Source organism: Silvimonas sp. JCM 19000 (assembly GCF_054652575.1).
In genome coordinates this window covers 1-55587 of the sequence record NZ_BAAIHC010000013.1, presented here as the reverse complement: position 1 = coordinate 55587, position 55587 = coordinate 1, and the positions used below count along the sequence as shown (strand labels likewise).

The window sequence follows — 55587 nt, the reverse complement described above, 5'->3', positions numbered from 1 at the left end:
AATTTCGCAAAGTGGTGGAAAGCGATGAAGGACGTCAGCGCCAGGCCGCATTGCTGGCTTTTGCGGCATTCCCCGAACTCAAGCACGTGATGTTGGTGGATGAAGATGTTGATCTGTTTGATACCAATGACGTGCTGTGGGCCATGCAGACGCGTTATCAAGGTGACGTCAGCACCATCTTTATCCCTGGCGTGCGTTGCCATCCGCTGGATCCGTCGCAGATTCCGGAATTCAGCCCCAGCATCATCGCGGCCGGTACCTCGTGCAAAACGATTTTCGATTGCACGGTGCCATTCCACCTCAAGAGCCACTTCCAACGTAGCAAGTTCAAGGAAGTCGACGTCAAGCGCTTTTTGCCTGACTTTAAATAAGCACTAAGTAGTCGAGGAAACGGTTATGGAAACACGGCGCATTGTGGTGGGCATCAGCGGAGCCACGGGGTTTCAGTATGGCGTCAAGGCGCTGCAGTTATTGCGATCACAATCGATAGAAGTGCATCTGGTGATCAGCAAGGGCGCAGAAATGACGCGCAAGCTGGAAACCGATTACACGCGTGAAGAAGTCCTCGCGCTGGCAGATGTGGTGCATCCGCTGGAAAACCTGGGGGCGTCGATCGCCAGTGGTTCGTTCAAGACCCTGGGCATGCTGGTGGCGCCGTGTTCCATGCGTACCTTAAGTGCGATCGCGCATTGCATGTCGGACAACCTGCTGACGCGGGCTGCCGATGTGGTGCTGAAAGACCGGCGGCGGCTGGTGCTGATGGCGCGCGAGACGCCGCTCAGCCTGGGCCATCTGCGCAATATGCAGGCGGTCACCGAGATGGGCGGGATTGTGTTTCCGCCGGTGCCGGCGCTGTATCAACGCCCGCAAACGCTGGACGACATCATCATGCATAGCGTCGGTCGCGCGCTCGATCTGTTCGGGCTGGACGTCAAACATCTGCCGCGTTGGGGTGAGCCCGTGGCGCAGGCAGACGTCCACACCGCTACCGCACGCGTCACACTCTAAAAAAATAAAGGGGTTCTAGCATGCTCGTTGGACCATTTGTAAACGGCACCGCCGTGGTATTGGGCGGCGCGACCGGGGCGTTTTTAGGCAATCGTTTACCGGAGCGCTTGCGGCTGGCTTTGCCGCAGACCTTTGGCCTGGCGTCGATGGCGCTGGGTATAGTGCTGATCGTCAAGGTCAAGTATTTGCCCGCTGTGATTCTGGCGCTGATCCTGGGCGCGCTGATCGGCGAAATGCTGTGCGTTGAAACCGCCATCGGCAAGCTGGGGGCCAAGGCCCGCACCGTCGTCGACAAGTTTTTTCCGCCCCAGGAAGGGCTAAGCCAGGAAGAGTTCATCCTTAAGTTTGTGGCCATTCTGGTGATGTTTTGCGCCAGCGGCACCGGCATTTTTGGTTCGATGCATGAGGGCATGACGGGCGACGCGTCCATCCTGTACGTCAAGACCATCCTCGACTTGTTTACTGCGGCCATTTTTGCGACGTCGCTGGGCTATTCGGTGGCCACCATTGCCATTCCGCAGCTGGCCATCCAGCTTTGCCTGGGCTTGGGCGCCGCCGCCATCCTGCCGCTGACCACGCCCGACATGATGTCGGACTTCTCGGCCGCCGGCGGCATGATCATGCTGGCAACCGGCTTGCGCATTTGCGGGATCAAGGTGTTTCCGGTGGCCAATATGTTGCCGGCGCTGTTTCTGGTCATGCCGTTCTCGCACTACTGGCACGTGTTCTTCTGAACCGGATCCATGCCATACGCCAGACAGCCCGGCCAGGTGCCGGGCTGTTGCGCTGATCAACACATTATCAAGGCCATCCGCGATGCCACCCACTGCCGAGCCCGCTATCCCGCCCCGCATGATCGACTTTATCCGCGAGCACCATGTGGTCAGCCTGGCCACTTGCCATGCCGGCGTGGCATGGGCAGCCAGTTGTTTTTATGCATTTGATCCGCTGACCCGCGCGCTACTGATATTGTCCAGCCCCGACACCTTGCACGGCGTACACATGCTGGCTAATCCACATGTGGCAGGCACCATTTGCGGTCAGCCTGAAGGCGTGCGCGAAATTCGCGGTATGCAGTTCAGCGCGGTGGCGACGCCGCTGCAAAAGCCCGCGGCTGACGCGGCATTGCAGATCTACTTTGCCCGCCATCCCATAGCGCGCCTGCACCGCGCCCAGATATGGCGCTTGCAGCTGACGCAACTCAAGTTCACCGATAACCGTTTGTTCTTTGGTCAGAAAACGCTATGGCCAGCGTTGGATTGATGCTTCGAGTGATGGGGCTGGACGCGGCGCCGAGTCCCACGTTACGGACTTGTATTGGTCACCCTGCCACGGCCGGATGCGCTGTCAATGTAGCCCTGGGGTAGGTGGTGACCCACCTTGCAAAGTGCGCGGCAATTGCGCTGTGGTTCAAGGCTGTGTTGGGTGGGTCTTGACCCACCCTATGCATTTTTCAAAGATCAACCGTAGCCAGCGCGAGCGACGCAGCAACAGGGTGGCGCATGACCCGCGCTGCTTAGCGCCACGCGCTACCGACTTCGATATACCACGCGTTCTGCTCTTTGCTATGCGCCGCATCAATGCCGACTGCCAGGCCGAGCTTGCGCGCAATCAGATAGCGAAACCCGGCCCCATAGGCCACCGGTGTCTCAGCGTCGCTAAACGAATGCCACTTGCCATAAGCCCGGCCCGCACCGGTAAAGCCCAATACCGACCAGCGCGGGTCTACATTCCAGCGCAATTCGGCTTCGGCCATCACGGCGTTCTTGTCTTGATAACGTCCGCGTTGCACCCCGCGTTGGTCGATATAGGGCTGGGCATAAAAGGGCACGTCACCGCTGGTGAATTTGGTCGCGCCGCGTAAGCCCAGCACAAAGTCTTTGCTCAAGGGCAGCCAGGTAAATACGCGCAGATTGTAGCTATCAAAATCACGGTCGCTACCGAGGCCGCCGCGGGCGTATTGGGCTTCGAGTTCGCCGTAGGTGCCTTTATTGGGGAAGAACATATTGTCGCGCGTGTCGTAATCGACCACGACGCCGCCCTTGCCTATGGTCATATCGTGCTCAGGATTGGGCAGTTCTTGCGCGATGGGGCCGGTGAAGCGCGCCTCAGCAGAAAAATAGGTGTAGCGCGGCCCGATAAACCACGGCGTGCTGCCGAGGCGGAACAGCACCTGCTGCATCAGAAACGTGCCATTCAATTGATAAGAGCGCGCGTTGTTCAGTAAGCCGTAGTACTCGGTATTAAGATTGGTCTTGCCGATGGCGCCCAGGTAGCGAATGCGGTCGCCGTCCCAGGTATGAAAATGCATCAGGCCGGCGCCCCAGGTGCCGTTCTCGGTGCCGGCGGCGCCCACACCGGTGATGTTGGGCGGCTCCATAATGCCGGTTTCTTTGGCCTTGGCACCGGCCTCGGCCATCGATTCATCAAAAAACAGCAAGCCCAGGCCGCCGCCATAACCGATCGCGGGCTCAGTGATGACTGTTGGAACCGGCAAAAAGCCTTTGTGGTTGAGCAAATAGTCGCTGACGTCAAACGCGCCGTCTTGCGGATCATGAAAACTGATCCCGTCCGCACGCGCCCCGGTGCTGCTGAGCATCAGGGCGGCGGCGAGGGTAGTAGCACGGGCGATCGAGCGCGCGGAAAAGGGTGCAATCACGGTTGGCCTTATGAACACGATTGAGCGGTTCACTTAGCTTAGGTGAGGTTTTTACAAAGACCCGAGCTTTTATGTAAATAATCCAGCGTTATCTAGGATCATTCCGTAAGCAATGCGCTTAGCCTTGGCCGCTTTCGATCTTGCTGATGGCCTCGTCCAGAATACGGGCTACACGCGCCTGTTCATCCGCGGCCGCGCCGATCTTGCTCAGCATCAGCCGCTTGAGTTTGATGCGCACCGCTTCCAGTACCGGGCTAAACGGGCCTTCGGCCGGATGCCGACCGCGATCGCCAAACACTTCGCGGATGCGGTCCATTTTTTCGCCCAGCCAGGTCAGCTTGCCCATGATGGCTTCGACGATATGGCGGTTGGCATCCAGATGCGTGCGGCCCTCATCGGTAATGCTGTAACGCTTTTTGCTGCCTTCTTGTTCGACGGTGGCGTGGCCCAGTTCTTCCAGATAAGTCAGCGCCGGGTACACCATGCCGGGGCTGGGGGCATAAAAACCATTGGTGCGCTCGTCCAGCGCTTTGATCACTTCGTAGCCGTGGCGCGGGCTTTCTTCCAGCAGGGCCAGGATGATCAGTTGCAGATCGGACGAAGACAACTTGCGGCCGCCGCGAAAGTCGCGACCACCGAGTTCGCTTTCGTCATCGCCGCCATGGCCGCGACCGCCAAACGGGCCGCCGCGATGGCCGCCACGCCCGATCATGTGATGGCCGTGATGGCCGTGGTTGCGATGGAATTCGTGATGTTTACGGCGCATTTCTTCAAAGAATTGACGCATGGGATTGCTCCTTGGGTATTTCATAAAATATATCGTACGACATATATCGCAAGATATAGATCGACCCGTCTGCGGTCAAGCCGGGAGCAGGGCGCCAGCTGACGAACGTCATGCCGCCCCGGCCATGCGCGTGCAGCTTTTACATATCTGACCTGGAGAAGCGTAACGCCCTGCATTACAACTAAGTCACATCGCGCGGCACAGCGCGGCCCGCCTTATGACTTGTTGCAAGGGAATAGCATGTTGAAATCGATACGCTGGATGGCGTTGATCCTTACCGGCTGGCTGCTGGTCAGTAGCGCCCACGCGGCGAGTGCGCCCGCTGCCAAACCGTGGCCACATCAATTTACCGTCGACGGCACCACGCTCACGCTGTACCAACCGCAGCTGGATAACTGGCAAGGCAACCAGCTGAATGCACGCATGGCCGTCGCCGTCAAAAAAGGCAGCAGCACCGGGCCGGATGGCAAAAAGCATGATCTACTGGCCTATGGCGTGGCGTGGGTGTCAGCGCAAACGCTGACGGACAAAACCGCGCGCACGGTACGGCTGGACAATATCAATGTCGACAAAGCCAGCTTTCCGACCGAGCCCGACAATGAAGCCAACTATCTGGCTCTCATCCGCAAGGCTGTGCCGCAAAAAACGCTGGTGGTGGGGCTGGATCAACTGGAGGCGTCGCTGGCCATCAATCGTGCTGATGAGAAAGTGGCGTCGGTGCCGGTTAATAACTCGCCGCCACAAATCCTGTTTTCGTTTGAGCCCGCCTTGCTGGTGTTGATCGATGGCGAACCCGCGCTCAAGCCTACCCGCATTGCCGGGGTGCAGCGCGTAATCAATACCCGCTCCTTGATCCTGGTGCAGAACAACGCCTGGTATCTGTACTTTGCCGGGCATTGGGCTACATCCAGCGGGCCGACCAGCGCCTGGTTGCCGGTCAAATCAGTGCCCGCCGGCCTGACCGAGGCGATGCAGCAAGCGGTGGCCGCCAAGCTGGTCGACGTGATGGATAAACCGCCCGAAGCGATGAAGAAGACGTTGGCAGCGGGTAAATATCCCGATATCTACACCGCCACCAGCCCGGCCGAACTGATCATGATCGACGGTGAGCCGCGCTTTGAGCCGATTGCCGGCACCAACCTGGCCTATATCAGCAATACCGCGTCTGACGTCATCATCGACCCCAAGGCCGATGGCAGTGGCGACACCACCTGGTATGTGTTGTTGTCGGGTCGCTGGTTTAGCGCACCGGCCAGCAAAGGGCCGTGGGCCTGGGTGGCGGGCGATAAACTGCCGGACGATTTTTTGAAAATTCCGTCCGAGAGCGCCAAGGGCTCGGTGCTGGCGTCCATCCCCGGAACGCCGGAAGCACGCGAATCGCTGATCGCCAATTCGATTCCGCAAACGGCGACGGTCAATCGCCAGCAAGCGCATCTCAGCGTGAGCTACGACGGTGGTAATGCGCAGTTCAAACCCATCGATAACACACCGCTGGCCTATGCCTGGAACACGGCGGTGCCGGTCATCCGGGTGACCGACAGCGAGTTCTATGCAGTACAGAACGGGGTCTGGTTCAAATCGCCGTTGCCGTCCGGGCCGTGGGAAGTCGCCACCAGCGTGCCCGCCGTCATCTATACCATTCCGCCCGCTTCGCCCTTGCATTACGTGACCTATGTGCGCGTGTATGGCTCTTCCGGCCAGGTGGTGTATGTCGGCTATACGCCGGGCTATTACGGCACCGTGGTCAGTGGCGGCACCGTGGTCTACGGCACCGGCTATGTTTGCGATGCCTGGATCGGTGACGTCTGGTACGGCTGCCCGGCTACCTACGGCTATAACGTGGCGTTTGGCTACGACCCGTTTGTAGGCTGGACTTTTGGCTTTGTCGCGGGCTGGGCGTGGGCCTCGGCCTGGTATGGGCCGTATTGGGGGCCGTGGTATGGCTGGTATGGGCCGTCGCCGTATTACTGGGGAGGCGGCGTTGCTGTGGGCAATGTCTATGGCCGCTGGGGTAATACCGTGGCGCAGGGTACGCGCGCGGTATGGTCGAATCCGTGGACCGGCAATTATGGCAGCGGCGTGCGTGGCAGTTTTTATAACCAGGCCACCGGGGGGCATGGCGTGGGCTATGCCGGTTACAACACCAATGCCTACACCGGCACCACCACCGCCCGCGCTGGCGGCGCGCGTTACAACCCCGAAACCGGGCGCATTGTGGCCGGGCAGGGCGGCGCTGCCGGTAATCCGTGGACCGGCAATGCGGGCGCCGCCGTGAGCAAAACCACGATCAACACCAATACGGGCCGGGTAACTCAAAGCGGCGGTGTCACCACCCGCACCAATCAAGGCGCAACCGCCGCGGGCGGCTTTAATACGCGCGGCGCAGGTGGCGATGCCAACGGCCGTGGCTACGTGCATTACGATGCCTCGACTGGCGATGTGACGCATGGTGGCGTGGTCAATGCTAATGGCAACGTGTATGCGGGCAAGGACGGCAATGTATATCGCTACGACAAAGGCGATGGCTGGCAAAAAGTGCAGCCCGATGGCTCGTTTCAACGAACCACGCCGCCTGCCGATAGCAACGTGGATAACGACAGACTGGCGCGGGACCGCAGCGCTGATCGCACCGCCACCCGTAGCGATCCGGCCGCGGCGCAGCAACGGCTGGATAGCGCGCGGCAAAACCGGCCGCAACAGGCGGCCCGCCCGGCCATGCAGCAGCCCCGGTTTGAGCGTGGCAATTACGGCGGCAATTTCCAGGGCCGGATGGGGGGATTCCGGCGCTTCCGGTGATGGGCCGATGCAGCCCGGGCGGCCTGCGCTTTCCGCTCGGCGCAGCAGCGTGGACGCCAGTGCCACTGGCGGCGTGACTTTGCACTATATAAACAAGCGGGGCGGCGGATTGCCGCGCTGGTTTAAATCGCGCAGGAGAGGGTGATGGCAGTGGGGATGCAAGGCCGAGCCAGATGGCTGGCGCTGGTGGGCGGCCTGGCGTTGACGTTGGCAGCGCAGGCTGAGGTTTATAAATGCCGCGATAGCGAAGGCAATATCAGCTATGGCGAAACGCCGTGCAAAGGCCAGCAGCGGCTGCCCTACACAGCGGGCAGCGTCACCACCATCGAGGCCCCGCCGCCGCGCCCGAGTACGCCGGTGGAAACCAGCACCACGCAAGCGACTGCGGCCTCAGACGACGACCGCCGCGCGCCCCGCACCACCCCCAATCCCGATCTGCCCGCCAGCGTAAACTGCAACGCGGACAACCCGGATTACGACCCGGCCTTCTGTAATGTCGGCAACTTGCGCAGCCTGTACGGCCCACAACCTGCTCACCCCGCGCCCACCGCCCGGCACTGACCGTCGCCGGCAGACAAGGCGGGGCCTGGTGGGGCGACTGCGCAGTCAAACGCTACCCACCGCACCCCATGCCCGCCATCCCGAACCTGGCCAGACCAGGTATTCCACCCCTATCCGTGCACGGGTAACATGGGGCGGCTTAAGTTTCCTGGAACTCGATCATGCCGTTGTCCTCGCTCTACCCGCAGCCGCTGTGGCGTCATTTTCAAACCCTGTGTGATTTTCCCCGTCCCTCCAAACACGAAACCGCCTTGCGCGACCATCTGTATCAATGGGCGCAAGCACGGGGTTTGTGGGCCGAAATCGATGAGGTGGGCAACCTGCTGATCCGCAAGCCTGCCACGCCGGGTTATGAGGACAGGCAGACCATCGTGCTGCAAGGTCACATCGACATGGTGACGCAGAAAAACGAAGGCAATCCGCACGACTTTTTTAAAGATCCCATCCTGCCGCGCATCGAAGGCGATTGGGTGAAAGCCACCGGCACCACGCTGGGGGCGGATAACGGCATCGGCGTGGCTGCTGGGCTGGCGGTGCTGAGTAGTGACGATCTGCAACATGGTCCGATTGAAGTCCTGCTTACGGTGGATGAAGAAGCGGGCATGAGCGGGGTCAAGGGTTTGCGTGCCGGTTGGTTGCAGGCGCAAATCCTGCTCAATCTGGATACCGAGGATTGGGGCGAGCTGTATCTCGGCTGTGCTGGCGGTGCCGATGTGGTGGTCAGCCGCCCGTTGGCGCAAGAGCCAGTCCCGCCGGGCTACGCAGTATTCAAACTCAGCATCAAAGGCCTGCGCGGCGGGCATTCGGGCGTGGATATCCATACCGAACGCGGTAACGCCAACAAACTGCTGGCACGCGTGCTGAACGAGGTGTTGGCGCAAACGCCGGCGCATCTGCTCAGCTTTGAAGGCGGCACCTTGCGCAACGCCTTGCCGCGTGAAGCCTGGGCGCTGCTGGCCTTGCCGTCCGACAGCGCGCACGCCTTGGCGGCCATCGCCCGCCGTTGGCAAGCGCGGCTGACCAAAGAGCTGGCGCGGGTCGATGACAATGTCGCGGTTTTGTGCGAAGCGGCCGAAGCCAGCGAGGGCCTGAGTGCGAGCACCAGTCGCCAGGTGATTGATCTGCTGCTGGCCTTGCCCTACGGCGTGGCGCGCTGGAGTCAGGCGGTGCCTGGCGTGGTGGAGTCGTCCAACAATCTGGGCGTGGTGCGGGTGAATGCCGAAGGCTTTAAAGCGGCCTTGCTAGTGCGCTCGCTGACTGATGAAGGCGTGGATGAAGTCGCCAGCCGCATCGAAGCCGTTGCCCGCATGGCCGGGGCGCAAACTGAACGCAGCGGCGGCTATCCGGGCTGGGCGCCGGACCCGACCTCGGCCGCGCTGGCGCTGGTGCAAAAAGCCTATCGCGCACGCTACGGGCACGAGGCCGAGCTCAAGGTCATCCATGCCGGGCTCGAAACCGGGCTGATTGCGGGCAAATATCCTGATCTGGCCATGGTCTCGTTTGGCCCCACCATCCGCGGCGCGCATTCGCCGGACGAAGCGGTCGAGATTGCGACCGTGGGTTATTTCTGGGAACTGCTGGTCGATGCGCTGAAAGCCGTGCCGGCGCGCGTTTGAGCGGCGGTTTCCAGTTTCAGAATCACGGCGTGGCCTTGGCAGGTTACGCTGCGTGCTCCACCCGTACTGATCGCACCGAGCCACCTTTACCGGGAACCCCACCATGCCAGCTTCGACGACCTCGGCCGAGCGCCGTGATTTCTTGATTGCCAGTATCGCCACCGGCTTCGCACTTGCCGTTAAACCGGTGGCCGCGTCCACCATCATCACCGACGAGACCGGCCTGAAAACCGCCACCGTCGGCATCACGGCGCCGGGCGGCCCCATGCCTGCCTACACCGCCCGGCCCGCCAATGCGCGCGCCGCGCTGCCGACCATTATCGTGATCCAGGAAATTTTTGGCGTGCACGAACATATCCAGGATTTGTGCCGCCGCCTGGCCAAGCTGGGTTATCTGGCCATCGCGCCCGAGCTGTATTTCCGCCAGGGCGATCCACGCAAATATCCGGATATCGAAAAGCTGCTGAGCGAAGTGGTGGCCAAAGTGCCGGATGCGCAAGTGATGACCGATCTGGACGCCACCGCCGCCTGGGCCAGCTCGAATGGCGGCGACAGCAAAAAACTGGCGGTGACCGGCTTTTGCTGGGGTGGCCGGGAAACGTGGTTGTACGCTGCGCACAACCCGAACATTCTGGCCGCGGCCGCCTGGTATGGCCCGATCGAGCCACCCAAGTCGCCGATCAAACCGGACAATCCGATCGATATCGCGGCCAGTCTTAAAGTGCCGGTGATCGGTTTTTATGGCGGCAAAGATCAGGGCATCAGTCAGGACAGCCTGGCCGATATGAAAAAAGCGCTGACCGAAGCGCACAAGAATTTCGACATCAATATCTACCCGGACGCGGGCCACGGTTTTAACGCCGATTACCGGCCCTCGTATAACGCCGAAGCCGCGCACGATGCATGGAACAAGATGCTGGCGTGGTTCAAGAAATACGGCATGTAACAGCGCCCCGCGCCGCGTTGGCCGTCGTGCAGGCGGCGGGCGCGGCGCGCCGGTAACGCTGACGTATCACCGCTATACAACTTGCCTGTGCAGTGCATCTGACGATGCCTTAGCATGCAACGCCATGTAGACCGATTTGCCGCTGCCGCGTTATAGCCCTGAACCAGCCCGATGTGGGCGGGCGTTAAAAAAACAAAACCGATCTGGAGTTGCACGCTGACTACCTCGCTTCCCCCGTTGTCGCCCCTGCCGGAAGACGAAGAAGCATCCCGCAGTCTGTTCAATCTGGCGCTGGTGTTTGCGCTGGTTTTTCATCTGGCGTTGCTGCTGATCAAGTTTCCCGACAAAGGTGGCTCGCCGCCGCCCGTTGAATTGCAAGTGCAATTGCAACCGAAGGCGCGCGCGCCCGCGCCGGAAAAACCCGATCTGGTGGTGCCGGAAAAAACGGTACAAACACAAGCGCGCTCCACTTACGCGACGCCCGCGCCGATCAAGAAACCGCGCCGTCCGGTTGCCAGCGCGCCGCGTAAACAACCGCCGCCGCTGCGCCCGCAACGCCAGTCGCCGCAAGCCCCGGCCGATGACACGCCCGATGTGGTGATCGGGGGGATAGACGATGCCTTTGCGCGGCGTGAGCCCAATACCAACACCAAAGCGCCGCCGCATCTGGCCCGGCATTTGTCTGATCTGCCGGTGCAAGCGCCAAGCAGTGACGAACAAGCCGCCGCCAATGCCGCCGAACGCATTGCGGGCGACCCGGTTAGCAACGGTCTATTCGGGCTGTGGGAACGCGATGTGCGCGCCAAAGTCGAGCGCATGGGCGATATGAATTTCCCGAAAGACAAATACGACCGACCGATCTTCGGGATTATCAAATTCCACCTGGTGGTGAATTACGACGGCACGATTGCAGCCGTCGCCATCAGCGAAACCTCGGGCAACCCCGAACTGGATGCCAAGGCGTTGGGCATTCTTAAAATGTCCGTGCCACTACCTCGGCCCGCCCCGGCACTGCTGGATAAACGCGGCCATATCACGCTGGATCGCTACTATCAGTTCCTCGACGAACGCGTGCAGTGGCGCCGTTAAGACGCAGGTTGCCAACGCAAAAAAAAGCCCGGCCTGTGAAGGTCGGGCTTTTTTATTGCAGGATTGATTACTGCCCCAGATCGCTCACAAAGCGGTTGGTAAACGACAGATTGCTCTGGCCGTTGGTGCCGGCAATATCGCGATCAAGCGACCAGTAATGCGCACCGACCAGGCCATTGGCCTTGATAAAGGTGGACATGGTATCGACGTCGGCCAGGGTGAAGGTTTCGCCCGAGGTGTCATTGGCGGCGATCATCGGCGTCAGTTCGATCTGGTTGTACGGCAGCTTGTAGAAGTTATGCAGATCCATCGCTGCCTGAATGGCCGATTGGCCCATCTGGCAGGCGCCGCCGCTGACCACACACACCGCGCTGCTGGCCGGGTTGCCGTAATCCATCACCATCAGATTGATCGTGTATTTGGTCAGACCCGCGCTCTGGATTGCGCTCATGACCATCTTGCCCATATCGCCCAAGGGGTTAGGCGAACTGGCGCCCATGTCCACGGCCACCGCCGAGCCCGACTGGCTGGTGGCCAGCGTGGCGATCGTGAAGCTGTAGCGCAGATTAGGGTAGGTCTTTTGCGCGGTAATCACGCGTTGCACCAGCGCGTTGATTTGCGCCTGGGTCTGGCCGGCTTCGATATCGAAATCGATGCCGATCATATTGGCCGAGTAATAGTTCTTGATGAACTGGGTAAAGCCGGCATCGGTACCGCAACTGAACACGCCCGCTGCGCCGCCGGTAGACACCACGTACTTTTTACCTGCGTTAACAAACAAGGGCACGTTGGTTGCAGCAAAGGTGGACGGCGTCATGCCGCCAAGGTTTTCCCCGACCGGGCTGGCGGCGGTGGAGCCGCATTCGCCCGTCACAAACGCCCAGGTCAAAGTCGACAGATTGCTCGGCATGGCACTGGTCACCGCCACCACGGTGCCAGCTGCGTTGCGGCTGCGCATCTGATCGGTGTTCCAGTCGGTGTTGACGGTGACATCTTTGTACGGGCTATCGATAAAGGCCGGTGCGCCGCCGCTCGGTGTGGGCGTCGGAGTGGGTACGGGGGTGGGTGCAGGCGTCGGCGTGGGGGTCGGGACCGGAGTCGGGGCGGGCGTCGGCGTTGGGGCAGGTGTGGGGGTAGGGGTCGGAGCGGGTGTCGGGGTGGGCGTCGGTGTCGGTGTGCCGCCGGTATCCGCACCCAGATCCTGCCACAGGCTAGGCGTGGCGGCCGGGTTCCAGCCTGCGCCGGCGTAATCCGTTTGCGTGACCAGCGCTTTGTAATCGTGGCCGTTGTAATAAACGATAGTGCCAACGGTGTAGGTGCCACCGTCTTGCCAGGTCGGGTAGGCGGCCAGGGCGTACGACGCAGCCAAAGCTGCGGGCAGGATGGCCCATGCCATCCGGTTGATGCGCTTCATAAACATCTCCATCCATAAGTTGATTTGATATCGAACGGGCGCTTTTGCGCCTCTGGGTACACGACCAACGCCTTGTTCAAGGACGCTGGCTACAGCGGTTGACACGGTTTGCGTAAAGCACCACGAACGGATGCGTTGGCGCTTATTAATGAGGACGTAACGACTTACGTCAATGTTGCCTTGTGTTGCGTTGCGATGACGCGACGGATACGCAACAACACGATGGCATCCTTGTTTACGCCGCCGCTGGGCGAATGCAAGCACCAGGGCAATCCAGGCAAAAACAGCTGCCAGACCCGGCCAGAAATTTTTCAGAATTACCTTAAATACCCCTCCGCACGCCCTTGTTAGCCTTCCTCGTCCTGCGGGAAGACCGGGCTCACCCGGCACCGGTTTGCGCTGTGCTCACAGGCAGCCCGGGCCCACGCGGGATATGGCAGAGGCTCCCGTGTTCCGCCCTCCGACTTGCACAACTGGCACTGCAAGGCGGCGGCAAATCTCAAGAGAATTCCCATGATTCTGAATGTTCGTGCTTTGCGTTTGTCCTTGCTGGCCGTGGGCGTGCTTGCCTTGTCCGCATGCGGCGGCGATAACGATAACGTCACTGTGGTCAAACCCACGCCTAAGCCCACGCCTAAGCCCGTGGTCGTGCAACCGTTTGTGCCGGGTAAGAATGCGGGCTATCTATTGCTGTCCGGCAATCTGTTCAGCATGGGCGTGTTAAGCACCGCGGCGCAGGACGCCGCAGGCGGCTACCGCGCGCTCGGCGATTACACCATTTCGACCCAGACCCGGGTCACTGATGTCGCCAGTACGGCCCAGTTTGCCTTGGGTCAATGGCTGGATGGCACGTACACGTTGAAGGGGGATACCCGCGCCATCGGCGACGGCATAAGCTATGTGACCTACAACAAGATATCGTCGTTCGGCGCCAACGCCGTCCTCACTTGCGCCCCCAATTTCACTACCCCTTGGAGCAACAAGGCGAAAGGCAGCATGACAGGCACCGCCAAGCTCAATATCAATGCCGGCGTGGCGAATGCCGAGGTGCAGCTGGCGCTGGTGGGCGCCGATAAAGCGCGCGTGACCATCAGCGGTGCCGCCACGCTGGCAGCGGACAACCCGGCCAACTGGGGGCAACTCCTGGGCGGGGGGAATGGCACTACCGCCGGCCTGATCGTGGCAGAAGGCGTCGCAGGCGGTTACACGCTGGTGGCACCGTGGAAAGGCGTCGTCGGCACTGCCCCGTATGCGGGCATTGCGGTGTTTGCCTGCAAATAAATACTGACTGGAAGGGCGCTGCGTGCGCCGCACTCGGCGTGGCACCAGGCGACCCTGACCGCACCGCAGAAAACACAAGGCCCTGACTCCCATCAGGGCCTTGTGTTTGGGTCTAGCCTTGCAGCGGCCGGGCAGACGTCTTCGCTATCGTTGGTCCGGCTGGGCGCTTGGGCCGGATGCCGGCTCAGCAGCACAATCCGGTCCAGTCATCCCGCTTTTAAACGCGATGACCAGCCTGCGGCGCAACAGTCGGGCCCCGGTTATTTGCGACGGCGCATCCGTGCTGCGGTGGCGACCAGGCCCAGTCCCAGCAGCGCCCAGGTTTCTGGTTCGGGCACCGGGTCGGCCGCTTGAAACCACTGCGAGGACGAAACGCCGAAGGTGTACTTGTCGCTACTCTGGTTCAGGGCTGGCACATCAAACACCCACCCGCCCTGTTCCACCGCATTGAGCGGTAAAAAGGTGCCGATTGAGCCGTTGGGGAAGTCGATATCGATCCCTTCCACCCATCCATTGGGTACGTAGCCCGACAACAGAACCTCACCCCAAGGATGGTCGCCGGGCGCCGCTGTGCCGGTTAGTGTGCTGTTAACTTGATAAGTCAGCGTTACTTTCCCTGCTTTGCCGCCGGTATGCAGGATCTGTTGGACCCCGCTGGCGAGCTGAGTACTTCCCCCGGTACTTGTATAGGTCACATCAAAGCTGCCGCTTAGCGCGTTTGCGTCAAGTTGGTAACTAAGAGTTGTATCGCCGCTTACATCGGTGATGCTGTCGGGTCCGCCCGTGTGGTACGTGCCGTCATTGTTCCACACCACGTTGGGCGCGCCTTCCGTGGTCAAGTCTGGCGTGAACGACCACGTGAATTTGATTTCGGTGTTGGCGGTCAGGACCTGGGCGTGGGCAGAGGCTGCCGCCAGCAACAACAGGGCGGCGGATACTTTGGCAAGTCTGGACATTTAAATCTCTCCGGTTCAATGATTGCTGTCTGCGCAAGTAAACAAAAAATGTTTACCGGGTAAACAATAGTCAATGGAGGGAAAGATGCAGGCAAAAGTTAGTAGCTTGCCTGACGCCGTATCGACGGATCATGCCCCTTGCATCGTCTGTGGCTACACGAGTCGTGGCGGAATGCCGGGGCGGCAGTGACGATGGCTAAGCGGCACGCAGACCGGGTTATTGTTGCAGCCAGCAGAGCGAGCCCAAACAAAAAGGCCACCTCCTCGCGGAGATGGCCTTAAGCATAACTATTTGAATCAACTGCATTATTTCTGGTGCCGCCGGCAGGAATCGAACTCGCGACCCCCTGATTACAAGTCAGGTGCTGTAATCAAAATAACGCTCTGATAAATATCGCTTTTATCAAAGTGACCCCTCTAATATGGTTGAAGTCCGGAAAGCCCGTGAGCAAGCAATTCCGTGTGGCAAAACGCACTTATTAGAAGATTTTTGCAGGGCACGCCCCGTGAGGAAAGATGAAAAAAAGCGAGGATTCGTCCTCGCTTCTTGTTTTTTACGCTATTCGTTCGCCGTGCCCCGTCGCACGCGCCGGCGATCGTAGGTGCTGTTAATGGCATGGTCTGACCGGTGTCCCGAGATATTCTTGGGATCCTCGCCACGATCCAGCTTGGCGGTTATCGCCTTCGCGCGCATGTCATGTAGCGTAAAACGAATATTGCCCGCTGCAACCCATGCAGCCATCACGCGTTGGATCAGCGTTTTGAAGCCTTCAACTGCATAGGGCTGACCATCGTGTCGCGCAAAAAGTGCCAGGCTGCGAACCGGACGCGGCAATGCCTTTGCTGCAGACACCGCGGCGCGCAGGCGCGGTGTCCATTGGACTTCCACCTGTACGCCGGTCTTCTGCTGCCGGAAGAGAATACCGCTCTCGGAAATGTCGGCTAATGTAACTGCTAAAAGGCTTTGCCGCCGTTGGCTGGTCAAGTAGCCGATCTCGACAACGGCCGCGACCAGCTGGGCACTATAAAGCGGTTCTTCTGCCACCCGTTTCCGCGCACGCGAAGGATCTTTATGAACCGCCAGATCGCCGATCTTTAATGCTCTGGCGAATTTCAGGAACCGGTCCAGCTCATCGTCTGAAACCAGCCTGTCACGGGGGCGTTCCTTGTTTCGGCCAATGCCTCGGCAAGGATTGCTTTTAACAATGCCATGCCGCATGGCATGGGAAAATGCAGCGGACAACAATGCCTTTTCCCGATTCCCGCTGACGGGGGCTCCCTGCTGCTTTCGGCTCTGCAGGTACTGCCACACGTGATGAGGCTCTACTTCTGCGGCAGCAAAGCCGTCGAAGGCGGCCTGCAGCAAAGGCGAGTAGCGTTCGTATTCTGTCCGCGTTTTCAGCGTCAATTCGGTGTTGTCGGCTAGATATTTATTGATGATGCCGGCTACGGTGGCCACGTTTGCCTGGCAAGGCGTCACCAGCTCAGCATATTTTCGAAGTGCATCGGTGTAATCGCGAGACAGGCCCACCCATTTGTTTTCCGGGGTCACAAAATAATAACGCCCGGATTTCAAATACATCCGTTCAGGTAGGTGTCTATCTTTAGATCGGGCTCGGCTCATGATTTCTTGTTGCGTGAGGCCACAAGTGACAACTGACCGACGTTGATCTGTCTTGGTGTCTCTTTAGCGTGTTCGTCGGTAGTCAGCGGCAAGCCGCACATGGCATTCTCGATGGCCTTCCGGCTTACAAGTGGAAAGCCCATGCTATTGAGCAGAAACGGCACGCGGTTTGCGTCAAGCCATCGGCACAAGCGAGATTTGTTTTTGTAGCCCACAAGCCGACGAAGCTCGTCGGCTTCCAGCCAAAGCATCTGCGTGTCCATCACGCCCCCGGCCTTTTCGCGCGCTTGCATTGATGAACTGACACGCTTGTTATACAAAAGGTAGCAGTTGTAACGGTCATTGATATACCTCACGGTGTTGGCGCTCGATGGCCCGGTCTTCGTTGTTCCAGCGTGCCAGTCGCCGCGCGCGTTGTTCGGCTGTTTCGATGGGGCTGGCGGGCTTGGCCTGCCGCGTTTGTTTCAACGCACGTTGCCAGTCCGTGGCCGCGAGTCCGGCCGATGATTTCGTTTTGCTCATGCGGCCTCCAGTGCCAGGCCATGTTGCCGGGTGCGATCCGGCTGCAGCGCCAGATATTCAGGGTTTAGCTCAGCGCCTAACCAGCGCCGGCCGAGTTGTTGTGCGACGTGCGCGACCGTGCCTGTGCCCATAAAGGGGTCGAAGACGATGTCGTTCGCTCGCGATCCCGCAAGTACGCACGGAATGACCAGCGCCTCAGGCATAACAGCAAAGTGGGCACCGGCAGACCGCGCAGTGGGTACCGACCAGACGCTTCGCTTGTTCCGGATCTCGGCCGCGCCAACGGCCCGCATCGGCCCGTTTTTCTTGGCTCCGCCATTCGCGCGGATTGAGCCCGTTTGCTGATCAATTTCCTGGGCTACTCGGACAGCAGTGCTGGTGGCCACCGGCTCGGCAATGGCGCGCTGATCAAAGTGGTACCGCTCGGACTTAGTTAGCAAGAACAAGTATTCGTGAGCTTTCGTGCAGCGGTCGGCAACGCTCTCAGGCATCGGATTGGGCTTGTGCCAGATAATGTCCTGCCTTAGCCACCAGCCCGCCTCTTGAAGCGCAAACGCGAGACGCCAAGGCTGGCCAATAAGATCTTTGGCTTTGAGTCCGTCGACCTTGCGATCGCTACGCGGGATGATTGCGTCATCGCGTCGGCGAGATGCAACCATGGACATGCGCGCTGCTTTGGCCGCGTTCTGATTGCGCCTGCTGCCTTCCAGTGTGCTGCCCGAGTCGGGGCCGCTGCGGCTGCCGGCGTAACTGTCGCCCATGTTCAACCAGAGCGTGCCATCGTCAGTGAGCAGCTCTTTGCAGAGGTCGAAAACCTCGACCATGTTCGCGATGAAGTCGCCAATGGTGGGCTCCATGCCGAGCTGGCCGGGCATGCCGTAGTCGCGCAGCCCCCAATAAGGCGGGCTTGTGACAATGCATTGAACGCGAACACCAGCCTCAATAAGAGAGCGCATCACGTCGCGGCAATCGCCTTGAAGGCAGACGTTCATTGCTGTCCCTGTGTCGAGAGCGGCGCTCATGACCGATGCTCCAGGGTTAGCTGGTGCATAAGGGCGGCGGCTTTTTCCGCAGATGATCCGACGGCTTGAGACAAACGCACCTGGCGGCCAGCCTCTTGGCCGGAACGGGCCGCTGCATAGTCGGCGCTGCTTAATTCGCGCTCTGCATTGCGATCCTTTGGGTCCAGCAGGCCGCGCACGGGGTAATGAATCGCCTTGTATGCAGCAATCGCATCGGTCTGCTGGGTGCCGGCGAATTCACGCACGTGCTCGCGCAGGCCCACGACGAATTGCTCGCAAAACAAATCGGCTCGCGCCGTCTTGCGCCTTGGACGGAGCCGGGCGCACAGCGGTGATCGGAGCAATTCCGTTCTCGCTAATTTGATTTTTCTGTTAAGAACTGCAAACGCGTAGGTTGCAATTTCTGCCTGGATAGCCGGCCCTATGAAGAGCCACGCCCCGGGTTTTCCTCGCGTATGGCTGTGGACGGCGTCGCATGCGAACGCCTTGCCAATGGTGGACGCCAGATAACTTTCCCAGCGGGCCGGGTTTTTGCGCGCGTTTGACGGGGTGCTCATTTCCGTGACTTCGGCCGCAAGTAAGTCGGCGTCATCAACGCCAAATTTCTCCATCAACGCTTGGGCCTGGCGCAGTGCCACGCCGGCTTCGTTTGCATTGCCGCCCTTCGCCAGCGCCATGCATTTGCGGATTTTTGCAATTGCCGATTGCTTGTCCATTAGACGACCTCCGCCGTGACGAACAGATCAGCCTGGCGATGCAGGGTCTCGATCGTTCCGTAGTTCATGACATTGCGATCAATCAGATTGCGTGCGAACGCATGCTCTGTTGCGTGGCCACCGTGGCCATGACCGGGCCGGGTCAATTGCCAGATTTCACCGCCAAGGGCATGCACAAAGTGCGCTTCGGCGTTGGCCACGTTGGCGAGCTCGCCCGGGTTTACGCGCACGTCGCTGATCACAACGGCGCGGCCGGGCAGTACATCAAGGCGGTCTTGCATGGCATCGATGAAGTAGTGGGGGTTCGTGGCGCGGCGGTAGTCGCCCCATGCCTGCATGGTCTCCCGAGGGGAGCGAGCGTGCGGAGTAAAGAGAGCGGGCGCTAACCCGCCGCCATGCTTCCCGTAGATGTAACCCGTATGTAGAAACCAGTCGATGAACGCTTCGTCGCGGCAATAAACCAGGGCGAGCTTGGGTAGCGGCGTGTCTTTGGTCTGGCGCTCCAGTAGCAGCTGCACCGGCACATCGTATGCGTCGCAAATTTCGGCGCGCAGCTTGTCCGCAAAAGCGAGCTTGGTGAAGCCGTGCTTAGCCACCAGAAAATCGGCGACAGTGTCTTTGCCGCTACCGGCCGGGCCAGTCAGGCCGATCAATTTAGTCATGGGTGATTTCCTCTTCGCTGTCCAGGGCATTCCACGCGGCGCGCCAGAACTTTTGCTGCACGATGGCAGCGACCGCGTATACCGCGAGGATGTAGGGCGCTTGCATCCAGCCAGTTTGTGTTTCGTGGATCCAGTTGAGGCTGGCCAGCACGGCCAGAACCAGTAATGCCTGGATGGCGACGCATCGAGCGGGGCTAAGAAGGATGTTCATGCGGCCGCCCGTTCGCCATCGTCTTGCGGCGGAAGCTGGATCGTCTTGCGCGCCTCGTATTGCACGCCGTGCCGGTCCATCGGGTGGATCGTCCAGCCGCGCTGTTTCCAGCCGCCGAAGTCAATGTCAAGCAGGCCGTCGCCTTCGCTGCGCAGGCGCACGCGGATCGTGTGGCTTGTGGTCATGCCTCGGTTCTCCTGATCGGCATGTCTGCATTGCCGGCGGTCTGGATCGCGACGATTGCACGCGCCAGCTCATCGCGAACGGCGTTCGTTAGGTAGCCGCCGTCATCCTGTGCCAAGTATCCGATGGCGGTGCCGATCCGGCGTTGTGCTTCGATAAGGTCGCAAATGTGTGCGCAGTTGGGATGGTTCACGGCTTGCTCCGACGGGAGTGCGTGGGTAGCGGCAAGGGTCGTTAGCTGGGAGTGCGTCGTGTCACCGAAACCGGGGACCCTTGCCGCTGGCTTGGTGACGGATCGAAGTATAGAAAATCTATACTTTTAATGTCAACAAAATCTATACCTAAAGACTGCAGACGTTAAAAAGCCCCGGCGAGGGCGGGGCTAGATGTTGGGGGTCAGAGCGGGGATTCGGCCGGCGACGAACTATTGTTATTGACGGTCAATTCAAGCTCTTCAGGGAGTAACACATCGGGGCGATGAGCTTTCGCGTGTCGCGCGAGAAGGGGATGAGCTTTTGGCACCGGTTTAGGGTTTGAAACCGCCCAGACCGGGAGAGGTGTGCCGGCAACGCATAGCAGCCGGTCGCCTGAGGAACTGCGGATCGTAGCGCCTATTGAAAATTTATTGTCACCCAAATGGCAATAAGCTTGCGATATATCAGACTCCAGACTGCGTGCGGGTCGGGCCGAAAGATAAGCCCCTCCCATTCCACCCAGACACAGAGCAAATGTCCCGATCGAGAGGAGGCCGGGCCAGCTTCTGCGCGGAGGGTGCTTGCCAAAGCTCAAGGTGGCCGGGCTTGGTGGGGCAGGCAGCGCGATTCTCTCAAGCTCGTCGTGCAAGAAATCTTTAGCGGGCCGGAAATGGCGTTTCTGGAATTCTCGCATGTTTGCGAGGCCCAGATGGTTGAGAAGCGGCCCGTATCCTACTTGCACGGGGCAGCCCTTAGCTGTCGCCAACTCTTCAACAAGTTGCCTGATTTCCCGGCGCTGGTGACGGCTAGCGAGTTCTGTCCCGGAGGCATCGAAGCCGTCGGCATAGAACGTTACGGAGTTTGTGGCATTGGCTGTATTGCGAGGGGCGTGGTCATAAGAATTCCCGTTTACCAATTGACCGACGTCGTTTACCGCTTGCTCATTAATCATAATGCTTACAACGAAGTTTACTTTTTGCTTTTATCAAACGTGAATGTAGGGTTATGTACATTACCGGTTACAACCTGCCCGACATTGCCAGCTACGTGCTGAATGCCGATTGCACCAGCGATTGGCTGCGGCGGAGACAGGCCCGGTGGGAGCAGGGTTGCCCCTGAAATTCTATATATCGCAACGATTTGGCCGTAACTCGGCTGGTGGCGCCCATTTTCCCACGCAGAGACGTTTGCCTTCGTTACCGAAAGCATGTCGGCCAAACCTTGTTGCGTAAGGTTAGCTTGCTGACGGCAAGCAAGTATCCATTCATTAAGTTCCATGCCGTAAGCGTAAAGATTTTCTAACCGCGCGTGGTCTAGGTTTTCTTTACTTTCAGCATGCGCCTCCAATTTTCTCTCCATGTATAGAAAATGTTGACCTTGCTTGTATAGTTTTTCTATACTTCGCGAATGGAAAATCCGATTGATACCGCGACCCAAATTATGGGCTGCTCGGCGGCAGCGCTGGCGAAAGAGCTCGGCGTTACTAAAAGCGCCATATCTCAATGGCAACAGCCTGGGCGACGGGTGCCCGCAGAGCATGTGCTTCTGCTTGCGCGCTTTACAGGCTTTCGCTTAACGCCGCACGAAATTCGCCCAGACCTCTATCCCAACGCTACTGACGGGCTGCCGCCCGCCCCTGATCTCGCGTTATTGATGGCGGAGCGGAGAGGCTTTGCCGATAGACGACAGGGGGTCCCGGAGCGGCGTCGCGCCGCCCGCAGATCTTCAGGGTCGTGATGCAGTTACCTCCGTGAGCGCATTACCAGGTGCGCTGACGTTTCGCCGGGTTGCCGCCCGGTGTTTTTTATGACCGCAAGGCTACCTCCCTCAGGTAGTGCTGCAAACACACAAGAAAACCAAAAGGTGTAAGGCATGAGTCTTTCAGAAGCGGCGCGTACCGATATCGCGCTCTGGCCGGGCAATCAGGAGAGTCTTTCGCAAGCCATGTACGGCAGCGCGCACACACTGCGCCACAAGTTGTCCGGCTACCGTGGGATGGTCTTCGGCCTCAATGAGGCGCTGGAGCTTATGCAGCTTACTCAGGGTCGCGAAACCATCCGGGCGTTGGCGCGCGAAGTGGGAGGCGTGTATCTGGATGTGCCGGGCGCCGAGATGCAGGTGGGAAACGAAGAATTGCACGTCGCGCTATTGCGAGTAACTGAGCGCATGGCGAAGCTGAGTGTTGAAGTGCATAAGGCGTTGATCGACGACGCCCAGATCGACTCGGATGAGAAGCGGCGCATTGATGCAGCCATGCACGAGCTGACCGAAGAAATCCTGCGCTACGTCGCTTTGGTTTACCGGGTTTACGGCAATCGCGATGTGCAGGACGACATGTTCAAGGGGCAGCGATGAAGTCGCCTTATTACTGGGAAACGCAGGCGCTTGAGCATTGTGGCCCGCTGGCGGCGCGGCTCTACCGAAGCGGCTTGTTGAAGCTGCTGGATGCCAGCGATGGGCACGTTCGGGGGCCTCGACGTCTGGTGCTGACCATGCTGGTCTCGGAAGTGGGGCCGGTGGCGCGGCGCGGGCATTTGCAGCGCCCGTTACAGCATGGCGAACTGGTGCGGTTACTCGATCAGCTCGCACTGGCTGGACTTCTGGAAAGCCATGGCGACGCGGAAGAGCTTGACCTGCTTCTGGTGCATCGCGCGCCGTTGGTGGCCGCATGATCGACATCCTTTTAAATATCGAAGAGCAGGAGGCGCTTGCCGAATGCTCGCTGGAGGCTCGCAGTTTGTACGTGCTGGGCCTGCGCTCTCGTATGGACATCAGTAGCGGCATGGTGGGAACCCGCAGCGCCGTGTCCTATTTCAGCCTTGCCACCGATATCCAGTACAAGCCGCCGCTGGGTTCAAAGCGTCCAGGGTTCTTTCCGAATCTTCGGCAGATGCGTTCTTTGCTGGACGAGCTCGAACGCGTGGGGCTGGCCAAGCGCTATTCACTCGTTACCAAGGATGAAAAGCAGCTTGCTGTTTTGCTATGCCTGGCAACTCGCGGACAGCCACGTCCTCTGGATGAGCGTCAGATGAACGCCAACCATGACCGCCAGCCGCAAAGTGGCGTGGAATATGGCTTTCAAGGCAGTGACCGTCACGCTCGCCCAACCGATGAGCGTCAGATATCTGAAGTTCAGAGTACTTCTATTACACATTCATCTCTATCAACAACTGCAGTAGAGGAAAACAGCTTTTCTGAGAGAGATGAAAGCGTAATACCTGAGCTACCGAAAACGCAGATGCAATGGGCTCGCTTAATGAAAATCCTCGGGTTCGAGACGAGCGCGCTGTCGGCAGGCTCGCTGGCCATCTACGACCAGTGGATCAAAACCGGTATCCAGGCAAAACAGGTGCAGGCGGCAGCGGCCGTCACCGCGAAGCGCGGTGGGCAGTCCGTCCAATACGTGGACAAGGTGTTGCAGACGGCGGCACAGCGTGGGCGTGAAATGGAAGGTGGCGCCTATGAAGAAACACCGGGCAAGCCTTGGTTCATGTCGCATGCGGGCGTTCAGGACTTTGCCATCCGCAACGGCATCACGCGGCTGGACGATGAGCAGCCGCAAATGTTTTTGCAGCGAGTCTACAAGGCCGCCAATCTCGGCGAGGCTGAAATACGAATGGCGACGCAGGGCTCGCCTTTTAGCGGGAGGTAAACAGAATGGCGCGACGCAATCCTTGGCTGCGCCCGGCCGGTGCCGACGGCCTGATTCCGGTGGTGGTGCTGTGGAATCGTTTTGCGAGTCTGTACGGCAGCGCCTGGCGCGAGCTCTTTGCGGAGGAAGCAGCAAAGGTGGCGTGGCAGGAAGAGGCGGCGGCTCTGTTCTATGAGCGCGGCATCCGTTGGAACATGGTCAAGACCGCACTGGACGCCTTACGGCAAGAGGTGCGCGCCGGATCGCAGCCGATAGGGCTTGCTGAATTTGCAGACCGCTGCCTGCCTGTCTTCGACTTTGAAGGCGCGTTTTACGAGGCGCAGCGCCAGTCCGTCAAGGTGGCGTATGGCACCTCGGTGTGGTCGCATCCGGCCATTTACTGGGCGGCTTATGACCTCGGCTTTACAAGGGTGTACGCAACAAAATGGTCGCGCCTGAAGGGAGAATGGGTGCGGGTATTGAGTGATCGGCTGCAGGGCGCATGCCCGGCAATCCCGGATAAAAAGGAGGAACCTGTATACCGGCGCGGCGACGCCGGCGTGGCAAGCGCGGCAGTAAACGATCTACGCAAAATGCTCGCAGCAGCTGGCGCCTAGATCGATAAAACAAAGCCTGGCAATGACCGGGCTAGGAGGCCCTCTGGTAAATAAAAAGTTGTTGGGGGCGCAATGCAACAAGCTGTAGAACTGTTAGAAAACTGGGCTGCTCATTTTGGTTATCAAGGTGGGCGTACATATGGTTCCATCGGGCAGTATCTGACCCCGGAAGAACGGGCGCAGGCGAGCAAGACATGCAAGCCGCAGCGGTTAAGCGAGGCGGACGCGCTTAGGGCTGATGCGGTGATCGCGACATTGCGGCAGAGCAATATTTACCAGTCGTTCGTTGTGCTGCTGGAAAAGCACTTCATGTTTCGCGCGGATCAGCGGCGTACGTGCCAAAAGGCGGGCATCGGGATGGATGAATACCAGCCGCAGGTAGACAAGGCGGTTGGGATTTTTTGGATGCAGTGGCAAATCTTCGCTGAAGTTCCGACCAAAATGATTCGCGTAGGTGTCTTGAACAATCGCTTGACAGCGAAAAAACCGATCGCTAATCTTGCCGCCACAACTTGACCACCGCTTCGGCGAGATAAGACCCGGCTTCGGGGGCTTCTCTACGTCCAAAGCAGCCAAAGCCTCGCAGCGAAAGCTCCGGGGCTTTTTCGTTTTTACCATTTGCTTCTGCGGCGCGGCCGGTGACTTACCAAGCCGGCAGCGCCGCGTGATGGGTTAGCACATGTTCTTGCCGAACCAATCGCCTTTAGCGAGGTATCGAATCACCACGCCGTCCTTGATCAGAATGGCATCGCGGTGGAATCCGACATATCCGCCGTAGGAATTCTTTGCGTTATATGTGTAGCAGACAAGGTAGCCGGCTGTCATTGGACTGCCAATGCTCTTAATCCACGCCTGTTTGGGGTGGCTGATTTCCCGGTAGATAACGGAGGCGGGGTCTTTCAAGGTGGCTTCAAGATAAGACTTAGTTACCGATTCATAGTCATCCGGGAAAAAACCGTAGTCCAGATTGGATAGTTCTTCGGCGCTTGGTTGAGCGCAGCCCGCCAATGATGCAACCACCAGAGCCGCAAAAAAGATTGATCGTTTCATTTTGAATTCCGCTTTTTTTAATAAGTACACATGCCTTTTTTAAGACGGGCGCAAAACTAACGCGGATGGGCGGCGGCGCTCAATAGCGGACGTGCAAAAGTTCGCCGGGTGTTGCGCCTAAGACACGCGAGCACAAATCGTATAAGGCCCCGCCTGGAGCGGGGCTTTTGTTTGCCTGCGATCCATCAACAAGGATGCCTATGAATAACCACCAGATCGAAAGCGAAATCAACGCCAAAGGCCTGACCGCGCCGCGCGTCACGATGGCGGACATCGAAAGCAACATCGTGGGCGAAGCCTTTTTTACTGCGAAGCAGGGCGCGACGGCGGCCGGCACTATCAACTTCAATCAGCCGCTTGTAGCGCTGGAATGTCTGACCCTATGCGTGCTGACGCTGCAAAACGGCTTCACTGTTACCGGCGAGTCGGCCTGCGCCAGTCCGGAGAACTTCGACGCCGAGCTGGGACGCAAGATCGCGCGTCAAAGCGCGGTAGCAAAGATCTGGCCGCTGATGGGTTATGCGCTGCGTGAGCAACTGCACGCCGCCTGATTTGCCTGTCTTCGCCCTCAGTCTCAGCCCCGCATGCTTAAACAATGTGGGGCTTTTGCTTTCCTGGCGTCATCGGGAAGCGTTGCAGGTGAACACATAAACCGCCATTGGGCGCTCACCGTTCGCACGCTTCCCCATGACGGCCGCATGAGCCTTGCCGCTTTCGGGCGGCTTTTTTATTCCACCTGCTTGAAAGGACGTCGCAATGCAGGCTTTCATCATTACCGAATCATCGCTCGCAAAGGCATTGGCCGAGTGGGAGCGGCGCTGCCGCGCTGATCCGGATGCGCATAAAACCGAAGCCGAGCGGCGCGCTCTAACGGTGGACGAGCATGGTGCCTGCGCCGCCGCATATCTGTTGTCCGTCCTGAATGAACAGGCGGATCAAGCGGGTAACGAAGCTTCCGATGCGTTCGCTTCTCTGTTGCGTGCCGCCCTCGCTGATGAGCTTCGTCCTGGTGGCATCCTTCATCGCGCGATTTCTCGCTGAGGTGCCCGGTGCCGTACAAGTCAAAGAAGCCGTGTCGATATCCCGGATGTCGCGCGCTGGTCGATAACGGCTGGTGCGCTGCGCATCAGCCCAAGCGCGAGCCGACGAAGTACGAAGTGGAGCGCGGTTCGTCAGCGCAGCGCGGTTACAACGGCCGATGGCAGAAAGCGCGGGCGACGTTCTTGCGCGAGCATCCGCTGTGCGTTGCCTGTCTGGCCGAGAGCAGCACGACAGCGGCGACAGTCGTCGATCACATCAAGCCGCACCGACTGCATGACGCGTTGGCCGGGAACGATGACGACGAGATCAGGCAGGCGCAGGCGCTGTTCTGGAACACCAGCAACTGGCAGGCGTTGTGCAAGCGGCATCACGACGTGAAGACCGCGACCGAAGACGGTGGTTTTGGTCGTCCTCGCGTGCGCGAGGCTGGAAAATCGCCCGATTCGTAAGAAATCGGCCGTTTTTGATCGATTTTGTAAGGAAGGGCGGGGGGAGGGGCAAAAGTCCGGGTTCGACCGTTCTAGACCGTTCATCTCAGCTTCCAAAAATAAATCCCTGAAAAAAGGTAGGGGGGGGTCTGCGGCCTTGCCTGGCGCACTGGCGCCGCTCTCTGTCTTTTTTCGATCCAACTCAGGTAAACGGAGCGCTCTATGGGCCGGGAAACCGCACCTGTTACGGGCGCTGCGTCGAAGTTGAAGCCGCCCGCCTTTTTGAAAACGCGCCGGGGCCGCGAAGTCTGGCGGTATCTGTTGGAGGCGCTCGACGCCGCCAAGCTGGACTACCGGTCGGCGCAGATGTCCGTGGCGATGCTCGCGGACAAGGTCGAAGTCTGGCGAACCCACGCGGACGCCTTGCACAAAATCGGGCACCGCTACGAAGACGACTCGAATGGCGGTTCGCTTGAGCTGGACGAATCCCGCGCGGAACGCCGGGCCCGCGTCGAGATACTGAAAGACCTTGACGATGCTGGCCTGACTACGTTGGCCGTGGCGCAGATTCGCGTTGTCGATCGCCTGACCAATCAGGGCGAATTGTTCAGTCCCTTCGAGCTGATGAACCAGATCGGCGAAGAGTCTAAACGCCTGCCGGATGCCCCTCCGTGGACGATGCGGCCCACTGAGAAGCGGATCTGGAAAGACCTGCTGAAGAGCCTCGACACCGTCGGCTTCGATTTTTCCACGGCCGGGCTGTCACTGGGTTTGATGTGTGCCGCGATCACCGACTGGCAGGACTGCAAGTCCTGGATTGATGACCACAAAGGCCGGGTGTTCGCCACCAGCCAGGACACCGGGCGCACCTACGAGGTAAGCGCCAGTTACAACAGAGCAAAGATCGCCAGCCAGCTGCGCGTGCTGTTCAGAAAAAACGGAATGACGGTGGCGTCGTGCGCGAAAACGAAAGCAATCAGCAAGGGGCGGGTGATCAGCGAGGAGCTGGAGGAAATCCTGAGCTTTATTCAATCGCGGCCGGACTAGTTCCGGCTGTTTACGTGCCGCAGCCGTGGGACGCCTACGGGCTGGCGGTGCTGCGCGGCGACGTTACGGTTTGTCGGCTGACGCGGCTGGCGATCGAACGCCACTACCGCGATCTTGCCCACGGCGGCGGGCGCGGCCTGGTGTTCCGGCTGGACATGGCCAGCCATGTGCTGTCGTTCTTCCCGCGCTTCTGCCGGCACTCGAAAGGTGAGTGGGCCGGCAAGCCGGTTGACCTGGCTGACTGGCAAGCATTCTGGCTTGCCGTTGAGTTTGGCTGGTACCACACCACCGGCAAGCGCCGATATCGCACGTGGTACGAAGAGGTTGCGCGCAAAAATGGCAAGAGCACCAAGCTGGCCGGGCTGGGTATCTACCTGTTTGCCGCAGATCGTGAACCCGGCGCCGAGGTCTACACCGCCGCGACCAAGCTGGAACAGGCAAAGATCACCCACAACGAAGCGCAGATGATGGTCGGACAGTCGCCGGCCTTGCGCCAGCTGGTGACGGCGCAGCACGAAAAGCTGTTTATTCCGGGCACATCTAACAAATACGTACCACTTGGCGCCGATGCCAAAACGTCGGATGGCTTGAACGTACACGCGGCAATCATTGATGAGCTGCACGCCCACCCGAGCCGTGACCTGTGGGACGTGATCGATACCGGTCGCGGTGCGCGGCGCAATTCGATCATGCACGCGATCACCACGGCCGGTTTCAACCAGGAGGGCAGCATCTGCCTGGAGCAGCGCCAGTATCTGGTGTCGGTGCTTGAAGGCACGCTGGAAGACGATTCGTTTGGCGGCGTGGTCTACACGCTTGATCCGGAGGACGACTGGCACGACGAATCGGTCTGGTGCAAAGCCAATCCGAATCTCGGCGTCTCGGTGTTTCTGGATGAACTGCGCTCGCAGGCCCGCAAGGCGGCGGGCGTACCGGCCGCGCTGTTCAACTTCCTGACCAAGCGTCTCAACATCTGGACGCAACAGGTCGACGCCTGGTTATCGCTCGATGACTGGGACAAGGGCGGCGAAGTCTTTGACCATTCGCTGTTGCTTGATCGGCCCTGCTTTGGCGGGCTTGATCTGGCCAGCACGACCGATCTGACCGCGTGGATTCTGGTGTTTCCGCCATGCCCCCACGATGCTCACTGGCGCGTGTTGCCTCGCTTCTTTGTGCCGGAGGACAACATGCCGCTGCGCGAGCGTAAAGACCGCGTGCCGTATCAACTGTGGACGCAGCAGGGCCACATCATCGCTACGCCGGGTAATGTGGTGGATCAGGAAATGATCCGCCAGCAGATTCTGGTTGATGCAGATGTGTATGACGTCCGCGACGTGGCGTTTGACGAATGGAACTCGGCCAAACTGGCGACCGAGCTGGGCGAGGCGGGCATCTTGATGGTGAAGATTCGGCAAAACTTCGAGGGGCTGACGGCGGCTACCAAGCACCTCGAAGGGCTGGTGCTGGCCGGGCGGCTGATGCACGGCGGCAACCCGGTGCTGCGCTGGAACGCCGGCAACGTGGTTTTGCTGCGCGATACGAACGACAACTATCGACCGAACAAGAAGAAATCACGCGACCGGATCGACGGCATTGTGGCGCTGTGTATGGCGCTGAATCGTGCCTTGTTCGGGGGTGAAGAAGAAATTGAACCGGGGATCATCCTGTTATGACGCAAGCAACGTGGTATGACACCCAGCGCGTGAGCCAGTCCGGATCGGTGGTGCTGGCTAAATGGAATGCCGAGCGCCAGGCCGTAAAAAACGAGGCGGCGCACTCGATCAGCACGGCGCGCCCCGGTACCGAAGTCTACGAATGGCTCACCGGCGGCGCACAGCAAGCGGTGGCGGGCGTTGCGGTGAATGAGCGCACCGCGATGCTGGTATCGGCCGTTTACGCGTGCGTGTCGCTGATTGGTGGTGCGGTTTCCAATATGCCGCTCGACATCTACCGGCGCAGTGGCGACGCCATCATCAAGGTGAACGAAGACAGCAATCTGTTCTGGCTGTTCAACGAGGAACCGTCGGCAGTATGGTCGGCGCCGGTGGCGTGGGAGTACGCCATGTCTTCGCTAATGCTCCATGGTGATTCCTTCTGGCGCATTGTGCGCCAGTCCCCGGTGAGCCCGGATATCGTCGCGTTCGAGCCGTGGAACCCGCTGGCCGTGGTGGTACAGCGCGTCGCGGGGCGTCTGGTTTATACGATGGTCGATCCTGACGGCAATGTGTTTGTACTTGATCAGGATGATGTGTTGCATGTGCCGGGTGTCGGTTTTAACGGCCTGCGCGGCATGAGCCCGATCCGGCATGCGGCGCTACGCAATGCGGTGGGCGTGGCGCACGCGGCCGACGGCTTTGCGGCCAGCTTCTTTTCAAACGGCGCGCGGCCCGACTTCGCGCTGACCACCGACGGCAAGTTGACCGACGAGGCCGTAAAGATATTGCGGGATACGTGGGAGGCCCGGCACAGCGGCCCGAACAACGCCCACAAGCCAGCGGTGCTGACCGGCGGGCTCAAGGTGCAGCAGCTGACCATGACATCGCAGGATGCCCAGCTACTGGACACGCGCAAGTTCCAGATCGAGGACATTGCGCGCATTTACGGCGTGCCGCCCCACATGATCGGATCGATGGACAAAACGTCGGCGTGGGGCACCGGCATCGAGCAGCTATCCATCAGCTTTGTACGCTTCACGCTCATGCGCCACCTGGTGAAATTCCAGGCAGAAATCAACCGCAAATGTTTCAGAACGGCGCGCAATTTCGCCCGTTTCGACGCGTGGGCGCTGGAAAAAGGCGACTTGAACAGCCTGTTCACCGCCTTGCGCGTGGCGGTCGGTCGGGCCGGGGAGCCGGGACTGATCACGGTTGACGAGGCGCGGGCACGCCTTGGCATGTCCCGCGTGCCGGGCGGCGACAAACTTTTTGACGGGGGAAACGGTAATGCATCAACTGATGCGCCTGATGGCGCTAAACAAAAGTAATTCGCGCCGGTTTGAGGTGGTGGCTAGCGCGGCGGATGAGGCCACCATTTACCTGTATGACGTGATTGTCGCCAATCAGGCCGAAGCGGACTGGTGTGGTGGTGTCGCAGCCGACAGCTTCGTCAAGGCTTTGCAGGGCGTGACCGCCAGCACCATCCACCTGCGGATCAACAGCCCCGGCGGTGACGTGTTCGGGGCGCGTGCGATGGAGCAGGCGCTGCGCGAGCATCCTGCGCGCGTGGTGTCGCACATCGACGGCGTTGCGGCGAGCGCGGCCAGCTTTCTGTCGCTGGCCGCTGACGAAATCGAGATTACGCCAGGCGGGTTCTTCATGATCCACAAGGCGTGGACGATGGCCTATGGCAACAGCGATGACCTGACGCGTACGGTCGCCCTGCTGCAGCAGATCGATGAGTCATTGGTGGCCAGCTATGCCGCCTCCACGGGGCAGGCTGCGGACGAAATTCGCGCCTGGATGTCGGCCGAGACGTGGATCGGGGCCGAGGACGCCGTCAAGCTGGGCTTTGCGACGCGTATTGCAGGGCAGGCGCCCACAAATGCCGGGCGCTGGGATTTAAGCGCCTATGACAATACGCCAGCGCCTCTGGCCAGCGCCGCCACCGTGGCGACATGCGCCGACGCGCTGACCAGTAGCGTGCGTGCCGTGCTGGCTGAAATGGGTATCACCTCGCCCACGGCGGCTGTAGCGCCTGACCCCGGCGAAGTCGAACGCGAGCATCGCCAGCGCCTGCTGGCCTTGCATCAACGAATCTGATCAACGCTCCCGCGCTGATCCATGAAGCCACCCACCCGGGTGGCTTTTTTATTTCCTGACGGAGAAAAAGGTATGTCTATCCAAGCACTGCGGGAGCGCCACAGCGCCCTGGCCAAGTCCATCGAAAACCTGCTGGACAAGAATGTAAACCCCACGTGGAACGGCGATCTGGAAGCGCAGTACAAAGCGCAGCTGGCCGAAATGGACACCATCGCGGCCGACATCTCGCGCCAGAACACCTTCCGCGCGCGCATGACCGAACATGCAAACGCCGGCGGCGGCCAGATCAGCGACGACGTGCGCAACCAGTTCACCCGCACGCCGGGTGCGCATAGCGATGACGTGGCCGGCATGCGCGCTTTTCTGGCTGGCGGCGTTGCCAATATGAGCGAAGAGGCGCGCAGTCGTATGCAGGCGCGCCAGTCGCACGACATTCGCAACGCGATGTCGACGACGACCGGTTCTGAAGGCGGCTACACGGTCGCGCCGGAATATTTCGGCGAGTTGACCGCAGCCATGCGCGCTTACGGCGGTGTGCGTGCGGTGGCGCGCACCATCCAGTCTGCCTCGGGTGCGGTGCTGAATTTCCCGACCGCCGACGCCACTGCCGAAGTCGGCGAGATTGTCGGGCAAAGCCAGTCAGCATCGGCCGCAGATACCACATTCGGCAACAGCACGCTGGAGGTGTTCAAGTACTCGTCCAAGGTGATCGCTGTTCCTTTCGAGCTGATTCAAGACTCCATGTTCGACATTCAGGGCTACGTGCAAGCCCTGCTTGCCCTGCGTATCGGTCGTATCACGGCGCAGCATTTTGCCGTCGGCAGCGGCGTCGGCCAGCCACGTGGTCTGATCACTGCTGCGGCCGTGGGTAAAGCTGCGGCGTCTGGTCAGGTTGCGTCGATCACTTATGAAGACCTGGTGGATCTGGAGCACTCCGTCGACCCGGCGTACCGCACCGCTGCAGGCTGGATGATGCACGACAGCACCCTGCGCGTGATTCGCAAGATCAAGGACGATGAAGGCCGCCCGATCTTTGTGCCGGGCTATGAGCAGGGCAACCCCGGTGGTGCGCCGGATCGTCTGATGGGTCGTGCCATCCAGATTTGTCAGGAAATGCCGGTCATGGCCGCCAACGCCAAGTCGCTGGCGTTCGGTGATTTCTCCAAGTACTTCGTGCGCGAAGTGATGGATCTGACCCTGTTCCGCTTCACCGATTCGGTCTACGCGAGCAAAGGTCAAACGGGCTTCCTGGCATTCAACCGTCAGGGCGGCAACCTGATTGACGTGGGCGGCGCGGTGAAGGTGTACCAGAACTCCGCGACCTGATCACGCACAGGGCGGCTTTGTGCTGCCCTGTTTTTCCTCACGCAATTGATAAGGGGGCCTCATGGCCACGAAGAAAATTGATGCGGCTGCGCCCGAGCAAACTGCAGCCGATGACCTGACCACCACCAGCGAAGAGGCAGGTCTGAATGATGCCCAAGGCGCGGACGACGGCTTTGCCGATGTGCAAGACGAACAATCGTCGGCGGCCGATGCGTCTGCCGAGCCGGAGCAGGGCGCGTCCGAGCTGGTGCCGGACGCCGTTGAGGCGCCAGCGGCACTGCCGGAAATGGTCGACTGCCGTGTGTTGTCGCAATGCCAGTACGGCAGCGTAAACGCCGTCGTCAGCCTGCCGTGGGCCGAGGCGCACGCGGCCTTTAAAGCCGGTCAGGTCGATCCCACCCCGGCCGCTGTGGCGTACGCACGCAGTCTGTAATCAACGCTGGCCGCCCCGGCGGCCGGCTTTCGGAATGTCGTTACTGCAGCGCCATTCCGAAAGCCCAAGGAGCAACCCATGTTTACCCGCATCGAAGCGCCGGCAGAGATGCCGGTCACGCTGGAAGAAATCCGCGCGCATTGCGTTGTCGATATCAGCGACGACGACGCGTTACTTGAGGCACTGGTCGCCGCCGCATATAGCCAGGCCGAGCATCGCACCGGCCGCGCATTGTTGCCGCAGGTCTGGACGCTCGAATGCAGCGCCGGTGCCATCGCGAAAAGTCACGCCATTCCGCTGCGGCATGACACCACCGACGTGCTGTCGGTGACGTGGATCGACAGCGCGGGCAAGCAGCAGGAATGGCCATCAAGCAACTATCGGCTGCAGGGCCGGTACCGGCTGGTTCCGGTCAGTGGCTGGCCCGATACCGGCGGCGCGCCGATGACCATCACCTTTCGTTGCGGCCGCTTTCCGACGGTGGCTACGTTGCCGCAAGACATCAAGGCCTGGATCAAACTGCATGCAGCCACGCTTTATGCCAACCGTGAAGCGGTGCAGGGCGGCCAACAGGTGGCGCTGCCGCGTTCGTTTGTCGACGGGCTGCTTGATCCCTACGTGCTGATCGAGGTGTGACATGCGCGCAGCCCGATTACGTCACCGCATCAGCATCCAGCGCAAAACCATCACGCGCTCGCCCAGTGGCGAGCAGCTGCACGAATGGCAAGAGATTGCCAGCGTGCGCGCAGGCGTCGAGCCTCTTCGCGGTAGCGAGCGGATCGCTGACGGGCAGGTACGCGCGTCGGTCGATACCTTGATCGTTATCCGTTACCAGCGCGGGCTGAAGGTCGGCGCCGATGACCGCGTGGTACATGGCGACGATATCTACAACGTCGCCAGCGCCATCGATGTGCGCGGCGAGCACGACACTATCGAAATCATGGCCACGGCCAACGGGGTAAGTGATGGCTAAGACCGTACAAGTGCAAACGACCGGCCTTCGCGAGCTGGGGCTGGCCATCCAGAAGCTGAACCGCAAAACGCAAACCACCATCGCCCGCTCGGCGCTCGCCGCCGGCGGCCGGGTATTTGCCAAGGAAATGCGCACGCGCGTACCCATGCTCGAGGCCGACACGGCGCAGCGTAAGCGCGGCACGGTCAAGAAGAACATCCGCGTACGGGTGTTGCGGCCGGTGAAGGCGGGCGAGCTGCAAGCCGTGATCGGTGTGCGCCGGATCTCGAAAGATCAGGCAAAGCTGTGGCGGGCGACGTCCGGCCAGCGCGGCGCCGCCAATCCCGATGATCCGTTTTACTGGTATTTCGTCGAATTCGGCACGCGCAAAATGGCCGCCCGGCCTTTTGTCCGGCCGTCCTATGAGGCGGCGAAATCCGAGGCGGCCGAGCGCACCAAAGACCAACTCAGAAAACGCATTACGCAGGAGGCGGGCAAATGAGTTTCCGCGAACAGGTTTACCAGGCGCTCGCGCCGCTGGTGGGGGCCCGCTGCTATCCCGAGTTGCTGCCGGAAAACCTGGCCGACTATCCGGCCATTTACTGGAGTTACATGGCGACGCCGGATGCCACTGTTGGCGGCGAGGCCGACGAAGAGTCGATCCGCCTTGAGATCAACGTCGTGGCACGCACCACCGATGCGCTGGCCAGTCTGCGCGTGGCGGTCAGTGATGCGATGTATGACACCTTTGACACGGCGCAGCGCATCAGTGACATGCCCATGCCGTACGACGACAGCGGCGGCCTGTTTCGCCGCGTCATTGAATTCAACCTGCGCGCCTGACCCGCCGCGCGCTTTGTCCACGACCCGCTTAGGCGGGTTTTTTTACGCCCTGAGGAAACTATGGCCAAGAGTCAAACTACGCCGTTTCGCGGCTCTAAAATCTCGATTCTCTCTGGCGTGCTGGCGGCCAAAGCCGTCACCGCGCTTTCCAAAGCCAACCCCGCCGTCGCTACGCTGGCCAATCACAACCTGATCCAGGGCGACGTGGTGCGCCTGGCGGGCTTCGGTGCCGACATCGATGGCGACTACGCGGTCAATGTCGTATCGGACAGCACGTTTCAGGTGCTGGGCCTTGATACCACCAATGCCACCTTCGCCGTGTCGGCGACCACCACTGTCGCAGAGGCGACCTGGCTGGACATCGCTGAAATCACCAACTTTCAGGAGGCAGGCCGCTCGATCAGCCAGATCGAGACGACGACCGTCGCGTCTGAAGAAACCGAATCGGAGCCGGGTTTGCCTTCGGCCGGCACGGTGCAGCTCACCTTCAATGCTGCCCCCGACGTTGCATCGCAAACGCAGCTGGCCGCCTACGAAACCAACGGCGAGAAGTTCTGGAGCCGTCTCACCTTGCCGCGTGGCCGTGGCTACAAGCTGTATTACGGCTACATCTCGACCGGTGCCGGTCTGGATGGCGCTGTGAACGGCGTTTACACCTCGGGCGTCACCATCCAGTTGTCCGGTCCCAAGTACTACGTCAAGCAACAGGTGGCTTAAATGGATAAAGAAGCTCTTCGCGCCGCGCTGTGCGGCATCGTTTCCAATCTGACCCCCGTCATCCTGAACCGCGACATGACGGTCTATTTACGCGCCACCACGGTCGGCGCCGTCAACTTTGATATCAGCCTGGGCCTGGCCCACATGCTGAAGCTCGCCGAGCAACAAGGCGTTCCGGTGGATCTGGATGACTGGCCGGACGTGGACAAGCTCAAGGCGTTTTTGCGCCGCCGTGTCGGTGATCCGTTCATGTTGGCGCGCCGCCTGGCCGTGCGCCTGTGCGATGAAGCCGGCGAGCTGCTGTTTGACGCCAGTAACGAGGACGACCTGAAAGCGATCAACGCGCTCGACGGTTCGGTGCTGGATGTCTTGCGCGTGGAACTTGACCGCGAGACCGCCGCAAAAAACTCGGCGCCCGGCGACGCTTCCAGCTCCAGCTGAGCTTCGCTCTGGGCAAAACACTGGCCGAAATCGAGGCCATGCCCGAGGCCCACTATGCCGAATATGAAGCGTTTGCCGCACTCGAGCCCATCGGCATGCACCGTGCCGACTTCAATACGGGTCTGATGGTGGCAAACATCATGTCGGCACTGGCGGGCGGCAAGCATGCGCCGCGTGACTACATGCCGTTTCAGCACCGCCGCGAGGAGATGGAATTCGTAGACGAGTTCCTGATGCAGGGCGATGTCGTAATCGGGTAGAAAAAGGAAAAAGGCATGGCAGGCGATCTGGGTAGTTTGAACATCCTGCTCAGCCTCGACATGAGCGAGTTTACCGGGCCGCTCTCGAAAGCCGAGACGCAGGCCCGGGCTTCGACCAGCAAGATCGCGGCTGGCGTGGATACGATCAGCAAGAGCACAAAGGCCGCATCGGAGTCGATGCACAGCTTTAGCCTCGATTCGATGCAGGCGCGGCGCGAATTGATGGTGCTGGCCCATGAAGCCAGTCAGGGGTCGTGGAAGAACTTCGCGGGCTCGCTCATGGTGCTGGCCGAGGCCACCGACGCTTTGTCGGCGGTCATGAGTCCGGCTGGCCTCGCAATCGGGGCCTTCGTTGGTGCGCTCGCGCTGGCAGGCGCACAGATCTATCACGGCCATGAAGACTGGGTCGCATTAAACAAAGCCGTCACTAGCACGGGCGGGGCGGTCGGCCTGACCGCTGAGCAGATCGACAAGCTAGCGCCCAGCGTGGCGGCAGCCGGCGGCTCAATCAGCGATTCGGAAAAGGCGCTGATCGCACTGACCGCCACCGGCCGCATCAGTGGCGACCAGTTGACCGACTTTGGCCGCATCGCGGTCGAGATGGCGCACGACACCGGCGACAGCATTGAAAAGGTGGCGGAAAATCTGGCGGGCCTCAGTGATGACGCCGTTAAATGGGCCGAGGATTACAACAAGCAACACCATTTCTTGACGGCCTCCCAATATGATCTTGTGAAGGCACTGCAAGATACTGGCGACACCGCCGGCGCCGCAAAAGCGGTGGTCAACTCGCTGGAAGAAGCGCACGCGCGGATGTCCAGCACCGGCGTCGAACAAGTGGGCTTGCTCGAAAAAAGCTGGAACGGACTGGTCGGCACACTTCAGAGTGCAAAGCACTGGCTGGGCGAAATCGGGAAGCCGGATACAACGGCCGACCTTATCAAGGATCAGACGGACAAACTGAAAGATGTCGATGCCCGGCTGCAGGCCGCCCGCGCCAGCAATAACCAGCAGGCGATCGGACAGCTTGAGGCGTGGCGGCAAAGCATACTGAAAGAGATCACGCCAGAACTTGATCGGTTGAAGGCGCTGCAGGCAAAGCAAAGCGGTAATGCGGCTGCCAACGCCAACACGGCCGCTGGTGGTGATCTGGCCGTCAAGCTGGGCGCCTACAACGACGACCGTCGTTATGCGACGCCCGATCAACAGCACCAGCTGGACACGCAGAGCGAAAACAATCGCTGGGCCACGATCAATGCCCAGTACGCCAAATACGTCGCCGGCAATGACGCGATCACCAAACAGTTTGCCGCTGGCACGAAGCAATACCAGACGGCCGTGGCGGATCGCAGCAAGATCGAAGCAGATTACGCGGCCGGGCTAGCCCGGCATCAAGACAACCTCAAGCATATTGATGAGCAGTACGCCAAAAGCCAGAACCACGGCAGTGACAACGCGCTGAATGCTCAGCTGACGAAGCTGGATGCGCAGGCCAAGGCGGTCGAGGACGGGCTCAAGTCGTCGCTGGAGCACATCAAAAGCCTCCGTGATCAAGGCGTCTACTCCGCGCAAGAGGCGCTGGACAAGAGTCACGAGGCTCGCGTCAAGGCGCTCAAAGATGAACTGGACATCGTCTCTCAGGAAGAGGGTGTTGCCGCCGGTAAAAAGCAGCTGTCGGCGCTGGCCAAATACCAGGGCAAGGCCAAGCAGCTGCGGGACGCCATGCTGGATGAGCAGAAGTCCTATACCGACGACACGGCCACGCTGGCAAAGCAGCAGCAGGCCAACATCAATGCCTACTCCGCGTCGCTGGACAAGTTGCTGCAGGCCCGCAAGGCAGCGGCTGATTCCAGCGTTGCCGCCGTTGGCATGGGCTCGTTCCAGCGCGACCAGGCCAACAAACAGGATGAGATCCAGAAAGACTGGGCCGACCGCTACAGCGAATTGACGCTGAAGCGCCAGACCCATCCCAAGGAATTCAGCGACCATGAGTACCAGTCCGAACTGAAGGCGCTGGGCGATTACGAAAACCAGCGTGTCGCGATGGAGCAGGACACCACCGACCGATTGCTGGCCGCACAAGGCGACTGGACGAACGGAGCGAAGCGGGCGCTGGACAACTACGCGACCAGCGCGGCGGACGTGGCATCGCAGACCGAAGGGCTGTTCAACGATGCGTTTTCCGGCATGGAAGATGCGCTGGTGACGTTCGCAACGACCGGCTCGCTCAGCTTCAAGAGCATGGCTGATTCGATCATCAAAGACCTTGCGCGCATGGCGGCCAAAGCGGCCACCAATCAGCTGTTCCAGCTTGGCGCAACGCTGGTTCAGTCCTACTTCGCCGATACAACGCCGTCCGGACTGAACGCGAACATCACGCTGCCCTACAACGCGGACTACGACACATCGTCGGCCAGCGTGGGCGGGACGGAGCAATACCCCTGGCTTGCCGGCGCGCGCGCCACGGGCGGCTCAACCGATGCCGGATCGGCCTATCTGATCGGCGAGCGTGGCCCGGAAGTGTTCGTGCCCGACGTGTCGGGCAAGGTGGTGCCGAATAACAGGCTGTCCAGCCTGGGCGGGGGCGATACGCATATCAGTACCACGATCCAGCTGAGCGACAGCGGCGCGTCGTCGCAAACCACGGGCGATTCAACGGCCAACGCCAAAGCGCTCGCGGACTTGGTGAATACGCAGGTGCAGGCCGTACTGGCACGCGAGCAGCGTCAGGGCGGCGTGCTGTGGCGCATGAAAAACGGAGGTTAAAGCGTGCCCGAAACTTTTACGTGGAGTCCGCTGCTTAACGGGCAAGGCACAACCACCTTGCGCACGCAAAAGGCGCAATTTGGCGATGGCTACAGCCAGATCGCTGCGGATGGCCTGAACAACATCACGCAGTCGTGGCCGGTTTCGTTTACCGGTGGCGCGGACAAGATCCAGGCGATCCGAGATTTTCTGGAGCAGCACGCGGGCAGCGCGTCGTTCTACTGGACGCCGCCGCTGGGCAAACAAGGGCTGTACCGCGCCGCCAGCTATACGCTGAATCCGCTCGGCGCCGGCAAGTACACGTTATCGACCACTTTTGATCAGAGCTTTGCGCCATGAGCATCACCGCAGACGTACAGAAGCTTGAGCCGGGTGCGCTGATTGAGTTGTTCGAGCTGGACGCGACGCAGATCGGTGGCGATCTGCTGCGCTTTCATGCCAACACCGTCGTCGGTTCGATCTGGTGGCAAGACAACGAGTACAGTGCCTGGCCAGTGCAAGCCGAGGGCTTTGCGCGCACGTCAGACAGTCAGCAGCCGTCGCCGGTGCTGTCGGTCGGCAATGTGCAGGGCACGATTTCGGCACTGTGCATTTATCTTGATGACCTGGTGGGTGCGCAGGTCGTGCGCCGGCTGACTTTCGGGCGTTATCTCGATGCGCGCAACTTTGCCGACGGCAACCCGGAAGCGGACCCGGCGCAGGAATTTCCGCCGGAAATCTGGCTGATCGAGCAGAAGACCAGCGAGACCAGCGAGGCGGTTGCGTTCCAGCTGAGTTCGGCGCTCGACTTCAACGGGATCCAGTTGCCGCGCCGGCAGATCATCGCGAACGTGTGCGGCTGGCTGGCTATTGGCGGTTATCGCGGCACGTATTGCGGTTACACCGGTACGAAGTATTTCGACAGCATGGGCAATGCCGTATCCGATCCGGCACTGGATCGCTGCGGCGGTTGCCTGTCGGATTGCAAGGCGCGGTTTGGCGACAACAACGAGCTGCCCTTTGGTAGTTTCCCAGCAGCGGACCTGACGCGATGAACGAAACAACGATAGCGGCGATGCGCGAGCACGCCAAAGCGGATTACCCGCGCGAGGCCTGCGGGCTGGTGGTGATCGTCAAAGGGCGAGAGCGTTACTGGCGCTGCCGCAATCTGGCTGTCGGCACCGATCAGTTTCGTCTTGATCCTCAGGATTACGCTGCGGCCGAAGATGCCGGCGAGATCGTCGCGGTGGTTCACAGCCACCCCGACGAGGACGCCCGGCCGAGCGATGCAGACCGCGTTGCGTGCGAGGCCTCGGGCTTGCCCTGGCTGATTGTTTCAGTCCGGCCCACAGTCGGTGGCGAACTCGACGCCAGCCAGATCGTACGCTTTGAGCCGGAAGGGTTTGAGGCGCCGCTGGTGGGGCGGCCGTTTGTGCATGGCGTGCTGGATTGCTATTCGCTGGTGCGCGACTGGTACAGGCGTGAGCTGGGCATCGAGCTGAAAGACTTTGCGCGTAGCGATGGCTGGTGGGATCGCGGCGAGGATTTGTACATGCGCCATTTTGCCGAAGCCGGCATGGTGGAGGTAACGGGCGAGCTGCAGCGTGGCGACGTAATCCTGATGCAGATCAGGTCGCCTGAGAATGCCAACCATGCTGCGGTTTACCTTGGTGACGGCGCGATTCTGCATCACCTGCACGGGCGGCTCTCCAGTCGCGATTCTTATGTGCCGTGGCAGCATCTCACACGCGGTGTGCTCCGCCATGGGTATGCCGGCGCTGCGGCCGCGCCGGTTGTATAGATCGACCGATGCGTCAGTGCCGATCCACTTTGTCTCAGGCGTCCTTTTTCGATTTCACGCGAGCGCGGGTAACGATCCCTGCAAGGCCCAGTCCCATTAATGCCCAGGTTTCCGGTTCCGGTACAGGCGCGGCCCAAAGCTCGATTTCTGTGTTGGCGTGTAAAACGAACTTGTCGGTGCCATCGGTGTTGAAAGCGGGCAGGTTAAACGTGAACACGCCCGCGTGTTCCTCGTACTCGCCGTCAAAGGGCGCATCTGCCCAGGTCTCGACGTAGCCTGGCTGTGAGTAGCCGCGTTCCAGAGGCGTATTCAAGGTGGTGGTTGCATTGAGTACGGCAAGTGAAAGGTAAGGTGAACTAAGCACCTTGCCCGGAAGGTTAAGCGACGCGTCTGCATATGCAACGATGTCGTACTGGAAAGTAATCTGTCCCGCAACGCCGTTGGTATGCAACTCTTGAAGTAGTTGTACGAAACTCTGGGATTCGGGGCCGGGGACGCCGGTCTGCAGGATCGAGAGGGAGCCTCCGGTGGAATCAGTCGCGAGATTCATTTCGAAGGTCGAATAGTCGTCAGAATGAGTGATTACGGGTGCTACTGCCAGCGTGGTGTCGTCATGCGAGATAAAAGGCGCCGTTGTCGACGTGAGCGCCAGATCGGGCGAAAAGCTCCAGTTCAGCGAGATAGAACTGTAAAGCGGGCTGGCATGGGCGGGAATGGCTGCTATTGCTAAAGAAAGCACCAGTGCGGACCGGACAATAAGATTCATGATGCTGACTCCAGAAAAGAACAACGAGGGCTGCGCAAGTGTCTGACTCGAATCAGACGTGTGGCTTTCTGATGTTAGAGTATTTCTTTGCGCCTCGGGCGCACGAATCTGACCGCTGGGCAGCGCGCTCGCCCCGTCCGATAGCTGGCCGCGCCAGCCGAATAAGGACAATGTCCTACATACTCGTGTGGCCCAGAAGGACATGCTGTGGCAGTTTTGGTTGGATCAGAATGGACTGATCTGCGCTTTCACTTCTGGAATTTCAGTCATGCCTCTTAAATTCTCAGCCGCGCACAAGGCTGCATATGATGCACACTTTGCTGCGCTGGACGCATATAGAAAGGCTCTTCTTGATCCGGGCGTCGACCCTGAGCACTGCCTGGAGTTACTGGAGGCGCAGCAAACCACCTTTGCGGTCTGGATGGAATTGTGCGAGCACGACTACGGCCTCGCTGACCCACCGGAGCGATAGGGCAAAGCCGGGTCAGCAGGATGACTGACCCGCTCCCGTTTACGCATCCTGATTCGTTCAAGCCCGCATTTGCGGGCTTTTTTATTGGTCACGCTAAATGCAGATACTCCGAAATATCCGTCTCTATGGCGCGCTAGGCGCGCGTTTTGGTCGCGTTCACAAGCTGGCCGTGGCCAGTGTCTCGGAAGCCATGCGCGCGCTGTCTGTGCTGCTACCCGGCTTCGAGCAGGAACTGATGCAAAGCCGCGATCGTGGCGTCGGCTATGCCGTGTTTCACGGCAAACGAAATATCAGCAGCGACGAATTGCACCATCCAACTGGCTGCGACATCCGCATCGCGCCGATGCTCACGGGTAGCAAGCGGGGAGGTCTGTTCCAGATCGTGCTGGGCGCAGTGCTGATCGCGGCCAGCTTTGTACCTGGCCTCAGTGCATTCGCTCCTGTCCTGTTGCACATGGGCCTGGCTATGGTCATGGGCGGGGTGGTGCAGATGCTCTCGCCGCAGGCGACGGGGTTAGGCACCGGCGACACTGGCGATAACGGAGCCAGTTACAACTTTAACGGCGCGGTAAACACACAGGCACAGGGCAATCCGGTGCCTTTGTTGTATGGGCGAATGATTGTCGGGTCGTCGGTGATCTCGGCAGGTATTTACGCGGAAGATCAGACATGAGCGAAGCAAACGACAGCCTGCACAGCACGGCCTATATCAAGGTGCTTGATCTGGTTTCGGAAGGCCCGATCAAAGGGCTGGTGAACGGGCAGCAATCGGTTTATTTCGATGAAACGCCGCTGCAGAACCCGGACGGCAGCTACAACTTTTCAGATGTGACCTTCGATTTCCGGCTGGGTACGCTCGACCAGCCCTATATCTCCGGCCTGCCAGCGGTGGAGAACGAAATCTCCGTCTCGACCGAACTCAAGTCGGATCACGCGTGGTCGCATTCCGTGAGCAATACTCAGCTGTCCGCGGTGCGCGTGCGTTTGTCGGTGCCTTCGCTGATGCAGACCGATACTTCCACCGGAGACATGAATGGTTACAAAGTTGAATACGCCATTGACGTAGCGACCGATGGGGGCGCATTCGTCACGGTAATCACCGCGGCGTTCTCTGGTGAAATCGTCAACAAATACGAACGGACGCACCGCATCGATTTGCCTGCGGCGAAGGCGGGCTGGACTATTCGCGTGCGCCGGATCACGGCAAACCGAAACAATGCCTATGTGTCCGATACAACGACCGTCGAGTCCATCACGGAAGTGATCGACGCAAAATTGCGCTATCCGATGTCAGCGCTGATGTTTTCCCAGCTGGACGCCAAACAGTTTTCAAATGTGCCGGCGCGGGCGTTTGATCTGTATGGGCGTATTTTGCAGGTGCCGTCCAATTACGATCCCGATACCCGTAGCTATGCGGGCATCTGGGACGGCACATTCAAGCTGGCGTACACCGACAACCCGGCGTGGATTTACTACGACCTGGTGCTTAATTATGTGTACGGCCTCGGCCGCTTGCTGACCGCCGCGCAGGTCGATCGCTGGGCGCTGTACCAGATCGCACAGCGCTGCGATGAGCTGGTCAGCGATGGCAAGGGAGGGCTTGAGCCGCGCTTTACCTGCAATGCGTACATCCAGACCCGCGCCGATGCGTACAAGCTGCTGCAGGATCTGGCCTCGGTCTTTCGTGGTGTCAGTTACTGGGGCGGCGGCAGCATCCAGACGCTGGCCGATATGCCGGTTGATCCGGTCTACACGTACACGGCCGCAAACGTGGTCGATGGCAAATTTACCTATGCGGGCAGCTCTCGTTCAACGCGCTACACCGTGGCGCTGGTGTCGTGGAATGACCCGTCCGACTTTTATCGCGCGAAGGTCGAATACGTCGAGGATCGCGACGGCATCGCGCGCTATGGCGTGGTACAGACTGAGCTAACGGCGTTTGGCTGCACCTCGCAGGGCCAGGCGCAGCGGCTGGGCAAATGGACGCTGCTGACTTCGCGGCTAGAAACCTCGGCCGTGTCTTTTACGGTCGGCCTTGATTCGGCACTGGTCGGGCCGGGCAAGCTGGTGCGTATTGCAGACCCGAAACGTGCCGGCCGCCGCATCGGTGGCCGTGTGCGCAGTGCAACGGCCGATACGGTCGTGCTCGATCTGGCGCCGACCATCGCGGCGGGCGACAGCCTGACGGTGGCATTGCCCAGCGGCATCAGCGAGACGCGTACGGTCAAGCTGGTCAGCGACAACGCGGTGACGGTCACGGCCGCATGGTCTGAGGCCGTACAGCCGGAAGCGGTCTGGGCCGTGGAAAGCAGCGCGCTGACCGCGCCGATTTACCGCATCGTGTCGATCACACAGAAAGAGGCGCTGCAGTTTGAAATCAACGCGGTGCAACATGAGCCGCAAAAGTTTGATGCGATCGACAACGGCACGCGCATCGATACGCGCCCGATCACGATCATCCCGCCGTCCGTGCAGCCGGCCCCGGCGAGCGTCACGCTCAGCACGCACACGGTGATCGATCAGGGCATTGCCAGTACGGTGATGACGATGGCCTGGCCGACCACCGACAAGGCGATCGCGTACGACGTTGAGTACAAGAAAGACGACAACAACTGGGTAACGCTGCCGCGCACGGGCGCGCTCAATGCCGAAGTGGCTGGCATTTATGCGGGCCAGTACATGGCGCGCGTGCGGGCGGTCAATGCCCTCGGCGTGTCCTCCGCCCCGACCCAGTCGGTGCTGACCAGCCTGACCGGCAAGACCACGCCGCCGGCCGTGCCGCTGTTCCTGCGCACGACGCCGGGCGTGTTCAGCATCGATCTTGAATGGGGCTTTCCGGACGGCGCGACCGATACGCTGTACACCGAAATCTGGACGGCAACGAACGACAACCTTGCCACCGCAAATCCGCTCGGCAATTACGCCTATCCGCAGACCACGCATACCGTCATGGGTGTCGAAGTCGGCGTGACCTGGTATTACTGGGCGCGGCTGGTGGATCGCAGCGGCAACGTCGGCGCGTGGTATCCATCCGGCGCCGGCGTGGCCGGGGCAGCGACCACGGTCGAGTCGGACATCATCAAGGTCATCGGCCAGATCGGCCCGGAGCGGCTGACGCCTGATCTGCTGCAGCAGATGGACAAGGTCGACCAGCTCGATGACGACGTCGACGCGTTGAATGCACAGATTGCGCAGATCAACACGTCGCTGCCGGACATCAGCGGGCGGCTTGACCTGGTCGACTCGGCCAGCGACGCGGCCGCATCTGCCGCCATCGAGCTCGCGACCAAGGCGGCGGAAGCGATCGCCGGGTTGCGTCGCGAGAAGGCCATCAGCGACGCGACGATCGATGTCGACCCGGACACGGGCCTGATTTCGTTAAAAGTCACCGCGCCGGTGATTGATGACGTGTCGGCCCGCGTGCGCACCATTGAAATCACGATGAACGCGCAGACCGGCAAGCTGACGCAAGTGGTGTCGGATGTATCGGGGCAGGGGACGCGGCTCACCGCCGCCGAAAGCCTGATCACGCAGCTGGCCAACAGCCTGAGCCTTAAAGTCGATGCGGTGTATGTCGACAACGCGTTGAGCGCGGTCAACAGCGGTACAGACCAGAACACCAGCGATATCGCGTCGCTGGCGTCGGGGCTGATCGATGCGCTGACCGGGCAGGCGACGACCCGGCAGCAGGCGCGCGCGGCCGGGGTGAACTTTGCCTCGGCCCAGCAGCAGCTTAATTCCACGGCGGATGCCTTGACGGCAGAAGCCAGCGCGCGCACTGCGCTGGCGGTGCAGCTGGGCGCGACGCAATCGGCACTGGTCGTTGAGCAAACCGCACGCGCCACGCAGGACGACGCGCTGGCCAGTAACATCCTGGCCGCTCAAGTCCGCATCGGCAATGCGGAGGCGGCGCTTTCGTCGGAAACGACGGCGCGCGCTACGGCCGATGCCGCCATCGCGTCGGATGTGTCGACGCTCAAGGCGCAGCTAGGCACGACCAATGCGGCGATCACCTCGGAGAAGTCTGCACGCGCCGATGCTGATACAGCGCTCGGTGTGCGGATCGATTCGGTGCAGACGTCGCTGGCCGGGGTGACCGCAAGCGTCACCAGCGAGACGCAGGCGCGTACCGCTGCTGATAGCGCACTGGCCAGCCAGATCACTGCAATCAATACGCAGCTGGGCACGGCCAATGCTGCGCTGGCGTCGGAGGTCTCGGCGCGGGTGGATGCTGATACCGCGCTGGGCAAACGCATCGACACGGTAACGGCGTCGGTCGCGTCGGCTCAGGCCAGCGTGTCGCAGGAAGCCCAGACACGCGCGACCGCAGATACGGCCAACGCGCTGGCCATCTCGCAAGTACAGACGAATCTGAACGGCGTCAGTGCTTCGGTCACGCAGCAGGCCCAAAGCATCAACGGGCTGTCGGCGAACTGGACGGTCAATCTGACTGCGGGCGGCAAGGTGGCCGGCGTAAGGCTGGCGGGTGATGCTTCGCAGGGCACGTCGTTTGATGTCCTGGCCAACAGTTTCCGGGTGAGTTTGCCGGATGGCAGTGGCTCGACGCAGGTGTTTGCGATCGGGCAGGTCAATGGCGTCAATGCGGTCGGTATCAGCGGCAACCTGATCGTAGACGGCAGCGTCGGCGCGCGTGCGATGGCGGTCGATTCGTTGTCGGCCATCTCGGCATCGCTGGGCAACATCACTGCCGGTTACATGCGCAATGCAAACGGCAGCTTTTATATCAACCTCAACGCGGGGGCGAATGACTCGGTCATTGCCGGGCCGGGCTTTTACATCACGCCGGCAGGTCTGGGTTTCTTTGCGCGTGGCTTGATCGGCGCCAGCGTGCCGGTGGCCAGCGGGCAAGTAAACATCAACATCATCGGCGGTTCGTCGCCGACCGCATCGACGTCAATCAATACCGGCATCGATATCAATCTGGATGACCCGAATTCGATCGTCCCCTATCAGGCGCTCGCGTTCTTCAACGAGCACGACGCGTCGGATTACGGACAGGCCGCCGAAATCACATACATCCAGACATCGAGCCGCGTCGCGCGCATTTATCTCCAGATCACCGGTTCTTCCAACAAGAAGAACGGGGTGCGCGCAATGAACTGGTTCCTGTACCGAAACTAAGGAAAGCAATGGCAAACGCAAACTGGTACCGCGCCGGCACAGTCACGCTGGCGGCGGGGAGTACGGCTGTCGTCGGCGTAGACACATCGTGGTCGACGCAGGTCAACAGGGGAGACCTGTTCCTGACTGATGGCACGCGGGTTTATGAGGTCGATTCGGTCACCGACAACACGCATCTCGTGCTTAAAACCGCCTGGGCTGGCGCCGCGGTGGCCGGCGCAAGCTACGCGATCATTCGCAACTTTACCGGCACGCCGCTGGGCGACTTTGCGTCTGACCTGGCCACGCTGATCAATCGCTACGAGCTGACGCTCGATGAACAGGTGCAGCTGCTGACCAGCACCGCCGCCACCATGCAGATCACCAATACGTCCGGGCTGCCGGTCACGGTGCCGACCTGGGCGGGCATGCTGCAATGGATCAACGGGCGCACGGCCAAAGACGTGAGTGCCGGCGGCACGATCGCACTGACTGCGGCGGATATGCAGGCGGGCATCATTGAGCTTACCGGCTCACTGCCGGCAGCAGTGGCGCTGCAGTTTCCGGCGGGCACGTCCGGCATGTGGATGTTCATCGACAGCACCACGCGCAACAGCAAGGCCATCACGGTTGCGGTGGCCACCGGCGCCGCCTTTACGCTGCCAGCGGGCGCAATCGGCACGCTGGTGGTACGTGCTGGCGTTGTGGTTTCGGCCTTGCCGACGCCGGCGTCGGTCGGCGCGCAGCCAGCCGATGCCACACTGGCCGCGCTGGCGGGCCTCGCCACGGCGGCGGATCAGTTGGTTTATGCGACCGGATCGGATGCATTCGCCCTGACCGCGCTGACCGCGCTGGCACGCACGCTGCTGGCGGGCGCCGACACGGCCACCATGCGCACAACGCTGGGGCTGGGCACGATGGCCACGCAGGCCAGTAATGCAGTGAGCATTACCGGCGGCAACATTACCGGCCTGACGGTTTCACCGAACGGCGGCGCACGGGCCGACGTGCTGGATTTCAACGCGCTGACCTCGCCCGGCGTCATCGAATTCACCTCGGCCGCCAGCCTTTCCACTTCGACCAATGCGCCGCCGCTGTCCGGTGTGGGCGTGCTCGAAGTGGTGCGTGCGTTGAGTGCCACCACGGCGCGCCTGTTGCAGCGCTGGACGACCACCACCGGCGGCTTCGCCTGGCGCTTTCAGGATTACAACGGCACGTGGTCGGCCTGGCAGGTCTTGAGTTCGATGGCCCAGCAGTCGGCCGGCGCCGTGGCCATCGCCGGCGGCGCCATCGATGGCGCGGCGATCGGTAATACCACGCCTTCGACGGGCAAGTTTACGACGCTGCAGACGACGGGCATCGCGACGATCGGCGGCAACCGCCTGATTCTCGGGACGGATGCGCTGGGTGGGGCACGTGAAAACGGCGGCTCGGTGACGCTGCTGCCCGGCAACGCCAGCCAGTACTGGCACTTTGGCAACTACGGCGGCGCGCTCAGCTTTCGCCAGGGCGCGACCTTCGCGGCTGGCACGCAGACCCTGAGTCTCAACGGCACTACGGGCCGCCTGGTGCTGGGCGCCGGTACCGATGATGGCGTGCATCTGTTGCAGGTCGGCGGGCCGCTGGTTTCTTCGGGCCCCGCGCTGCACGGCGTCTACACGCTATCGACGCTGCCCAGCGCGGCGGCGTACGCGAACCACCTGATCACGGTTTCCGACGCAACGGGCGGCCGCAAGGTCTGCCAGTCGGACGGCAGTAACTGGAAGCTCATCAACACCACAACCACGGTAAGTTAAAAATGACTCTCGAAGAACGCACCCGCCCTTATGAAACACTGATCCGCCATGCCCTCGCCGGCATCGGTGGCGCGCACCACCAGACCATTACCGAGATTCTCAAAGATGGTGTGGTGATCAGCGCGCAGGTCAATGACCCGGTTTCGCTGTCGCTGGCGGATGGCCAGAATGGTTTGTCGCTGGCCAGCGTGCTGGGCGACACCGCAGCGGCCGCACTGACCGAAAACGAGGTGGTGAAAACCGCACTACAGGCCGAGCAGGTCGCGCATGCGGCGGCGGTCGACACGCTCACTGCGCAAACGGCAGCACTGACCGCTGCAGAGGTGGAAAAGACGGCGCAAGCGGCGGCGCTGGAGCAGGCGACTGACGCGCTGGAGCAGGCCAACGCGACGCTGGCCGATCTGCAAGAGCAACTGGCGCAGCGCACGGCCGATCTTGCGGCAGCCTCGCAGGCGGCGGCCGAACTCCGTGCTCAGCTGCAAACGGTACAAGATGGACAGGCGGCGGCGTCCATTCAAGACGACGAGCCAGAGGCATAAAAAAATCATCCGCCGGCGGAGCTCTCCAGACCGGCGGACTCAAGACATTCCGGGGGGAGTGTCGCTTTAAGCATAGATCGCTTTGCCCCGATTACAACCAGCGAGGAAGGAGTCACCGTGCCGTATGAAAACAAATCGCCGACGCTTGCCGAGGTCATGAGCTCGCTGGAAGAGCTGAAAGCCAAGGTTGATGAAATCCGGAGTGGCTTCCCGAGCGGCGATCCGTCTGGCCATCGCGAGTATCACGACGCGCTGATCCGGCGCGAAGAAGAGCAGCACAAGCTGTATCTGGAAGTCCGGGCCCATGTCGCGAAAGGGACGGTGTGGGCGGTTCTGGTCGGCCTGGCGGTCTGGTTTGGCTGGACTGTGAAACACCTCATGCCGATTCCGCATTAAACGCAAGCAACAGACGAACCCGGCTCCGGCCGGGTTTTTTTATATCTCGGGGAAAGCAATGAAAAAGACTTTTGATCGTTTCAAGTGGCGCGTTGGCCTGGCGCTGTTGTTTACCGTGCTGGCCTTTGCGCTGTTCGAGCCGCTGACGCGCGCGACCGGTGTCCCGGAAATCGCCCGGCTGCTGCCCGCGCTGGCGGTGGTGTGTTGGGTCGATGTGTCGTTGCTGGTGCAACGCGTGGTGTTTCATCCGCAAGTGGATTTTCAGTGGCTGGTGCATGGCGGAAGTGACGGCTTCCCGAATTCCGCCAGCATGGCCTGGATGTTCTGGCTGGGTCACATGGTTCGCATGGGGATGGTGCTATGCATCGTTTACTTGAGCTGATGGCGGCGCTGATGCTCGCCGGCGCCGCCATCGCGGCACCGCTACCGGGCGATGCGCCACTGCTGATTCCCCAGCTCAAGGTCGAGCTGGCCACGTTCTGGCCCGCTGTTGCGCCGCGCGCCTGGGTGCCGGCGCTCATCGAGCAGGAAAGCGGCTGGAAAACGAACGCGCAGCTTAAAACCGGGCGCGAGCTGGGCTGCGGCCTCGGGCAATTCACCGTTGCTTATGACGCCGCCGGCAGGGTGCGCTTCGACGCCCTGGCGGAAGCGCGCGGACTTGATCGCTCACTGGCGGCATGGTCGTGGCGCGATTGCGCAAAGGTGCAGTACCAGCTGCGCGCGGTAGTGCTGAAGCTTCGCACCAATGATCGCCAGTGCCAGCCGCTGATGGCCGACAACCGCAGCGTCAAGGCATGCGCGGCGGCCATGTACAACGGCGGCGCCGGTTCGGTGGCGAAGCGCATCACGTCGTGTCGGCTTGCCGCTGGGTGCCAGCCCCGCGTCTGGTTTGGCCAGCTTGAGCGCCAGTGTCCGCAGGGTAAGGGCAGGGCGGCCGGCTATGGCGAATCGTTCTGCGAGATCAACAGCCGCTATCCGGGTCGGGTTGAGGCCCGCTTGCCGCGTTATGTCGAGGTGATGAGATGACGAGAATTCTGCCGTGGTGGGTGCGCTGGGTCGCGCTCGGTTTGCTGGTGGTGGCCGTGGCCACCTTTTTTTATGTTCGTGGTGCAGACGCCAAAGATGCGGACTGGTCGCTACGCGACAACCAGCGCGTCGCGCGTGAGGCCAGTGCGGCCGCTCACCTTAGTGAGCAGCGCCGGCGACAGGAAGCGTCGATGGCCAGCGCCGTCGCCGCGATCGATCAACAACGTTATGAGGAAATGAGCCATGCCAATCAAGAAAACCAACGCATGCAGCGCGCTCTTGCTATTGGTGCTATCCGCGTGCGCATCGCAGCCCGTTGTGACGCCGCAAGTGGAGTGTCCGCGCTTGCCAGCGCCGCCAGCGTGGATGATGGAGCGGCGACAGCCGAACTTGACCCAGCGACTGCATCAGACCTGGAAGGCATCGCAAACGACGGCGACGCTGCGATCAGGCAGTTAACGGCGTTGCAGGAACTCTACGAGAGCTTGCTCCGCCGATAGGTATGGGAAGCGCCTATAACAACATATCGTCCGCATTCGCCTCTCCACCGCGCGTGCCGCGAAATGAGCACTTTTTCCGGAGGTTTATCCGTCTTTCGGCAGAGAAAAAATTGCCTTGTACAAATAAGTGACCGCACTTCGTTCCAAATATTCTAAGGTTTGTACGTGTTGCAATAAGTTGCCCTTCTTGCCCCCTCAATTCCAATAACAAGTTTCCGCGTTCGGCCGCAGAGCCGGGCAAACCTGTACTCATTCATGGAGTTGATCATGGAAAATACTTTCTTTTGCAAGACCGCGCTTGTCGTTAGTTTGCTTCTCGCTTTCTCACCGGCTGGTGCCGAAGGGCCGAAACCTGCGACGAATTTCACCAAATCCGCGAACCAGCAATTGCGCGACTACTTGCCTTTTAATAATAAGCAAGACTTCGACGATGTTCAGCGGGGCTTTATCGCGGATTTACCGAATCCGGTTATTAAAGGAAGTAGTGGAAACACAGTCATTGACCTCTCTCAGTTTGATTTTCTGAAACAGCAAGGCCCCGCGCCCGAAACGGTAAATCCGAGTCTCTGGAGGCAAGAACAGCTTCTTTCCGTTCGTGGGCTATTCAAAGTGGTGGACGGCATTTATCAGGTTCGGAATATCGACCTGGCAAATATCACCTTTATTCGCGGAAAGACGGGGTGGGTCGTCATTGATCCCCTCACTTCTGTTGAAACAGCGAAGGCGGCGCTTGACCTGATCAACAGTAAGGTAGAAAACCTGCCCGTTAGCGGCGTCATCTTTACGCACAGTCATGTTGATCACTTTGGTGGGATCCGCGGCGTGGTGAAGGAGGAGGATGTGCGGGCAGGCAAGATACCGGTCGTTGCACCGGTAGGTTTCATGGAAGAGTCGGTGAGCGAAAACGTTTTTGCCGGGAATGTCATGAGCCGGCGCGCCTCTTACATGTATGGCAATCTGTTGCCCAAAAACCCTCAAGGCGCGGTAGGCGCGGGCCTTGGCCTGACCACGGCGGCTGGCACGATCACGCTGTTTGAACCCAGCAAATTAATAAGCAAAACCGGCGAACGAATGACGATTGACGGCATTGATGTCGTCTTCCAGATGGCGCCCGGTACTGAAGCGCCTGCGGAAATGCTCTTTTACTTTCCGCAATTCAAAGCGATTGATCTTGCCGAAGATGCGACGCATACCTTGCATAACATATTGACCATGCGCGGCGCTAAGGTAAGAGATGCCGGGAAATGGACCCGTACTCTTGATGAAACCGTCGATCTTTGGGGGAAGGATGCGGTTGTCTCCTTCAGCAGTCACCACTGGCCGCAATGGGGGAATGACCGCGTGGTCGAGCACCTCGAAAAGCAGCGCGACTTATACAAATACATCAATGACCAGACGCTCAGGATGGCCAATGAGGGATTGACGATGCACGAAATCGCCGATCAATTCCAGTTACCAGATAGCCTGGCAAAGGAATTCTACAATCGAGGCTACTATGGCGATCTGAAGCATAACGTCCGGGCCACGTACCAATTCTATCAAGGTTGGTGGGACGGCAACCCGGCCAACTTGAATCCGCTGTCGCCGGCCGACGAGGCCAAAAAATATGTCGAACTGATTGGCGCAGATAAACTGCTCGCGTCTGCACGCACCGCATTCGGGAATGGGGAATATCGTTGGGTTGCCACCATTACCAACAAGCTGGTTTTTGCTCAGCCGGATAATCAGGCGGCAAGAAATCTGGAAGCGGATGCGCTTGAGCAAATGGGTTACCAAGCGGAGTCCGGCCCCGCACGCGATATGTACCTGTCCGGCGCTCAGGAGCTTCGACACGGCGTGCAAAAAGCCGCGACACCCAATACTTCCTCGCCGGATATCATTCGTGGAATGACGACCGAAATGTTCCTCGATTTTCTCGGTATCCATTTCAACGGTCTTAAACTCGGCGACAAAACGTATCACTTCAATCTGATCTTTCCGGACACTAAAGAGAAATTCACTTTGTATGCCGAGAACGGGGTTTTGGGCTACGGCAAATCAAAGCAGTATCAGACTGCAGACGCGACGATTACGCTTGATCGCAGTACGCTAGACAAAATCGCGCTCGGCCAGTTGAAATTGGGAGGACTCTCAGAAAGCGGCGAGGTTAAATTTGTCGGGAGCAAAGCCAAATTCAACGAATTGATGGCGCTCTTCGACAAGTTCGATTTTTGGTTCCCCATAGCTTCGCCGTGATCTTGTTCGACGGAGGGCTGGGTTAGGGCTTTGAAGTTAAAGGTACATCCAGTTTCATGTAGCACGCTCTTGAAGGCCCTCCATTTATTGGAAGCCGCCGCGAGGCGGCTTTTGCACGTCGCCTGATATCAGACAGGCCGAAAGGCCACCCCAATTATGGTTGGGTATGGTGTCTCCTCGCCACGCTTGCCATCTGCACCGGGCGTATCTTTTGCTGGCTCGGAGTTCGACGGCGGATTTGGCATGAGCGGCTGCGCGGTCAGTTTTGATGCAACTCGCGATTCACACGAAACCTTGTAGATTTTGCGGTTTCCTAAATGGTCTATACACGACCTTTCGATGCCTCCCTTTAGGTTGGGTATAGAATTCACTAACAAACCAGAGACGCCGTGGGCGCCTGTATCTTGTGTCGACAACGTCTTTAGCCGGGTTGCCATACCGCGATGTTGCTTCTTATGCTTTTTCGGACATGATTCGACGGCAAGCCGCGATAGCCCCCCCGAGCCAGCCACCCTCCTGAAAAAGCCGCCGGCTGCGTTCAATCAGCCGGCGGAACACAAGGTTGTCAATGAGAACATTGACAAAGCACTATATGTCTTTGTCAGGATTTCGCAAAAAAAGTCAGTTGTTTGGTTGGGTCCAATGTGTTGATTAAATGCAACTGACGCCAAATATCCTAATGGTTTCATGAAACTGATACAGATTACGTATTGAAAATGTTATTGCTTTCGCATAAATTGCAAAGTGGCTACCCCTTACTGGCAAGTCTGGGGTGGTTGTTTTGCGGGAGCCCCACTTTTGTGGGGCTCTTTCCATTTTCAAGGGTCGAAGGTGCCGCCTGTCGGCACCCTTAAAACCAGCTTAAATATCTGTTTACTTACTTTTGGCAAAAGCTATACTCCTCATTGCAGTCAGCACTATCCTTACTACTCACCCATGAACGGAGACTTGCCAAATGCGTTCCTTCAAACTTCTCGCCGCCGCCGCTTTGATCGCTGCAGCAGCAGGCGCCCAAGCCGACACTATCGACTGGGGCACCCTTTCGGTTGACGGCTTCTATAGCAACTCAGCTCACGTATCCGGCTTGTTCAGCGACGAATATGATTTCAAGCTGGACGGCACCTTTGACAACACTGCTCTTGCAGTGTCTGCCAACCTGGCAAACAAGTTCGACATCACTAACGGCCTGATTACCCTGTTTGCCGCTGGTGGCACCGAACTGGCCAGCTACACTTTCGACGGCACGACCGGTAGCACCACCTATGATTTCGGCAGCCTGGGCATCGGCTCGTACTACTACGTGGTGACTGGCTTGGCCGATGGTCCGAAGGGTGGCTCGTACACCTTCCAGGCTGCTATCAACCCGGTGCCGGAACCTGAGACTTATGCATTGATGGGT

The 55587-nt window shown here is 60.0% G+C and carries 63 protein-coding genes (1 of these 63 only partly in view); 47 read left to right on the top strand and 16 right to left on the bottom strand.

Annotated elements, in window-relative coordinates:
- The 4 genes from ACYQ1A_RS13010 to ACYQ1A_RS12995 all read left to right on the top strand — a co-directional run.
- Nucleotides 1–371, top strand: the final stretch of a protein-coding gene (locus ACYQ1A_RS13010; RefSeq protein ID WP_499362593.1) for a UbiD family decarboxylase. It extends 1126 nt beyond the left edge of the window; the window shows 371 of its 1497 coding nt (coding positions 1127–1497); its start codon lies off the left edge, out of view; it ends in the stop codon at nt 369–371.
- A 25-nt stretch (nt 372–396) separates the two neighbouring features.
- The gene (locus ACYQ1A_RS13005) at nt 397–1008 is read left to right on the top strand and encodes a UbiX family flavin prenyltransferase (protein WP_062223666.1); all 612 of its coding nucleotides are present in this window, start codon (nt 397–399) and stop codon (nt 1006–1008) included.
- A gap of 20 nt (nt 1009–1028) precedes the next feature.
- Nucleotides 1029–1742, top strand: a complete 714-nt coding sequence (locus tag ACYQ1A_RS13000) for a DUF554 domain-containing protein (RefSeq protein ID WP_499362590.1) — start codon at nt 1029–1031, stop codon at nt 1740–1742.
- Nucleotides 1743–1824: 82 nt separating this feature from the next.
- Entirely contained in the window at nt 1825–2271 is a 447-nt protein-coding gene (locus ACYQ1A_RS12995) for a pyridoxamine 5'-phosphate oxidase family protein (RefSeq protein WP_062223668.1), read from the top strand.
- 253 nt (nt 2272–2524) lie between these two features.
- Here ACYQ1A_RS12995 and ACYQ1A_RS12990 read toward each other — a convergent pair whose 3' ends face one another.
- On the bottom strand, nt 2525–3667 hold the full coding sequence (locus ACYQ1A_RS12990; protein WP_499362588.1) for a BamA/TamA family outer membrane protein: 1143 nt from the start codon (nt 3665–3667) through the stop codon (nt 2525–2527).
- Between the two features lie 118 nt (nt 3668–3785).
- Nucleotides 3786–4454, bottom strand: coding sequence for a PadR family transcriptional regulator (locus ACYQ1A_RS12985; protein WP_499362586.1), 669 nt, complete (start codon nt 4452–4454; stop codon nt 3786–3788).
- 240 nt (nt 4455–4694) lie between these two features.
- On the opposite strand from ACYQ1A_RS12985, the gene ACYQ1A_RS12980 reads away from it, so the two are divergent.
- The 5 genes from ACYQ1A_RS12980 (at nt 4695) to ACYQ1A_RS12960 (ending at nt 11462) form a co-directional block, all read left to right on the top strand.
- Nucleotides 4695–7250, top strand: a complete 2556-nt coding sequence (locus ACYQ1A_RS12980) for a hypothetical protein (protein ID WP_499362585.1) — start codon at nt 4695–4697, stop codon at nt 7248–7250.
- Between the two features lie 144 nt (nt 7251–7394).
- A complete protein-coding gene (locus tag ACYQ1A_RS12975) occupies nt 7395–7811 on the top strand; it encodes a DUF4124 domain-containing protein (RefSeq protein WP_499362583.1) in 417 nt (138 codons plus the stop codon).
- A 161-nt stretch (nt 7812–7972) separates the two neighbouring features.
- Nucleotides 7973–9427, top strand: coding sequence for an aminoacyl-histidine dipeptidase (locus ACYQ1A_RS12970; RefSeq protein ID WP_499362581.1), 1455 nt, complete (start codon nt 7973–7975; stop codon nt 9425–9427).
- Nucleotides 9428–9530: 103 nt separating this feature from the next.
- On the top strand, nt 9531–10373 hold the full coding sequence (locus tag ACYQ1A_RS12965) for a dienelactone hydrolase family protein (RefSeq protein ID WP_499362579.1): 843 nt from the start codon (nt 9531–9533) through the stop codon (nt 10371–10373).
- Between the two features lie 237 nt (nt 10374–10610).
- Entirely contained in the window at nt 10611–11462 is an 852-nt protein-coding gene (locus tag ACYQ1A_RS12960) for an energy transducer TonB (protein WP_499362577.1), read from the top strand.
- A 67-nt stretch (nt 11463–11529) separates the two neighbouring features.
- Here ACYQ1A_RS12960 and ACYQ1A_RS12955 read toward each other — a convergent pair whose 3' ends face one another.
- Entirely contained in the window at nt 11530–12876 is a 1347-nt protein-coding gene (locus ACYQ1A_RS12955; RefSeq protein WP_499362575.1) for a carbohydrate-binding protein, read from the bottom strand.
- Nucleotides 12877–13389: 513 nt separating this feature from the next.
- On the opposite strand from ACYQ1A_RS12955, the gene ACYQ1A_RS12950 reads away from it, so the two are divergent.
- The gene (locus ACYQ1A_RS12950; RefSeq protein ID WP_499362573.1) at nt 13390–14157 is read left to right on the top strand and encodes a hypothetical protein; all 768 of its coding nucleotides are present in this window, start codon (nt 13390–13392) and stop codon (nt 14155–14157) included.
- A 260-nt stretch (nt 14158–14417) separates the two neighbouring features.
- On the opposite strand, the gene ACYQ1A_RS12945 is transcribed toward ACYQ1A_RS12950, so the two are convergent.
- The 11 genes from ACYQ1A_RS12945 to ACYQ1A_RS12895 all read right to left on the bottom strand — a co-directional run bounded on the left by ACYQ1A_RS12945 (nt 14418) and on the right by ACYQ1A_RS12895 (nt 21786).
- Nucleotides 14418–15113, bottom strand: coding sequence for a PEP-CTERM sorting domain-containing protein (locus ACYQ1A_RS12945; protein ID WP_499362572.1), 696 nt, complete (start codon nt 15111–15113; stop codon nt 14418–14420).
- A 559-nt stretch (nt 15114–15672) separates the two neighbouring features.
- On the bottom strand, nt 15673–16695 hold the full coding sequence (locus ACYQ1A_RS12940; RefSeq protein ID WP_499362570.1) for a site-specific integrase: 1023 nt from the start codon (nt 16693–16695) through the stop codon (nt 15673–15675).
- Nucleotides 16696–16733: 38 nt separating this feature from the next.
- A complete protein-coding gene (locus ACYQ1A_RS12935; RefSeq protein WP_499362568.1) occupies nt 16734–17000 on the bottom strand; it encodes a DUF4224 domain-containing protein in 267 nt (88 codons plus the stop codon).
- 76 nt (nt 17001–17076) lie between these two features.
- On the bottom strand, nt 17077–17259 hold the full coding sequence (locus ACYQ1A_RS12930; RefSeq protein ID WP_499362566.1) for a hypothetical protein: 183 nt from the start codon (nt 17257–17259) through the stop codon (nt 17077–17079).
- A complete protein-coding gene (locus tag ACYQ1A_RS12925) occupies nt 17256–18281 on the bottom strand; it encodes a DNA-methyltransferase (protein ID WP_499362564.1) in 1026 nt (341 codons plus the stop codon). The genes ACYQ1A_RS12930 and ACYQ1A_RS12925 overlap by 4 nt, the downstream gene beginning before the upstream one ends.
- Entirely contained in the window at nt 18278–18997 is a 720-nt protein-coding gene (locus ACYQ1A_RS12920; protein ID WP_499362562.1) for a DUF2786 domain-containing protein, read from the bottom strand. Before ACYQ1A_RS12920 ends, ACYQ1A_RS12925 begins: the two co-directional genes overlap by 4 nt.
- Nucleotides 18997–19659 carry a nucleoside/nucleotide kinase family protein gene (locus tag ACYQ1A_RS12915; RefSeq protein WP_499362560.1) on the bottom strand — a complete coding sequence of 221 codons (663 nt, stop codon included), beginning with the start codon at nt 19657–19659 and terminating at the stop codon, nt 18997–18999. Before ACYQ1A_RS12915 ends, ACYQ1A_RS12920 begins: the two co-directional genes overlap by 1 nt.
- The gene (locus tag ACYQ1A_RS12910) at nt 19652–19870 is read right to left on the bottom strand and encodes a hypothetical protein (protein WP_062221041.1); all 219 of its coding nucleotides are present in this window, start codon (nt 19868–19870) and stop codon (nt 19652–19654) included. The genes ACYQ1A_RS12915 and ACYQ1A_RS12910 overlap by 8 nt, the downstream gene beginning before the upstream one ends.
- On the bottom strand, nt 19867–20055 hold the full coding sequence (locus ACYQ1A_RS12905) for a hypothetical protein (protein ID WP_062221044.1): 189 nt from the start codon (nt 20053–20055) through the stop codon (nt 19867–19869). Before ACYQ1A_RS12905 ends, ACYQ1A_RS12910 begins: the two co-directional genes overlap by 4 nt.
- A complete protein-coding gene (locus tag ACYQ1A_RS12900) occupies nt 20052–20246 on the bottom strand; it encodes a hypothetical protein (RefSeq protein ID WP_062221047.1) in 195 nt (64 codons plus the stop codon). Before ACYQ1A_RS12900 ends, ACYQ1A_RS12905 begins: the two co-directional genes overlap by 4 nt.
- Nucleotides 20247–21216: 970 nt before the next feature.
- On the bottom strand, nt 21217–21786 hold the full coding sequence (locus tag ACYQ1A_RS12895; protein ID WP_499362557.1) for a helix-turn-helix transcriptional regulator: 570 nt from the start codon (nt 21784–21786) through the stop codon (nt 21217–21219).
- On the opposite strand from ACYQ1A_RS12895, the gene ACYQ1A_RS12890 reads away from it, so the two are divergent.
- The 6 genes from ACYQ1A_RS12890 (at nt 21688) to ACYQ1A_RS12865 (ending at nt 25011) form a co-directional block, all read left to right on the top strand.
- Entirely contained in the window at nt 21688–21984 is a 297-nt protein-coding gene (locus ACYQ1A_RS12890) for a transcriptional regulator (protein WP_499362555.1), read from the top strand. The genes ACYQ1A_RS12895 and ACYQ1A_RS12890 overlap by 99 nt on opposite strands.
- Before the next feature lie 135 nt (nt 21985–22119).
- Complete coding sequence (locus tag ACYQ1A_RS12885; RefSeq protein ID WP_062221053.1) at nt 22120–22602, top strand: phage regulatory CII family protein; 483 nt, start codon at nt 22120–22122, stop codon at nt 22600–22602.
- Nucleotides 22599–22919: a hypothetical protein gene (locus ACYQ1A_RS12880; protein ID WP_062221056.1), complete on the top strand. Its 321-nt coding sequence runs from the start codon at nt 22599–22601 to the stop codon at nt 22917–22919. Before ACYQ1A_RS12885 ends, ACYQ1A_RS12880 begins: the two co-directional genes overlap by 4 nt.
- Nucleotides 22916–23899 (top strand): hypothetical protein, encoded by a 984-nt coding sequence (locus tag ACYQ1A_RS12875; protein ID WP_499362552.1) that lies wholly within the window; start codon nt 22916–22918, stop codon nt 23897–23899. Before ACYQ1A_RS12880 ends, ACYQ1A_RS12875 begins: the two co-directional genes overlap by 4 nt.
- A gap of 5 nt (nt 23900–23904) precedes the next feature.
- Nucleotides 23905–24495, top strand: a complete 591-nt coding sequence (locus ACYQ1A_RS12870; RefSeq protein WP_062221065.1) for a type 2 periplasmic-binding domain-containing protein — start codon at nt 23905–23907, stop codon at nt 24493–24495.
- 72 nt (nt 24496–24567) lie between these two features.
- A complete protein-coding gene (locus ACYQ1A_RS12865; protein WP_499362550.1) occupies nt 24568–25011 on the top strand; it encodes a hypothetical protein in 444 nt (147 codons plus the stop codon).
- Between the two features lie 156 nt (nt 25012–25167).
- Here the strand turns inward: ACYQ1A_RS12865 and ACYQ1A_RS12860 are convergent, their stop codons facing one another.
- Nucleotides 25168–25545 (bottom strand): hypothetical protein, encoded by a 378-nt coding sequence (locus tag ACYQ1A_RS12860; protein ID WP_499362548.1) that lies wholly within the window; start codon nt 25543–25545, stop codon nt 25168–25170.
- A 167-nt stretch (nt 25546–25712) separates the two neighbouring features.
- Between ACYQ1A_RS12860 and ACYQ1A_RS12855 the strand changes: the two genes are divergently transcribed.
- From ACYQ1A_RS12855 to ACYQ1A_RS12760, 20 genes are all read left to right on the top strand, one after another.
- Nucleotides 25713–26096: a Gp49 family protein gene (locus tag ACYQ1A_RS12855; protein WP_499362546.1), complete on the top strand. Its 384-nt coding sequence runs from the start codon at nt 25713–25715 to the stop codon at nt 26094–26096.
- 205 nt (nt 26097–26301) lie between these two features.
- Entirely contained in the window at nt 26302–26586 is a 285-nt protein-coding gene (locus tag ACYQ1A_RS12850; RefSeq protein ID WP_062221074.1) for a hypothetical protein, read from the top strand.
- Nucleotides 26587–26594: 8 nt separating this feature from the next.
- Nucleotides 26595–27035: an HNH endonuclease gene (locus ACYQ1A_RS12845; protein WP_062221077.1), complete on the top strand. Its 441-nt coding sequence runs from the start codon at nt 26595–26597 to the stop codon at nt 27033–27035.
- 201 nt (nt 27036–27236) lie between these two features.
- Complete coding sequence (locus ACYQ1A_RS12840) at nt 27237–28061, top strand: hypothetical protein (protein WP_499362543.1); 825 nt, start codon at nt 27237–27239, stop codon at nt 28059–28061.
- A gap of 14 nt (nt 28062–28075) precedes the next feature.
- Nucleotides 28076–29734, top strand: coding sequence for a terminase large subunit (locus ACYQ1A_RS12835; RefSeq protein WP_499362541.1), 1659 nt, complete (start codon nt 28076–28078; stop codon nt 29732–29734).
- Nucleotides 29735–29763: 29 nt separating this feature from the next.
- Complete coding sequence (locus ACYQ1A_RS12830; protein ID WP_499362539.1) at nt 29764–31044, top strand: phage portal protein; 1281 nt, start codon at nt 29764–29766, stop codon at nt 31042–31044.
- Nucleotides 31004–31819, top strand: a complete 816-nt coding sequence (locus tag ACYQ1A_RS12825) for a head maturation protease, ClpP-related (protein WP_499362537.1) — start codon at nt 31004–31006, stop codon at nt 31817–31819. Before ACYQ1A_RS12830 ends, ACYQ1A_RS12825 begins: the two co-directional genes overlap by 41 nt.
- Before the next feature lie 21 nt (nt 31820–31840).
- The gene (locus tag ACYQ1A_RS12820) at nt 31841–33145 is read left to right on the top strand and encodes a phage major capsid protein (RefSeq protein WP_499362535.1); all 1305 of its coding nucleotides are present in this window, start codon (nt 31841–31843) and stop codon (nt 33143–33145) included.
- Between the two features lie 61 nt (nt 33146–33206).
- The gene (locus ACYQ1A_RS12815; protein ID WP_499362533.1) at nt 33207–33578 is read left to right on the top strand and encodes a hypothetical protein; all 372 of its coding nucleotides are present in this window, start codon (nt 33207–33209) and stop codon (nt 33576–33578) included.
- 78 nt (nt 33579–33656) lie between these two features.
- Nucleotides 33657–34214: a head-tail connector protein gene (locus ACYQ1A_RS12810; protein WP_499362531.1), complete on the top strand. Its 558-nt coding sequence runs from the start codon at nt 33657–33659 to the stop codon at nt 34212–34214.
- Nucleotide 34215: 1 nt separating this feature from the next.
- Nucleotides 34216–34551 (top strand): phage head closure protein, encoded by a 336-nt coding sequence (locus ACYQ1A_RS12805; protein WP_062221102.1) that lies wholly within the window; start codon nt 34216–34218, stop codon nt 34549–34551.
- Between the two features lie 10 nt (nt 34552–34561).
- The gene (locus ACYQ1A_RS12800; protein ID WP_499362529.1) at nt 34562–35032 is read left to right on the top strand and encodes an HK97-gp10 family putative phage morphogenesis protein; all 471 of its coding nucleotides are present in this window, start codon (nt 34562–34564) and stop codon (nt 35030–35032) included.
- Nucleotides 35029–35373 carry a tail completion protein gp17 gene (gene gp17, locus ACYQ1A_RS12795; protein WP_062221108.1) on the top strand — a complete coding sequence of 115 codons (345 nt, stop codon included), beginning with the start codon at nt 35029–35031 and terminating at the stop codon, nt 35371–35373. The genes ACYQ1A_RS12800 and gp17 overlap by 4 nt, the downstream gene beginning before the upstream one ends.
- Before the next feature lie 60 nt (nt 35374–35433).
- Entirely contained in the window at nt 35434–36090 is a 657-nt protein-coding gene (locus tag ACYQ1A_RS12790) for a phage tail tube protein (RefSeq protein ID WP_062221111.1), read from the top strand.
- Nucleotides 36091–36531 (top strand): hypothetical protein, encoded by a 441-nt coding sequence (locus tag ACYQ1A_RS12785; protein WP_499362526.1) that lies wholly within the window; start codon nt 36091–36093, stop codon nt 36529–36531.
- 38 nt (nt 36532–36569) lie between these two features.
- On the top strand, nt 36570–36791 hold the full coding sequence (locus ACYQ1A_RS12780; RefSeq protein WP_062221120.1) for a phage tail assembly protein T: 222 nt from the start codon (nt 36570–36572) through the stop codon (nt 36789–36791).
- A 15-nt stretch (nt 36792–36806) separates the two neighbouring features.
- Nucleotides 36807–39557, top strand: coding sequence for a phage tail tape measure protein (locus ACYQ1A_RS12775; RefSeq protein WP_499362524.1), 2751 nt, complete (start codon nt 36807–36809; stop codon nt 39555–39557).
- Nucleotides 39558–39560: 3 nt separating this feature from the next.
- The gene (locus ACYQ1A_RS12770; RefSeq protein WP_062221130.1) at nt 39561–39896 is read left to right on the top strand and encodes a phage tail protein; all 336 of its coding nucleotides are present in this window, start codon (nt 39561–39563) and stop codon (nt 39894–39896) included.
- Nucleotides 39893–40591, top strand: a complete 699-nt coding sequence (locus ACYQ1A_RS12765; RefSeq protein ID WP_062221133.1) for a phage minor tail protein L — start codon at nt 39893–39895, stop codon at nt 40589–40591. Before ACYQ1A_RS12770 ends, ACYQ1A_RS12765 begins: the two co-directional genes overlap by 4 nt.
- Nucleotides 40588–41337, top strand: a complete 750-nt coding sequence (locus ACYQ1A_RS12760) for a C40 family peptidase (protein ID WP_499362521.1) — start codon at nt 40588–40590, stop codon at nt 41335–41337. Before ACYQ1A_RS12765 ends, ACYQ1A_RS12760 begins: the two co-directional genes overlap by 4 nt.
- 34 nt (nt 41338–41371) lie before the next feature.
- Here ACYQ1A_RS12760 and ACYQ1A_RS12755 read toward each other — a convergent pair whose 3' ends face one another.
- On the bottom strand, nt 41372–42103 hold the full coding sequence (locus tag ACYQ1A_RS12755; protein WP_499362519.1) for a PEP-CTERM sorting domain-containing protein: 732 nt from the start codon (nt 42101–42103) through the stop codon (nt 41372–41374).
- Between the two features lie 268 nt (nt 42104–42371).
- Between ACYQ1A_RS12755 and ACYQ1A_RS12750 the strand changes: the two genes are divergently transcribed.
- From ACYQ1A_RS12750 to ACYQ1A_RS12700, 11 genes are all read left to right on the top strand, one after another.
- A complete protein-coding gene (locus ACYQ1A_RS12750; RefSeq protein WP_499362517.1) occupies nt 42372–42575 on the top strand; it encodes a hypothetical protein in 204 nt (67 codons plus the stop codon).
- 97 nt (nt 42576–42672) lie between these two features.
- Nucleotides 42673–43248 (top strand): tail assembly protein, encoded by a 576-nt coding sequence (locus ACYQ1A_RS12745; protein ID WP_499362515.1) that lies wholly within the window; start codon nt 42673–42675, stop codon nt 43246–43248.
- Complete coding sequence (gpJ, locus tag ACYQ1A_RS12740; protein ID WP_499362513.1) at nt 43245–47717, top strand: TipJ family phage tail tip protein; 4473 nt, start codon at nt 43245–43247, stop codon at nt 47715–47717. Before ACYQ1A_RS12745 ends, gpJ begins: the two co-directional genes overlap by 4 nt.
- A gap of 8 nt (nt 47718–47725) precedes the next feature.
- On the top strand, nt 47726–49492 hold the full coding sequence (locus tag ACYQ1A_RS12735) for a pyocin knob domain-containing protein (RefSeq protein ID WP_499362511.1): 1767 nt from the start codon (nt 47726–47728) through the stop codon (nt 49490–49492).
- A gap of 2 nt (nt 49493–49494) precedes the next feature.
- A complete protein-coding gene (locus ACYQ1A_RS12730) occupies nt 49495–50031 on the top strand; it encodes a hypothetical protein (protein ID WP_062225594.1) in 537 nt (178 codons plus the stop codon).
- A 117-nt stretch (nt 50032–50148) separates the two neighbouring features.
- The gene (locus ACYQ1A_RS12725; RefSeq protein ID WP_062225600.1) at nt 50149–50427 is read left to right on the top strand and encodes a hypothetical protein; all 279 of its coding nucleotides are present in this window, start codon (nt 50149–50151) and stop codon (nt 50425–50427) included.
- A gap of 58 nt (nt 50428–50485) precedes the next feature.
- Nucleotides 50486–50809, top strand: a complete 324-nt coding sequence (locus tag ACYQ1A_RS12720) for a hypothetical protein (protein WP_499362509.1) — start codon at nt 50486–50488, stop codon at nt 50807–50809.
- Nucleotides 50788–51453: a hypothetical protein gene (locus ACYQ1A_RS12715; RefSeq protein WP_499362507.1), complete on the top strand. Its 666-nt coding sequence runs from the start codon at nt 50788–50790 to the stop codon at nt 51451–51453. Before ACYQ1A_RS12720 ends, ACYQ1A_RS12715 begins: the two co-directional genes overlap by 22 nt.
- Complete coding sequence (locus ACYQ1A_RS12710) at nt 51450–51953, top strand: lysis system i-spanin subunit Rz (protein WP_499362506.1); 504 nt, start codon at nt 51450–51452, stop codon at nt 51951–51953. Before ACYQ1A_RS12715 ends, ACYQ1A_RS12710 begins: the two co-directional genes overlap by 4 nt.
- Nucleotides 51954–52220: 267 nt before the next feature.
- Nucleotides 52221–54188 carry an alkyl/aryl-sulfatase gene (locus ACYQ1A_RS12705; RefSeq protein WP_499362505.1) on the top strand — a complete coding sequence of 656 codons (1968 nt, stop codon included), beginning with the start codon at nt 52221–52223 and terminating at the stop codon, nt 54186–54188.
- A gap of 955 nt (nt 54189–55143) precedes the next feature.
- The coding region (locus ACYQ1A_RS12700; RefSeq protein WP_499362504.1) for an FxDxF family PEP-CTERM protein at nt 55144–55587 on the top strand (444 nt) is incomplete at its 3' end.

Bases quoted from the DNA above. Each gene is read 5' to 3' on its own strand.
- ACYQ1A_RS13005 (WP_062223666.1), top strand. From the start codon at position 397: ATGGAAACACGGCGCATTGTGGTGGGCATCAGCGGAGCCACGGGGTTT.
- ACYQ1A_RS13000 (WP_499362590.1), top strand. From the start codon at position 1,029: ATGCTCGTTGGACCATTTGTAAACGGCACCGCCGTGGTATTGGGCGGC.
- ACYQ1A_RS12995 (WP_062223668.1), top strand. From the start codon at position 1,825: ATGCCACCCACTGCCGAGCCCGCTATCCCGCCCCGCATGATCGACTTT.
- ACYQ1A_RS12985 (WP_499362586.1), bottom strand. From the start codon at position 4,454: ATGCGTCAATTCTTTGAAGAAATGCGCCGTAAACATCACGAATTCCAT.
- ACYQ1A_RS12980 (WP_499362585.1), top strand. From the start codon at position 4,695: ATGTTGAAATCGATACGCTGGATGGCGTTGATCCTTACCGGCTGGCTG.
- ACYQ1A_RS12975 (WP_499362583.1), top strand. From the start codon at position 7,395: ATGGCAGTGGGGATGCAAGGCCGAGCCAGATGGCTGGCGCTGGTGGGC.
- ACYQ1A_RS12970 (WP_499362581.1), top strand. From the start codon at position 7,973: ATGCCGTTGTCCTCGCTCTACCCGCAGCCGCTGTGGCGTCATTTTCAA.
- ACYQ1A_RS12965 (WP_499362579.1), top strand. From the start codon at position 9,531: ATGCCAGCTTCGACGACCTCGGCCGAGCGCCGTGATTTCTTGATTGCC.
- ACYQ1A_RS12955 (WP_499362575.1), bottom strand. From the start codon at position 12,876: ATGAAGCGCATCAACCGGATGGCATGGGCCATCCTGCCCGCAGCTTTG.
- ACYQ1A_RS12950 (WP_499362573.1), top strand. From the start codon at position 13,390: ATGATTCTGAATGTTCGTGCTTTGCGTTTGTCCTTGCTGGCCGTGGGC.
- ACYQ1A_RS12945 (WP_499362572.1), bottom strand. From the start codon at position 15,113: ATGTCCAGACTTGCCAAAGTATCCGCCGCCCTGTTGTTGCTGGCGGCA.
- ACYQ1A_RS12940 (WP_499362570.1), bottom strand. From the start codon at position 16,695: ATGTATTTGAAATCCGGGCGTTATTATTTTGTGACCCCGGAAAACAAA.
- ACYQ1A_RS12935 (WP_499362568.1), bottom strand. From the start codon at position 17,000: ATGGACACGCAGATGCTTTGGCTGGAAGCCGACGAGCTTCGTCGGCTT.
- ACYQ1A_RS12930 (WP_499362566.1), bottom strand. From the start codon at position 17,259: ATGAGCAAAACGAAATCATCGGCCGGACTCGCGGCCACGGACTGGCAA.
- ACYQ1A_RS12925 (WP_499362564.1), bottom strand. From the start codon at position 18,281: ATGAGCGCCGCTCTCGACACAGGGACAGCAATGAACGTCTGCCTTCAA.
- ACYQ1A_RS12920 (WP_499362562.1), bottom strand. From the start codon at position 18,997: ATGGACAAGCAATCGGCAATTGCAAAAATCCGCAAATGCATGGCGCTG.
- ACYQ1A_RS12915 (WP_499362560.1), bottom strand. From the start codon at position 19,659: ATGACTAAATTGATCGGCCTGACTGGCCCGGCCGGTAGCGGCAAAGAC.
- ACYQ1A_RS12910 (WP_062221041.1), bottom strand. From the start codon at position 19,870: ATGAACATCCTTCTTAGCCCCGCTCGATGCGTCGCCATCCAGGCATTA.
- ACYQ1A_RS12905 (WP_062221044.1), bottom strand. From the start codon at position 20,055: ATGACCACAAGCCACACGATCCGCGTGCGCCTGCGCAGCGAAGGCGAC.
- ACYQ1A_RS12890 (WP_499362555.1), top strand. From the start codon at position 21,688: ATGGGCTGCTCGGCGGCAGCGCTGGCGAAAGAGCTCGGCGTTACTAAA.
- ACYQ1A_RS12895 (WP_499362557.1), bottom strand. From the start codon at position 21,786: ATGCTCTGCGGGCACCCGTCGCCCAGGCTGTTGCCATTGAGATATGGC.
- ACYQ1A_RS12885 (WP_062221053.1), top strand. From the start codon at position 22,120: ATGAGTCTTTCAGAAGCGGCGCGTACCGATATCGCGCTCTGGCCGGGC.
- ACYQ1A_RS12880 (WP_062221056.1), top strand. From the start codon at position 22,599: ATGAAGTCGCCTTATTACTGGGAAACGCAGGCGCTTGAGCATTGTGGC.
- ACYQ1A_RS12875 (WP_499362552.1), top strand. From the start codon at position 22,916: ATGATCGACATCCTTTTAAATATCGAAGAGCAGGAGGCGCTTGCCGAA.
- ACYQ1A_RS12870 (WP_062221065.1), top strand. From the start codon at position 23,905: ATGGCGCGACGCAATCCTTGGCTGCGCCCGGCCGGTGCCGACGGCCTG.
- ACYQ1A_RS12865 (WP_499362550.1), top strand. From the start codon at position 24,568: ATGCAACAAGCTGTAGAACTGTTAGAAAACTGGGCTGCTCATTTTGGT.
- ACYQ1A_RS12860 (WP_499362548.1), bottom strand. From the start codon at position 25,545: ATGAAACGATCAATCTTTTTTGCGGCTCTGGTGGTTGCATCATTGGCG.
- ACYQ1A_RS12850 (WP_062221074.1), top strand. From the start codon at position 26,302: ATGCAGGCTTTCATCATTACCGAATCATCGCTCGCAAAGGCATTGGCC.
- ACYQ1A_RS12840 (WP_499362543.1), top strand. From the start codon at position 27,237: ATGGGCCGGGAAACCGCACCTGTTACGGGCGCTGCGTCGAAGTTGAAG.
- ACYQ1A_RS12825 (WP_499362537.1), top strand. From the start codon at position 31,004: ATGCATCAACTGATGCGCCTGATGGCGCTAAACAAAAGTAATTCGCGC.
- ACYQ1A_RS12820 (WP_499362535.1), top strand. From the start codon at position 31,841: ATGAAGCCACCCACCCGGGTGGCTTTTTTATTTCCTGACGGAGAAAAA.
- ACYQ1A_RS12815 (WP_499362533.1), top strand. From the start codon at position 33,207: ATGGCCACGAAGAAAATTGATGCGGCTGCGCCCGAGCAAACTGCAGCC.
- ACYQ1A_RS12810 (WP_499362531.1), top strand. From the start codon at position 33,657: ATGTTTACCCGCATCGAAGCGCCGGCAGAGATGCCGGTCACGCTGGAA.
- ACYQ1A_RS12805 (WP_062221102.1), top strand. From the start codon at position 34,216: ATGCGCGCAGCCCGATTACGTCACCGCATCAGCATCCAGCGCAAAACC.
- gp17 (WP_062221108.1), top strand. From the start codon at position 35,029: ATGAGTTTCCGCGAACAGGTTTACCAGGCGCTCGCGCCGCTGGTGGGG.
- ACYQ1A_RS12790 (WP_062221111.1), top strand. From the start codon at position 35,434: ATGGCCAAGAGTCAAACTACGCCGTTTCGCGGCTCTAAAATCTCGATT.
- ACYQ1A_RS12785 (WP_499362526.1), top strand. From the start codon at position 36,091: ATGGATAAAGAAGCTCTTCGCGCCGCGCTGTGCGGCATCGTTTCCAAT.
- ACYQ1A_RS12780 (WP_062221120.1), top strand. From the start codon at position 36,570: ATGCCCGAGGCCCACTATGCCGAATATGAAGCGTTTGCCGCACTCGAG.
- ACYQ1A_RS12775 (WP_499362524.1), top strand. From the start codon at position 36,807: ATGGCAGGCGATCTGGGTAGTTTGAACATCCTGCTCAGCCTCGACATG.
- ACYQ1A_RS12765 (WP_062221133.1), top strand. From the start codon at position 39,893: ATGAGCATCACCGCAGACGTACAGAAGCTTGAGCCGGGTGCGCTGATT.
- ACYQ1A_RS12760 (WP_499362521.1), top strand. From the start codon at position 40,588: ATGAACGAAACAACGATAGCGGCGATGCGCGAGCACGCCAAAGCGGAT.
- ACYQ1A_RS12755 (WP_499362519.1), bottom strand. From the start codon at position 42,103: ATGAATCTTATTGTCCGGTCCGCACTGGTGCTTTCTTTAGCAATAGCA.
- ACYQ1A_RS12750 (WP_499362517.1), top strand. From the start codon at position 42,372: ATGCCTCTTAAATTCTCAGCCGCGCACAAGGCTGCATATGATGCACAC.
- ACYQ1A_RS12745 (WP_499362515.1), top strand. From the start codon at position 42,673: ATGCAGATACTCCGAAATATCCGTCTCTATGGCGCGCTAGGCGCGCGT.
- gpJ (WP_499362513.1), top strand. From the start codon at position 43,245: ATGAGCGAAGCAAACGACAGCCTGCACAGCACGGCCTATATCAAGGTG.
- ACYQ1A_RS12735 (WP_499362511.1), top strand. From the start codon at position 47,726: ATGGCAAACGCAAACTGGTACCGCGCCGGCACAGTCACGCTGGCGGCG.
- ACYQ1A_RS12730 (WP_062225594.1), top strand. From the start codon at position 49,495: ATGACTCTCGAAGAACGCACCCGCCCTTATGAAACACTGATCCGCCAT.
- ACYQ1A_RS12720 (WP_499362509.1), top strand. From the start codon at position 50,486: ATGAAAAAGACTTTTGATCGTTTCAAGTGGCGCGTTGGCCTGGCGCTG.
- ACYQ1A_RS12715 (WP_499362507.1), top strand. From the start codon at position 50,788: ATGCATCGTTTACTTGAGCTGATGGCGGCGCTGATGCTCGCCGGCGCC.
- ACYQ1A_RS12710 (WP_499362506.1), top strand. From the start codon at position 51,450: ATGACGAGAATTCTGCCGTGGTGGGTGCGCTGGGTCGCGCTCGGTTTG.
- ACYQ1A_RS12705 (WP_499362505.1), top strand. From the start codon at position 52,221: ATGGAAAATACTTTCTTTTGCAAGACCGCGCTTGTCGTTAGTTTGCTT.